Source organism: Vibrio sp. S12_S33, assembly GCF_963889785.1.
Lineage (GTDB): Bacteria > Pseudomonadota > Gammaproteobacteria > Enterobacterales > Vibrionaceae > Vibrio > Vibrio aestuarianus.
In genome coordinates, this window is the sequence record NZ_CAWPQZ010000011.1 from 54,548 (window position 1) to 106,164 (window position 51,617).

The window sequence follows — 51,617 nt, forward strand, 5'->3', positions numbered from 1 at the left end:
AACAAAGGTATAGCACAGAATTATAGAAACAACGAAAATAGGCACTCACGGCATTAGGTAAAATGCCAAGAGAGCCTCATTTTAGTACAAGTTATTGATTGGATTGTGGTGGGAAGCAGATGCCTGTTCCGCCTAATCCACAGTAGCCGTTCGGGTTTTTAGCTAAATATTGTTGATGATATGTTTCCGCAAAATAGTAGTGACTCGCTGGTAGAATTTCGGTCGTGATGGCAGCTTTATCATGCTCAGATAAAGCTTGCTGATAGTTTGATTTTGACTGTTCAGCGATTCGTTGTTGTTCGTCGTTAAAGGTGTAAATAGCAGAGCGATATTGAGTGCCCTTGTCATTACCTTGCCGCATCCCTTGAGTTGGATCGTGTTTTTCCCAAAAATGACTGAGTAGTGTTGCTAATGGCAAGCGTTTTGGATCAAAGATAACGCGTACCACTTCTGTGTGTCCTGTTTTCCCGGTACAGACCTCTTCGTAGGTTGGGTTGGGCGTAAATCCCCCTGCATAACCAACAGAAGTCGATACAACGCCATCGAGTTGCCAATATAGGCGTTCTGCACCCCAGAAGCAGCCCATGCCAATGAGGATTTGTTGTTCATCATCTGTGGGCTGTGCATTTAATTTGCTGTTATTCACATAATGAGCAGCATCAATTTCCATTGTGGTACTACGTCCAGGTAGAGCTGTGTCAGCGTTGACCATAGCTTGCTTGTCAAACATAACCTTTCCTTTTATAAACTGATTGATACTTTATTTTTTTATTATTGAGCTATTTACTAAGATTAAGACTGGATAATTGACTGATTTCATACAGACGAAAGTTGCTATTGACGGTATGATTTCAACCTATTCAAGATCTGTTAACTCAACTGCGCCCTAATTAAGCATGAGACGAAAATCATTACCAGTGCTATTGACGATGTTACTGCTCTCTACTTCGGTTTATGCTGATGTGGATTTGGCCATCAATGGCTTGCAAAGAGAGCAAAAAACAAACGTTGATGGTTATCTATCGTCCATCCCACAAAGCGATTATTCGACAGACTTACGTTTTCAATCTCGTTTAGAAAAAAGCATCTCTGAGGCGTTGAGTGCTATAGGCTACTACCATCCTAAATTTGATTTTATCGTTGAGGCTAATGGCCAGAAGTTAGTGGTTAATGTTACTCCCGGTGAAGTGATGACAGTACAAGAGTTTGATGTTGTCATCAGTGGTGAGGCCGAATCTGATCGTGATTTTAGAGAGATAATTTCTAAAAATGTGCTGCAAGTTGGCGCGCCAATCAACCATGGTCAATACGATACACTGAAATCGAGCATTCGCAATTTGGCGTTGCAGAAAGGCTATTTTAACGGTGATTTTACACTCAGCCGATTGGAAGTTGCACCAGATCTGAACCAAGCATTTGTTCGCCTGCATTTCGACAGTGGGATACGTTATCATTTCGGTGCATCAACCATTACGGACAGTCAGATTAAAGAAGAGCGAGTTCGCTCACTGCAACCTTACGAGACTGGTGAACCTTATTTGGTGTCTAAGGTTGGTGTATACAACCAAAATCTCTCCAATACTGATTGGTTCTCTTCTGTATTTGTTGAGCCTGACTTAAGCCAATTAGGTAATGGGCGAGAGGTGCCAATGAAGGTGTCACTTGCTCCACAAGCTCGCAATAAAATTGAAACTGGTCTGGGTTATTCAACCGACGTTGGTGTGCGAGGTTCATTGAAATGGAATAAACCTTGGGTGAATAGTAGAGGTCATAGTTTTAATAGCAGTGTCTCGATTTCTGCGCCTGAGCAAACTATTACTGCCGGTTATAAAATCCCGTTAGAAGATGTGTTGCGTCAGTATTATCGCATTCAGTATGGAATGAAGAATGTCGATAGTCGTGATACTCAAAGTTTAGAATCCAATTTATCTGTTGAACGTCATTGGGAGCTAGATACTGGTTGGCATCGCACACTATTTGTCCGTTATTTGATGGAAAATTATGAACAAGGTTTGCAAAGCGATGTTGGTCATTTTGTATTGCCAGGTGTCACTTACACCCGTACCCGAGTGAGGGGAGGTTCGATGCCCATGTGGGGAGATAAGCAGAGTATCACCTTAGAATACGCAGACCCTAGTCTTGCATCGGAAACTCGAGTGGGTCGTGTTTTAGCTAGTACTGCTTGGCTGCGGGGTATTGGTCGGAACCATCGTGGTCTATTTCGTATCGATGGAGGAGCCAATATTACCGATGAGTTCGATAAGCTATCTCCTTCACTGCGTTTCTTTGCTGGTGGTGACAATAGTTTGCGTGGTTATGGCTATGAATCTATTTCACCCAAAGATGCAAGTGGTGCTTTAACTGGGGCCCAATATATTGCGACGACGTCATTGGAATATCAATATCGTGTGGTTGGAGATTGGTGGGGAGCTGCGTTTGTCGATTACGGCGATGCCTTTAATGATTCCCCTGAGTGGAAAACTGGCGTTGGTGTGGGTATTCGTTGGGCGTCACCTGTTGGCCCTGTTCGTCTAGATTTTGCTTGGGGGCTTGATTCGGCCCCAGGAGATGAATTTAAATTGCACTTTACGTTGGGGCCTGAATTATGACCAAGGCTATGTTGAAGATAACCAAGTGGATAGCTACGATTTTATCTGTCCTGCTGATGGTATTTCTCATTGCTATTATTGGCTTGTTGTTCACTAATGCAGGATTGAATGTACTGTTGTGGGGTGCGCAACAAGCCGTCCCTCAACTGCAAGTCTCTACTACGCAAGGTGCCTTATTTCCACGCTTTACTCTTAATCAAGTGACATTTATCGATGATGACTTACATCTTGATTTGAAAGCCAAAAGAGTAACGTTAGCCGTCAATGCTAATTGCTTATTCGATCCTGCATTGTGCGTGCAAGAACTTGCGGTCATAGGACTGGACTTTGCTATGCCAGAGTTACCACCAGAAAGTGATGAGACGCAAGTAGTCGAATCTGAGCCGGTAACCGCCATCTCTATTCCTGTGCCTATTACCATTGGGCGAGTAGTGTTAAACGATATTGAACTGGATATCTTGGGCAATAAAATAGCGTGGCAGAGCTTCTCGACCAACGCTTCTATGTTCGGTAATCGTTTAAAAATAGGTAAAACCAGTTGGAATGATATCCAACTATCATTAGCCCCAAATGAAGCTGAATCAGCAATGCCTACCGCGGCTGAGTCAGAGAGACAACCGATAGTGCTACCGGATGTGACGATCCCACTGCAAGTCGAGCTTATGCGTTTTGACATCAATAATTTCACTCTGCAACAAGCAGAACCTATTGTGGTCAATCATTTAGGTTTAGTGGCGAATGCCTATCAACATAACGTCTCATTAAAAGCGCTAGAGTTGGATATTCCACTGTTGGTGGCAAACCTAAAAGCAGATGTGAGATTACAAGGCGAGTACCCATTAAATTTATCGTTAAAAAGCACCATTAAAAAGGCTGAAGCTAATGGGCAGACTGTTGCGCTCGACGCCTTTGGTAGCGTTAATGATTTAACCCTTGATGCTAAGTTTGGTGGATTGGCGCAAGCGACGCTGCATGCACAATTATCGCCTTTAGATCCTGAACTCCCATTTGATATCGTGTTGGATGATGTACAGGCCCAATGGCCACTCATCGGGCAAGGTGACTATTTTATTTCTGTTCCAACACTGAAAACACAAGGCTCATTGCAAGGGTATAACCTAGCCTTGCAGACACAGCTTAAAGGTAAAGATCTACCCGATGTGTCGTTGGATGTGGCAGGAAAAGGGACGTTGGAACAGATTGCTCTTGAATCTTTGTTGGTTGAAACGTTAGGTGGCAGCGTACGTGGTCAAGCGATGGCCAATTGGCAAGCTCCAATCAATTGGCAAGCCGCATTAACCATGCAAGATATTCAGCCCGGTTTACAGTGGTCAGAAGCTGAAGGGGTGATCAGCGGTAAACTGGAAACAAGCGGCGAGTTAACTTCGCAAGGTGGGTGGAAGATCGCGTTACCGCTTTTAGATATTGATGGGACATTGCGTGATTATCCGCTCAATATTGAAGGTCAACTCGATGCCTCAGATCCTACTGGTAAAGGTGAATTTCAAGTATCGACAAGTGGTTTAACGCTCGCTCACGGTCCAAACCAAATAACGGCGAAAGGTGTACTGGATAAGAATTGGCGCATGGGGTTGTCTGTCGACTTCTCTGATTTAGCCAAAAGTGTTCCCGATCTTGCTGGTAAATTAATCGGTGATATTCAGTTAGGTGGCGATCTCAAACAGCCAAAAATCAAATTGAGATTAGATGCTGATTCTTTAGCGTGGCAAAAAGAAGCCACCTTGCAGCATGTGACTTTACAGGGGGATGTCATACCGCTACCAACGCCACAAGCCAAAATACGCTTACAAGCTAGTCAACTGGAATACCAACAACATAGTGTTGAAAGTCTGGATCTAAATTTTGCTGGGACTCAGCAGCAACATACACTGAGCTTAGATATGGTGTCAGATTTACTCTCAACTAGCTTAGCTATCAGTGGTGCTTTTGAAGATAAACCTGCCATGATATGGAAAGGTGCGCTAGATAGCGTGCAGTTTTCTACTCAGCAAGGGCCTTGGGAACTGAATCAAGTTACTCCAATCGTAGTTAATGTAGATAAACAACAAGCGACGATTGCGGCGCACTGTTGGTTACAAAATGATTCCTCTCTCTGCTTAGATAAAGAGGCGACAGTTGGTCAAAATGGTGCAGCGCAGCTTTCGATTAACCAGTTCGATTTCAAGCAAATTTCCATGTTTGTACCTGCTGAAACTGAAATCCAAGGGCTAGCGGATGCCAATATCACGGCTAAGTGGGCGGAAAATAGCGCTCCTCAAGCACAGGCCACACTGAATTTATCTAAAGGGCATGTCACACAGCACCTCGAACATCCGGTGACGCTTGGCTGGGAAAGTGTGTCGCTGGAAACGAATTTAGATCAAAACAAACTTTTGGCTCAATGGCTACTAGATGTTACAGATAATGGCGATATTTCTGGGCAGTTGACCGTTCCTAATGTCATAGCGAAAGACAAAACAATTGATGGAACTTTAAAACTCTCCACATTCAATCTTGATTTTCTTAAGCCAATTATCGGTGAGTACAGCCAAGTTAAATCAAACATTACCACCGATCTGACATTTAATGGGCCAATGTTACACCCTAAAGTGATCGGTAGCTTAGTTGTCGATGAGATGCTTATCAAGGGAGATATTTCTCCTGTAGATGTCAATTCGGGGCGTTTAGCGGTTGATTTCAATGGTTATCAAGCTGCACTAAACGCAGCAATTCAAACCCCCGATGGTGAACTTGATTTAGTGGGTGATGCAGACTGGCAACGTTTAGAAGATTGGCATGCCAATTTACGAGTATTTGCAGAGGAGTTGATGGTCGACTTACCGCCGATGGTCAAAATTAAAGTGGTTCCCGATATGACGATTAGCGTTAAGCCAAGTCTTGCGAAGATTACGGGGAATATCAATTTACCGTGGGGTCGAATTTTGGTTGAAGAGTTGCCGTCAAGTGCAGTCAGTGTCTCGAAAGATCAAGTCATTCTTGATGCCTCCTTACAGCCCATTGATGATTTTAACGCTATTCCGTTTAACATCGAAACTGATATTAATATCTCGATTGGTGATGATTTCAAACTCAACGCTTTTGGTTTACAAGGTGGCTTAATCGGTCGTCTGAATGTGACGCAAAAAGACAAAGGTCCATTCATCACTGGCGAGATAAATATCAAAGATGGTTCATATCGTTCATTTGGGCAGGATCTGGTTATTGAAGAAGGTAAGATCTTAATGAACGGCCCTGCTGACCAACCTTATGTGTCTATCAAAGCGATCCGTAACCCTGACAATACCGCCGATGATGTGATTGCTGGTGTTAAAGTAACAGGTCCTGCTGATGAGCCAGAAGTATCCATTTTCTCTGAACCTGCTATGCCACAAGCAAATGCTTTGTCTTATTTACTACGTGGACAAGACATCGACGGTGAAGCTGGTGGCAACGCAATGACGACTGCTTTGATTGGCTTGAGTTTAGCTAAAAGCGGTCGAGTCGTTGGCGAAATTGGTCAAGCATTTGGTGTACAAGATCTGCAATTAGATACCGCAGGAACAGGCGATGATTCACAAGTGACTGTCAGTGGTTATATTTTACCCGGCTTGCAAGTAAAATATGGAGTGGGCATTTTCAGCTCGGTTGGTGAATTTACGGTGCGTTACCGCTTGATGCAGGATCTTTACTTAGAAGCGGTCTCTGGCCTAGATAGTGCGGTTGATATTTTATATCAGTTTGAGTTTGACTAAGCCTGCTGAGTTCCGAGTTCTTCGGTATGGAAGTGCCGCGAGTTTTAGTCTGTTAGATAAATCTTAACTTACTAGGGAAAGTAAAATGCAGCATTTGGTCTTTGTATATGGCACGTTGCGCCAAGGTGAAAGCAATCATCATTTTTTGCAGTCTGGTCAAATGCTAGGATCCTTTATAACAGCATCTGAATATGCATTGTATGATTTAGGCGCGTATCCTGGTCTTATAAAAGGCCATCAATCGATTACTGGTGAAGTGTATATGATCGATGAAGCAACGCTCAAGCAGCTCGATATTTTAGAAGATGTTCCTGTGGAATATCGACGAGAAATGATTGACACCCCTTTTGGCCGTGCTTGGGTATATATCTATCAACAAGTCGGTGACTTAAATTCGCAGATTGATTCTGGGGATTGGTGTCAAAGAGTGTGAACTAATTGGTAAGTGAATCCGTATTATTATGGTGTCTGTGTCAAGGAGGTGTTTTATGAAGCCTATTTTGTTACTACTTACATTTGTTTTATTTGGTTGTGCAGTTCAACCAACTCCGACAACATCAGTGAATAGCGATTGGTTGCAATTTGGTCTGCAGCAGGGAGAGAGAGGACTATTGAAACTCTCAGTTGAAAAATTAGTCACATCGGATGAGCTTTATCTCTCTTATAGCGACGGATACGAGCAAGGAAGAGCGATGTATTGCCAACAAAATGCTTATATACTTGGGGTTATCGGTAAACCGTACTTGGGTGTGTGTGATAAAGACAATGTATTTTTCCAACAAGACTACATATCGGGTCGCCAATCAACCGCTGGTCGATTCTAGTATCTTTAAGAGCCAGTCACTGCTGGCTCTTGCCTTCCTGATACGCAGCGCTTCACTCACAAATTATTGTTGTGCGCGCTCGTAAGACGATAGAATTTCAGCGCGAGCAGCGGCGGCATCTTCCCAGCCATCCACTTTGACCCATTTCCCGGCTTCTAATTCTTTGTAGCGTTCAAAGAATTGGGTGATTTGTGCTTTCAGTAAAGCAGGTAAGTCGTCTACATCTTGAATATGATCGTACTCTTTGGATAATTTTGAATGAGGCACCGCGACAACTTTTGCGTCCTCTCCAGATTCATCTGTCATTTTCAACACACCCACTGGGCGACAACGAATTACTGAACCAGGCATTAGCGGATAAGGAGTTGGCACCAAGACATCGACTGGGTCACCATCTAATGACAATGTGTGGTTCACATAGCCGTAGTTACATGGGTAGAACATCGGGGCTGACATAAAGCGGTCAACAAATACAGCGCCAGATTCTTTATCTACTTCATATTTGATGGGGTCAGCATTGGCTGGGATCTCAATCACTACGTAAAGATCATCAGGTAATGATTTACCCGCAGGTACGTTGTTTAAGCTCATTTGATATTTCCTTTTCAATTATACCAATCGTAGTAAATAACTATTCATCCTAGCTGGTTAAAATGCTCGATAACTGCGTTAGAATTTTTGATTGTAGAATAACTACTTATCGAAACTTCTTGTCGAAAAGAGCTGCCTTGTTCTCAAGCCTTTTTCCTGCGCTATTTCTGATCACTTATTTACTGTGATTGGTATTACTGGACTTGAATCGCTAAATGTTAATAGAAATAACGTATACCCTTCCTACTTGAATTTGCAGCGGTGTTGGCTACGTTCCCTCACCCCAATCACATAGTTTATCTATGCTCATGGGGATTCACTTACTTGCCGCCTACCTGCAACTTCAAGTGGTTTGGGTATAGAAACTGTAGCGGTAAACACGAAATAGTGTAAACCCATAAGCAAGAGCTTTGTGCCATTCTTCGATGAGGCTGTAGTAGTGTTACGCTCGCCTACCTGCCACCCCAAGTCGTTTGAGGATAGATGATTTGGGGGAGAAAAAAGCGCCTGTTGTTAGGCGCTTGTTTGTCTTAATGATTAATCGCGGTAGCGTTCTATAAACTCTTCTACTTTTCTGACCATGTTTTTGGATCCGCAGAAAAAAGGAACGCGCTGATGCAATTCTGTTGGTTTGATATCCAAAATACGATTCACACCGTCAGAAGCGATACCGCCAGCTTGTTCAATCAAGAAAGCCATTGGATTACATTCATACAATAAACGTAGCTTACCGTCAGGGTGGCTTTGGGTACTAGGATAGAGATAAACACCGCCTTTCAATAGGTTGCGGTGGAAATCAGAGACTAGCGAACCAATGTAGCGTGACGTATAAGGACGATTTTCCTCAGGTACATTCTCTTGACAGTACTTGATGTACTTCTTCACACCGGTTGGAAAACGAATGTAATTCCCTTCATTGATGGAATAAATTTTACCATCTTCAGAAGTCATCATATTTGGATGAGACAAATAGAAGGTGCCCAGTGAAGGGTCATAAGTAAAGCCATTGACTCCATTACCCGTGGTGTAAACCAACATGGTTGATGAGCCGTATACTACATAGCCTGCCGCTACCTGTTTATGGCCCGGTTGCAAGAAGTCTTCTTGTGTTGGTGGAGTGCCGACCGGTGAAACGCGGCGGTAGATAGAGAAAATAGTACCCACCGATACGTTAACATCGATATTTGATGAGCCATCGAGAGGGTCCATCAACACTACGTATTTGGCATTTTTGTTGAGTTCTTTATTGAATGCAACCGCTTCATCTTCTTCTTCACTCGCGACACCACACACTTGGTCACGAGCCTCTAAAGCCGCTTTAAATTTTTCGTTGGCATAAACATCCAGTTTTTGTTGCTCTTCACCTTGGATATTATCGGTACCAACGGCACCAGTAATATCGACAAGACCCGCTTTATTGATTTCTCGGTTGACTATTTTTGCTGCCAAACGAATAGATGACAAAAGGGATGAAAGATCACCGCTTGCGTGGGGGAAGTCATGTTGTTTCTCAACAATAAACTCGCCAAGGGTGCGAATCTCAGGCATGTTATTTCCTTAACATAGATATTTTTGGGGGTATTTTGTTTCGTCGCCCATCCTCTTACTGGAATGTTGCTCGAAACGGGTGACCCGTTTCATAACGTTCGGGTAACAATGCGATTTTAAAGGTTAGATCTTTTTAATGGTAATGAACTAACAGATTGAGATCTCAATTTGTTTGTCGACTTTTTTGAAGTTGCAAACGAGCTCGCTTTTCTTGGTTGGATGGTGATAATGGGGCAATAACTCACAACGCAATGTGCGAGGCTAGGTTTTATGCATATTCATATTCTTGGGATCTGCGGTACATTTATGGGAGGCGCTGCGGTTTTGGCTCGTCAATTAGGCCATAAAGTCACGGGTAGTGATGCCAATGTATACCCCCCAATGAGCACTTTATTAGAGTCTCAAGGCATTGAGATTATCGAAGGATTTGATCCTGTCCAATTAGAGCCAAAGCCAGATCTGGTGGTGATCGGCAATGCGATGAGCCGTGGTAACCCTTGTGTTGAATATGTGCTGAATAACAACCTGCGCTATACCTCTGGCCCCCAATGGTTACAAGAGTTCCTATTGCATGATCGCTGGGTTCTGGCGGTATCTGGAACACATGGTAAAACCACGACTTCCAGTATGCTCGCGTGGATTTTAGAAGCGTGCGGTTACCAACCGGGATTCTTGGTCGGCGGGGTGCTAGGTAACTTTGGTATTTCTGCCCGTTTAGGTGACAGCATGTTTTTTGTGGTGGAAGCCGACGAATATGACAGTGCTTTTTTCGATAAACGTTCTAAGTTTGTTCACTACCACCCTAGAACCTTGGTTCTGAATAATCTTGAGTTTGATCATGCTGATATTTTTGATGATCTTGAAGCGATCAAGCGTCAATTTCATCATTTAGTGCGTACGGTTCCGGGAAATGGTCGTATCTTTGCACCTCAACAAGATAGCGCATTATCGGATGTTTTAGCTCGTGGCTGTTGGAGCGAAACCGAGTTCACGGGTGAACAAGGTGAATGGAAGGCAGAAAAAATTATCCGTGATGGTTCTCAATTTAACGTTTTCTTGCGCAATGAATTAGTGGGCACAGTCAAATGGGATCTTGTTGGTGATCACAATGTCGATAATGCCTTAATGGCGATTGGCGCTGCGCGTCACGTTGGTGTCACCCCTGATCTTGCTTGTGAAGCGTTAGCTAAGTTCATTAATACCAAACGTCGTTTAGAGCTCAAAGGCGAAGTGAATGAGATTACCGTTTTTGATGATTTTGCTCATCACCCAACGGCGATTGAACTTACCTTAGGCGGTTTACGTAACAAGGTTGGCGATAAGAAAATTATCGCGGTTTTAGAGCCACGTTCGGCGACAATGAAGTTGGGCGTGCATAAACAAACCTTGGCGGCATCGTTGCAACAGGCGGACTCCGTTTATCTCTATCAGCCTAATAATATTCCTTGGTCGGTGCAGGATGTTGCAGACCAATGTTCACAACCTGTGTATGTCAATGATGATATTGATGCTTTCGTGGCGAAAATCGCTCATGAAGCTAAGCCGGGTGACCAAATATTGGTGATGAGTAATGGTGGTTTTGAAGGTATTCATAACAAGTTACTGCTTGCTCTGAAGCAAGTCATTTAATACTAGTCGCACAAATGAAATAGAGCTATGACAACAAAACAGAAAACTATCACATTGGCTTTTACTGGCGCTTCAGGTGCTCCTTACGGGCTGCGTTTGCTTGAGTGTTTGCTTGCCGCAGATTACCAAGTTTATTTGTTGATCTCATCCGCGGCGCGGGTTGTGCTGGCGACAGAACATGGTTTGAAGTTACCTAGTGGGTCAGAAGCTGCGAAAGCGGCATTGGTTGAACATCTTCATTGTGATGCTGATAAGTTGATTGTTTGCGGTAAAGAAGACTGGTTTTCTCCCGTAGCTTCTGGTTCTGCTGCGCCAAAGCAGATGGTGGTGTGTCCTTGCTCTGCAGGCAGTGTGGCCGCGATTGCTCATGGTATGTCGGATAATTTGATCGAACGGGCTGCCGATGTGATCATGAAAGAGCGTGGACAACTGTTGCTGGTGGTACGCGAAACCCCATTCTCAACTTTGCATCTTGAAAATATGCTCAAACTGTCGCAAATGGGGGTAACGATTATGCCCGCTGCGCCGGGGTTCTATCATCAACCCCAATCCATCGAGGATTTAGTCGACTTTATGGTTGCCCGTATTTTGGATCATCTGGGGGTTGAACAAGGTTTAGTTCCGCGTTGGGGATACGATCAACGCGGTGCATAGTTTGCTGAAGTGTAGAAGGTTGTTAGTGATGTAGAGAGTAGCTTATTCGAGCAATTGCAATTACAATCCACCTTACTCAACGGGGAGCAAATCATTCATTTAGTGAATGAAGCTGAGATCAAGTGCGAGCTTGGGACCCGTAAACCTGAACCAGATAATGCTGGCGTAGGAATTGGGTTAGGATTTCAGAATAGGAATAACGGAATATTCTCATCCTCCTCAAGCCTGTGCCGCTCAACCAAGGAGAGCGACCAGTGAAAACCACTTTAAGTGCTATTGCACTTGCTACCATCACCTCTTTCTCAGTGCATGCTGCTGAAAACACGTTAACCGTATATACCTACGATTCTTTTGCTGCCGATTGGGGCCCAGGTCCTGCGATTGAAAAAGCATTTGAAGCACAATGTGGCTGCGATATTAACTTTGTCGCGCTTGATGATGGCGTATCTATTCTTAACCGCTTACGTCTTGAAGGTAACAATACTAAAGCTGATATCGTACTCGGTTTGGATAACAACCTGATGACAGAAGCCAAGCAGACGGGGCTACTCACCACACACGGTGTTGATACCAGTAGTGTAACCTTACCGAATGGTTGGAGCGATGATACGTTCGTGCCATACGATTATGGTTATTTTGCTTTTGTTTACAACAAAGAGAAGATGACTAACCCACCGAAAAGCTTAAAAGAACTGGTTGAACAACGTGATGATTTAAAAGTCATTTATCAAGATCCACGCACATCAACACCAGGACAAGGCTTATTGCTGTGGATGAAAACCGTATACGGTGATGATGTAAGTGAAGCTTGGCAAAAGTTAGCGAAGAAAACCGTGACGGTAACTAAAGGTTGGTCGGAAGCGTATTCGATGTTTTTAGAAGGTGAGTCTGATCTGGTACTGTCTTATACCACATCTCCGGCTTACCATTTAATTGCTGAAAATGATAACAAATACGCGACAGCCGATTTTACCGAAGGTCATTACATGCAAGTGGAAGTCGCTGCAAAAGTGAAAGGTACTGCAAACGAGAAATTGGCTGATGAGTTCATGCAGTTTATTTTAAGTGATCAATTCCAATCGGTAATCCCAACCGGAAACTGGATGTATCCAGTCACATCGGTTGAGTTGCCTAAAGGGTTTGAAACTCTCAATGTACCACAAAAAGCACTTACATTTAGCGCGCAAGAGGTGTCTGAAATGCGTAAGCCGTGGATACGAGAATGGCAAAACGCATTAACATTTTAAGGCTATATAAGCTTAAATTAAGGTCACATAAGGTTTGAATTCGATTCCTAAAATCGGCATTGGGGTCGCGATCGTGGTCGCGACCTTTGTTATTTGTGCGCTTGCTGCACTGCTGCTACACGCGCCGAGTCTCAATGTGTTGCAAGTATGGCATGACCCTTATTATCGTCATGTTACCCTGTTCAGTTTTTACCAAGCTTCACTCTCAATGTTGCTCAGTGTGGGATTGGCGATTCCAGTGGCACATGCCTTTTATCGCCGCCGCTTTTGGGGGCGCGATTTGATCCTCAAACTGTTTGCCACAACCTTAGTGCTTCCGGTACTGGTAGGGGTTTTTGGTTTGTTGGCTATCTATGGCAATAGCGGCGTATTAGCTTCGTTGCTGGCATGGTTTGATACAAAATTGCCGTTTTCCATCTACGGTTTAAACGGGATTTTACTGGCTCACCTGTTCTTTAACCTTCCTTATGCCAGCCGTTTGTTGCTGCAAGCGTTAGAAACAATTCCAGCAGAACAACATAAGCTGTGCGCGCATCTCGGTATGAGCCACTGGCATCAGTTTAAATGGGTTGAATGGCCACGTTTAAGACAACAGCTTCCGCATGTGTGTGGCCTGGTGTTTATGCTTTGCTTTACCAGTTTTGCTACGGTGATGGCGTTAGGTGGTGGACCAAAATCAACCACTATAGAGCTGGCTATCTACCAAGCGATTAAGTTTGATTTTGATCTGCAAGCTGGTGCGTTATTAGCTTTATGGCAAATGCTGTTATGCAGTGTGCTATATCTTTCTATTTCTCGACTGGCAAAGCCTTTGGCGATAAGTGCAGGCCGCAAGTCTGTCGACTATGTAGTGAGCCGAGATAGCCGAAAAGCGAAATATTGGGATGCTGCATGGATCCTCCTATCGTTACTTTTAGTGCTTCCGCCATTGATGATGGTGGTGCTGAGCGGTTTGAATGCGCAGCTTTTTAGTGTGCTGAGTGACGAAAAGTTTTGGCAGGCGCTATTGGCTTCGTTACAAGTGGCGTCATTGGCGAGTATGGTAGCAGTTTGCGCTGGGGTGGCCATTTTAATTACCACCCGCGTTTGGCGTTTAAAGCTGCGTAATCGCCGAGCCGATCATCTTGAATTAGTGGGCACTATTATTTTGGTCACTCCTGGGCTGGTGATTAGCACTGGGCTGTTTTTGTTACTACGAACGTTCACCGATGCTTTTAGTATGGCGTATTGGGTGGTGCTGCTGGTGAATGGCTTAATGGCATTGCCTTATGTGTTGAAAACATTAGCCCAGCCAATGCTGCATAGCGCGCAGCAATACCAACTGCTGTGTGCCAGCCTTGGTATGAAAGGTTGGCAGCGTTTTAAAGTGATTGAACTCAGAGCATTAAGAAAACCTCTGGCTCATGCTTTTTCGATCAGCTTTTTGGTCTCAATGGGGGATTTAAGTGCCATTGCACTTTTTGGTAGCCAAGAATTTAGAACTCTACCGCTTTATCTATTCCAATTGTTAGGCAGTTATCAAATGCAGGCGGCAGCAGTGGTTTCTCTCGCTCTATTGGTGTTGAGTGTCGGTTGTTTTGCCATTATCGAACGCTTATTTAGCGTCAACTCAAGAGGTCGTTAATGTTAGTACTAAAAGATGTGCAATATGAGTATCAACAGGAATGGTTCGAGTTTTCACTGACGGTGCCGCGAGGAGCGATAGTGTCCTTAATGGGGCCTAGTGGTGCAGGTAAATCGACTTTATTGAGTTTGGTGGCGGGGTTTATTGAGCCGAGTAGTGGCGAGATTGAAGTAAGCGCTCAATCGGTGTTAGGTAAAGCGCCTCACTTACGGCCATTTTCTATGCTATTTCAAGAGCATAATTTATTTATGCATCTTACTGTGCGTGAAAATATTGGTCTTGGTTTACACCCCGGTTTGAAGTTATCTGCTGAGCAACAGCTTTTGGTAGAACAAGCGGCGCAACAGGTGGGGATTGCGAGTCTGTTGGAGCGTTTGCCGGAGCAGCTTTCTGGTGGCCAACGTCAGCGCGTAGCATTAGCACGTTGTTTTGTTCAATCTCACCCGATATGGTTGCTGGATGAGCCGTTTTCAGCGCTGGATCCTCTACTGAGAGAGGAGATGCTCGCGCTAGTTAAGCTGCTAGCCACTGAGCGGAAGATTACTGTCGTAATGGTAACGCACCATGTCAGCGATGCAAAAGCGATAGCCAGTCATTTTGCGTTTATGGCGCAAGGAAAGGTATTAGTCTGTGGTGAGATTACTGAGCTTTCTGCGCAACATTCGCATCCCTTACTGAGCGATTTTGTGCGGGCAGGGCAATAGCCTAAGTGATTGACCGAAATAAAAAACCTCGCATTGTCGCGAGGTTTTTTTAACGTAAAGCAGATTAGAGCTTAAAAAGATTCGTCGTTGTGCTCTTTCAATATTTGGAAGATTTCACGCGACGCTTTTGGTGGCTTATTGTTTGCTTTTTCTTTGTTAGCTTGACGTGTTAATTGACGTAAGCGTTGACGATCCATCTCAGGGTAAAGCTCTAGAGCATCTTCGATGGCACTATCACCTTGCTCAACAATACGGTCACGCAGCTGTTCTAGCTTATGCAATACTGCGGTATTTTGTGAGTGCTTATTACGTAATTTATCCAGTGCGGCTTGAATTGGCTCTGGATCGATCGTACGCATCATCTTACCAATGAATTGCAACTGACGACGACGTGCTTCCATATTGAAGCGTTGTGCATCTTTAACTGCATCCATTAGATCTTCAGACATTGGGATCTTTTTCAGTTGAGATGGTTTCAGCTCAACTAACTCTTCACCAAGCTTTTGCAGCTCAATCATGTCATTTTTCATTTCGGTTTTGCTAACCCAAATGATCTCCTCTTCTTCTTCCCAAGGAGCTTTTTGATTCTTACGCGCCATATTCTTCATCTATTGAGTTATGTATGTCTGCTATTTTAGCAAGAATCGTGGGGAGAAAGCGAAATTCTTGTTATCCTAACGACATTGATTGCTAAATAAAGATGAAATATGGACGTAAAACAGCAAGTCGCTCAGCAACGTGTTGAGCTTGAAGCTGCGGTTGCCAAAGCTTTAGAGCTAGCTGCCGTGAGTTCTGATGCCGCCGAAGTGGCGATTACCAAAAGCACAGGCTTAAGTGTCTCGACTCGCATGTGCGAAGTCGAGAACGTTGAATTTAATAGTGATGGTGCTTTGGGTATCACTGTTTATCGTGGTCAACGTAAGGGCAGTGCATCAACATCTGATTTAAGTGAAAAAGCAATTCAACAAACGGTTGCCGCTGCGCTTGATATTGCGCTATTCACATCAGAAGACCCGTTTGCGGGGCCGGCACCCAAAGAATTAATGGTGCAGAATATTCCAGATTTGGACCTATTTCACCCTGATGAGCCAAACCCTGACATGGCGGCAAAAATTGCCATTGCAGCGGAAGAAAAAGCATTAGCTTACAGCAGTAAAATTAAGCAAAGTGATGGCGCAAGCTACGACAGCCATTATGGTGTCAAAGTATACGGTAACAGCCATGGTCTATTGGCCAGTTACGCATCAAGCCGTCACAGCATCAGTTGTTGTGTGATTGGTGAAGGTAAAAATGGTGAGATGGAACGTGATTACAGCTACACCGTTGCTCGTCACCTTGATGACTTATGGGCACCAGAACTTGTCGGTCAACAAGCGGCAGAGAAAACCATTAGCCGTTTGGATGCGCAAAAGCTGAAAACAGGCAAAGTGCCAGTGATGTTCGCTGCTGATGTTGCCACCGGTTTGGTTGGGCATTTAGTGATGGCGATCAGTGGTGGCAATTTGTACCGTAAATCTTCATTCTTACTCGATAAACTGGGCGAAAAAATCCTGCCAGATTGGTTTAACATTGCTGAAAAACCGCATGTGCTGCGCGGCTTGGCATCAAGCCCATTTGATAGTGAAGGGGTCTTTACTCAAGATCGCCAAATCATTACTGACGGTGTGTTATCGACTTATTTACTGAGTAGCTACGCGGCTCGTAAAATGAACATGACGCCAACTGGTCATGCTGGTGGCATTCATAACTGGTTTGTGAAATCGACAGGCCAGAGCTTTGAACAGATGCTCAAAGAACTAGGTACAGGTTTATTGGTTACTGAAGTAATGGGTCAAGGTGTTAATACCGTTACTGGTGATTATTCACGTGGGGCCGCTGGCTTTTGGGTTGAAAATGGTGAAATTAAGTACCCTGTTTCTGAAATCACGATTGCGGGTAACCTCAAAGATATGTTCAACCAAATCGTGGCGGTTGGTAGTGATGTTGAAACTCGCTCGCAGATCCAAACGGGTTCGATTTTACTTGAATCGATGAAGATTGCCGGTGAGTAATCGCGGATAAAAAACAAAAAGCTTGGTATTTCGACCAAGCTTTTTTTTGTGGATGAATTTGATGATTACATCAAAATGGTGGCTAACCCTAAAAACACCGATAAACCAATTACATCCGTTACGGTTGTTAATGCCATGCCACCTGCAAGAGCAGGGTCAATTTTCATCTTTTTCAGTAGAATTGGAATGGTCACGCCAGCAATACCTGCAATCAATAAGTTGGTCATCATCGCCGCCGAGATTATTCCGCCAAGCAGCCAATTACCTTTCCAAACGATGACAATGCCACCAATGATTGAAGCCCAAAGCACCCCGTTTAAGAAACCGATCGCGGCTTCCTTAAACAGCAATTCTCGTTTATTACTGTCACCGATATGACCGAGTGCTAAACCACGAATCACCAAGGCAACGGTCTGATTACCCGCAACGCCACCCATAGAAGGGACGATAGTCATTAACACAGCAATTGCAGCCATTTGTTCAAGAGTTGCTTCAAACATATTAGAAACAGAAGCGGCTGCCAGTGCTGCCAATACATTGGCTCCGAGCCAAATACTGCGCTTACGTGCAGACTGAACCACAGGAGCGAAGGTATCTTCATCATCATTCATACCGGCCATACTCATCATCGAGTGTTCGGCATCCTCACGAATGACGTCGACCACGTCATCGATAGTAATACGACCGACAAGGTGTTGGTTTTCATCAACAACTGGCGCTGATACCCAGTTACGACGTTCAAACAGGCTCGCCACATCAGAATCACTAGTATTCACCGAGATGGCTTCATCGGCATCGTCCATCACCTCACTAACCTTAACGTCTGGCTGCGAGGTTAATAGGGTGATAAGAGATAAGTGGCCAATCAGTTTGCGATCTTCATCGATAACATAAAGTGCATCGGTAGTTTCGGGTAATTCTGTGTGCATGCGCAAATAGCGCAGTACTACATCAATATCGACGTCACCACGAATGGTAATTACGTCGGTATTCATTAAGCCACCGGCAGTATCTTCAGAATATGAGAGCGCCGTTTCGACACGTTCACGATCGGCGCTATCCATTTGTGAAAGAACTTCACGAGATAGGTTATCAGGTAAGCTACGTAAGACGTACGCAACGTCATCGGTATCCATACCTTCAGTGGCTTCAGCGAGTTTTTCCGGAGCCATTTTCGATACTAAAGCATCTTTGACGTCTTCGTTTAGCTCGTCGAGAATTTCACCATAATCTTCGGGATCGGTCAGTTGCCACAGCACCTCACGACTTTTACGCGGTGAGGCTTCTAACAGGTGAGCAATATCTTCTGGCTCCATGTCCTGGAGTTGACGACGGACATGGACAAAACGACCATTTTCTAGCGCTTCGCTGACTTCTTGGAGGGTAAGGTGAGCTTGATCAAATTCAATTTGCTCGGCCATGGTTTCCCCCTACTTGGTATTCTTACAATGTGTTGAATAGTAACTTAATTCTAGGCCTTATTTAATAAGTTCTTATTAAGCGCTGAATTTATTTTTGTTTGGAAAGGGTGAATCATGGTGAGGGATACAAAATAGTGAGTCCGAGTTACTTATTCAATCTTCATCAAATTTATGCTCAATTAAAGAACTGACGGCTTCCAGTGCTTGCTCCGCTTCTGAGCCTTCTGCGCTGACGGTTATCGGTTGTCCTTGAGCCGATTCTAGCATCAATAACCCCATAACGCTGTCGGCGGTGGCTTCTTTGCCTTCTTGATTTTTGAGAGTTACAACTGCATCAAAAGATTGAGACAGTTCGACCAGCTTTACTGCCGCACGAGCATGGAGACCTAAACGATTTTGGATTAAAACAGTTTTACTCAGTAGCGGCATGCGATTAGTCCTACTGTTTTTCTAAGGAAGTGTGGCGGATCTGTACCTGATGACCTAATTGAGAGAAATATTCCCCAAGCTGTTGTGTCAGATACACAGAACGATGTTTACCACCAGTACAACCTATGGCAATGGTCAAATAGCTACGGTTATTTTTTTCTAGCATAGGTAGCCAGTATTCAACGAATTTCTGGATTTGCTGTTTAAGCTCCATCACTTCACTGTGACCTTCAAGAAAAGACTTGATAGGAGCATCTAAACCTGTGAGTGGCCTGAGTGCGGGTTCCCAATGTGGGTTTGGTAAGAATCGCACATCAAACACATAATCAGCATCACTCGGTAAACCATATTTAAAGCCGAAAGATTGAAACACCATGACTAAATCTTTTCGCTCACGCCCTTCAATGCGCATGCGAACGGTTTCGCTTAACTCGTGTAAAGATTGATTACTGCTATCAAGAACTAAATCTGCTTGTTCTTTTAGTGGTGCAAGTAACTCTTTCTCTAGCTCAATGGCCTGAGCTAAAGATGGTTTATTTGAGTTGAGTGACAGCGGGTGAATACGACGTGTTTCACTGTAGCGTTTTAATAAGGTTTCTTTACTCGCATCGAGAAATAGAACACTGACATCGTTATTTTGTTTAAGCTTCTCTAACACATCGCTGACTAGAGTCGGCTCTTGTGGAAGGTTGCGGATATCAATGCTCACCGCCACATTTTGTTTGCTATCTTGGACGGCTTGAATAAAGGGATCTAACAAGTTTACTGGCAGGTTGTCGACACAGTAGTAGCCGAGATCTTCCAATACACGTAATGCAACACTTTTACCTGCGCCAGATTGACCACTGACAACGATTAAACGCATAGTTTTGGGCTCGATGATTAATGGTTAGTCATAATGTCGTACAGCTCTTGGTCGCTTTGAGCGCTTCGTAGCTGCTTTAAAACTTGTTTGTCATTTAAACGTTCTGCCATGCACGAAAGGGTTTTTAGATGCTCTTTACATTGATCTTCAGGAACAAGTAGAGCAAAAAGTAGGTCGACAGGACGATTATCAATAGCATCAAACTCAATAGGCGTATCGCATTGTAAAAGTACAGCGATAGCGTTGTCACTGGCCGTCATTCGAGCATGAGGAATAGCGATGCCATTACCAATGCCTGTACTGCCCATTTTTTCTCGGCTGAGCATACATTCAAAGAGTTCGGTGGAGCTTTGGCCTGAATGTTCGGCAGCGATTTCGCTGATGATTTCTAAGGCTCTTTTTTTACTGGTACATTGGACTGCACTTTTTGTGCAGTCCAATGAAAGTACTTCGCGTAATTGCATGATTAATGACTACTTAGCTTTTCTTTATGCTTGTTGAGTTGTCTGACAAGTTTATCCACGAGGCTATCGATGGCAGCATACATACTTTCGTTATCAGCCGTGGCGTGGATATCACCTTGATTTATGTGGAGCGTAGCTTCAGCGATCTGGTTTACTTTTTCAACACGTAAAACGACCTGAATGGTGTTTATGTGATCAAAAAATCGCTCAAGTTTTTGAAACTTCGAGTTAACATAGTCTTGCATTGAATCGGTTAGATCAATGTGATGGGCATTAATATTGATTTGCATAGACTTTCCTTCTCTTTTTTGTGCCTCATAGTAGGCGTTTGCGCTGACTCGATGGAGCAATCCCCAATGATTCACGGTATTTAGCTATCGTCCTTCGAGCTACCTGAATTCCTTGGTCAGCGAGTAGATCTGCAATTTTACTGTCGCTTAATGGTTTTACTGTATTTTCAACTGCCACCAATTTCTTAATGAGCGCTCTTATTGCAGTTGATGAACACTCTCCTCCATTGTCGGTACTGACGTGACTGGAGAAGAAGTATTTCAATTCGAAAATACCGCGCGGAGTATGCATGTACTTCTGTGTTGTCACCCGAGAAATGGTGGACTCATGCATTTCTACCGCTAAAGCAACGTCATTGAGTACCATCGGTTTCATGGCTTCTTCGCCATACTCAAAGAAATCACGTTGATGTTCAACAATACATTTGGCCACTTTGAGTAGTGTTTCATTTCTACTCTCTAAACTCTTGATGAGCCATTTTGCTTCTTGTAAATTGCTGCGAATATAGTTGCTGTCAGCACTATTTCCCTTACCTAAAGCAGCATATTGTTGATTGATTTTCAGTTTTGGCACACTGTCAGGGTTGATGGTGACTACCCATTTTCCATGGTCTTTATACACAGAGACATCGGGTACGACGTATTCTGCATGTTCAGTCGAAATGTTGTTACCTGGCCTTGGGTCGAGTTGCTGAATCAGTTGTAAGATGTCGCGTAGTTCATCTTCTTTTAGTTTTGTCTCTTTTAAGATCAGCTTATAGTCACGGTTACCAAGTAAATCAATATGTTGAGTGAGTAGCTGTTTGGCTTCTTCTAACCAAGGTGTGTCGGTTGGATAAGTGGCGAGTTGTAAAAGCAAACAGTCTTGTAGATTGATAGAACCAACCCCTAATGGGTCGAATTGTTGGATGCGTTTACGAACCGCTTCAATTTCATCTAATTCAATCTCTTCATTGGCAAAGCTTTCTAAAATGTCGTCAAGAGAAACGGTAAGGTAACCATAGTCATCAATAGCATCAATGAGTGCTAAGGCGATGCTTCTGTCAGTGTCACTAAATGGGGTTAGGTCGAGTTGCCAAAGTAGATAGTCTTGTAGAGTTTGAGTGGTTTCACCTTGATAAACAGGCATGTCGTCGTCAAGAGCAATCCCTGTGCTACCGGTATTGGCACTGTATACATCATCCCAAGTAGTGTCGATTTCCAGTTCATTACTAATTTCCGATTTTTCAATCAAATCTGAGCTGTCTTGAGTCTCTACTTCAACAGGTTCAGCACTGACTTCTGTCTCCTCACCACGTTGAGCTTCAGCCGTTGCACCTTCGTCATAAGCCTCTTCAACATCCAATAATGGGTTTGATTCAAGGGCTTCTTGGATCTCTTGTTTCAGATCTAACGTTGACAGCTGCAACAAACGAATCGCTTGTTGTAACTGAGGTGTCATTGCTAATTGTTGGCCTAGCTTTAGTTGTAATGAGGGTTTCATTCAGCGTTGGTTACCTTATTATTTTTAGAATTGATGTCACTCTCTACTTAATCATAGACGGAATTTGAATCAGAGACGGAATTGTTCGCCGAGATAAACCTGTTTTACTTCATCATTATTAAGCACGTCATTCGGCGTGCCTTCTGCGATTAAACGTCCTTGACTTACAATATAGGCTTTTTCACATACATCCAATGTTTCTCGAACGTTATGGTCGGTAATTAGAACGCCTAAACCGCGATCACGCAGATGTTCGATGATCTTTTTAATATCGATAACCGAGATAGGGTCAACACCCGCAAAAGGCTCATCAAGCAAAATGAATTGTGGGTTTGCAGCGAGAGCGCGCGCAATTTCAACACGACGACGTTCACCACCGGACAACGCCATACCTGCGCTGTGACGAATATGTTGAATGTGGAACTCTTCAAGTAAGTCTTCTAGTTTGTCCTGACGCTGCTCGCGGGTCATTTCTTCACGAGTTTCTAATACAGCCATGATGTTGTCTTCCACCGACAATTTGCGGAAAATAGAGGCCTCTTGTGGCAAATAGCCTATCCCTAAACGTGAACGGCTATGCATTGGTAGAATACTAATGTCTTGATCATCAATACTGATTTTGCCTTCATCGCGCGCGACAAGGCCGACGATCATGTAGAACGATGTCGTTTTTCCTGCACCGTTAGGGCCAAGTAGCCCAACGATTTGCCCTGATTCCACTTGTAAACTTACATCGGAAACCACTTTGCGTTTTTTATAGCTTTTCGCTAAATGTTCTGCTTTGAGTATGGCCATAATTATTCTTGAGTTTTCGTCGCTTGTGGTTGAAGTACCGTCGAAACTCTTTCATTAGAGTTACCGTCAGCCATCAGTTTTTGTGATGAAATTTTGTAACGAATCTTGGTGCCACGGATGATGCTATCATCTTGTGAAAGCATTGCTTGATCTATCATGGTTAGTTGGTCATCAACCATTTTGTAATACAGCTCTTTCGCTTCACCGTACAAGGTTTTACCGTCATCGGTTAACTGTGAAAATGTAGCGAGATCACCGTATCCTTCAATTTCTTGAATGGTGCCATCTTTTGGATCACGGATCACTATCACTTTGTCCGCATTCATATTGATGCTGCCTTGTTTAAGCTTCACATCACCAAAAAAAGTAACGCGATTACTTTTCATGTCGAGTTGTTGGCTGTCAGAATCAATATAAACTGGTTGTTGGCTGTCTGTTGCCAGTGCCAAGGCGTTGCCAGAAATAGCGAAACAAGCAATAAGACTAAGGTGTAAGAGTTTCATATCTACCTTGTACATGGTTATAAAGAACAGCGTCGTTTTCAGCAAAATTGCCTTTAATCGCCTGTCCTATTGTTTCAAATTGCGGTCCAACCAAGTCGACTTGGTTATCAGCCCAAAAATCTCGATTATCCAGTTGAATACTCATCTTAATGGTAGAGAGCGAATCAAAACCAGAATCAGGTAATAGGTTTTTTGCAAGCACATCGTCATAAAGAGTTAGTACATGCTTTTCATCTAACACACCACGTTTAGCGGTAATTTCCCATTCTTGAGTAGTGCCTTCACGGAACACTTTTAAGATCGGATATTGAAAAATAGTATCGCCACTTTTTGAGTAATGCTCTAAATGCGTAGATAGGATTACGTAGCTGCGAATACCTTGCTCGTTGTACGAGACATTGTCGAGGTTTTTTCCGCTAAACAAAGGCAGTTCCAAGTTGGGTGCAACTTGAATATCAGGTTTTTGCTCTTTATCGAGTAAATAATATGCAGACCAAGATGTGATAAAAATCAATATCACATAGAGGACTCGAGACAAACTCATATGCTTAAGCCTTTGTGTACTTCTAACTCGTTACGTGCTTGCAAAATCAAGTCGCACACTTCACGTACCGCACCATGACCACCTTTAATTGTAGTGATGTAGTTTGCTTTTTGGAGCAGTAATGGGTGTCCATCAGCTACACAAACCTTAAGTGCGACTTTTTCCATTACAGGCCAATCAATCAGATCATCACCAATATAGCCAGTATATTCTGGTGATATATTCAACTTCTGACAAATATCTTGATAGGCTTTTACTTTATCATCTTGGCCCTGATAGATCAGTTTGATGCCTAAAGCAGTCATGCGGTTTTCGACAATCTGCGACTGCCGACCAGTGATTATTGCGATTTCGATCCCCGCATTCATCAATGATTTTACGCCGTAGCCATCACGAGTATGGAAGGTTTTTAGCTCTTCACCTTGATTACCCATATACACTAAACCATCAGAGAATACGCCATCCACATCACAAATCAGCAGTTTGATTTGCTTGGCGATATTCAAGATGTCTTGAGATGCCGTACTATAGGGAGTATTAACCATCGTTGTCATTACATGACTCCTGCTTTTAGTAAATCATGCATGTTCAACGCTCCCACCAGTTTACCGTTTTCACACAGCATCAAACCATTAATTCGCTTATCTTGCATCAAGTTTAACCCTTCAACTGCAAGCATATTGGGTTCGGCAACTGTCGGTTTTTGCGTCATGACTTCACTGATAGTCGCGCTATGAATGTCAATGCGTTTATCCAAAATACGGCGCAAATCGCCATCGGTAAAAATTCCGATAAGCTGCATCTTTGCATCGACAACTGCGGTCATACCTAAGCCCTTTTGGCTGATCTCTAGCAGTGCATCTCGAATCAATGCCTGTGGCTGAACGATAGGAAGGGCTGTACCTGTATGCATGATATCGGACAGTTTTAGTAATAGTTTACGTCCCAATGCTCCGCCCGGGTGAGACAGCGCAAAATCTTCAGCGGTAAAACCGCGTGCCTGTAATAGTGCAACGGCGAGTGCATCACCCATTACAAGTGTTGCGGTAGTACTAGAGGTCGGTGCCAAGCCGAGCGGACATGCTTCTTCTGGCACGGTAATTTGTAGGTGCAGGTCAGCCAGTTTTGCCATGTTTGACTGTGGGTTACCTGTCATGCTGATAATACGAATATTGAGGCGCTTTAAGACCGGGATGAGCGATAAAATTTCTGAAGATTCTCCAGAGTTGGAAATCGCGATAACGATATCGCCACGCTCGATCATGCCAAGGTCACCGTGTGAAGCTTCTCCTGGGTGCACAAAAAAAGCAGATGTGCCCGTACTGGCGAGCGTAGCGGCTATTTTCTTACCGATGTGACCTGATTTCCCCATCCCCATGACGACAACTTTACCGTGACTGTTGTCCAAAATCATCTCACAGGCATGGCAGAATTCATCATTAAAGTACTGCTCTAACTGTTGTAAGGCGGCAACTTCAGTGGCAAGTACTTGCTTGGCAACACTGCGATAATCAAACTGATTCGACATCCTAAACTCCAGAATTGGTTAAGCGGTCATATTCATAAGTAGGTAAGCTTGGTACCCGATAAAGATCAGTAGCAAAACGCAACCTTCTAAGCGGTTGATACTACGAGATTTACCTAAAGCCATAATAACAAGTAGCAAGGATACGCCAAGCATGACCCAAAAATCACGCCCCATAGCATATTCACTGAGCATGGAAGGATTTATAAGGCCAGGTATGCCCATCACCGCTAAAATATTGAAAACGTTGGAGCCAATAATGTTGCCTACCGCCATATCATCTTCGCCCTTTAACACACTAGCTAGCGAAGCGGCGAGCTCAGGTAAGCTCGTTCCGACAGCTATGATCGTTAAACCAATAACTAGATCACTCATACCGAAGTATTTCGCAATGATCACCGCGTTATCGACCAGGACGCTTGCGGCAATCGGGAGAATAATAAGGCCAACGACGACCCACATTGCCGCTTTTAAATTACTGACACCTTGTGGAATCTCTGACTCTTGATCATCTAATAATGTGTCGCCATTTTTTTGTTCGTTACGGCTAATGCGCAGCATCGTAATAATAAACGCAGCAAAAAGAATGAACAGTAGTGCGCCTTCGTAAAAGCCTAAATGATTATCCCAAAGCAGAGCGCCAGACAGTAATGTGACCCCAATCATTAGTGGTAGTTCACGACGAATAACGGGCGAACTTACTGACAGCGGTTTAATTAATGCGGTAATACCAAGAATAAGAGCAATATTGGCAATGTTGGAGCCAAGTACATTGCCGACGGCGGTATCTGTTTTGCCTTCTAATGCCGCAGTGGCAGATACCATCATTTCAGGTGCAGAAGAGCCCATCGCAAGAATCGTCATACCGATAACTAAAGGTGATATTCCAACGTTGCGCGCCAAGGCTGCTGCACCAAATACCAACTTGTCTGCGCTCCAAACTAAGAAAACCAAACCTACGCTGAGAAACACAATGGCTTCGATCATGATGATACCTAATTAATGAAATGAATGAAAAAACGAGACAATTAACCGCTAATTTTGACGTGTTGGCTACTAAAAGGGAAGTCGAAGATCTAATTAATTACGTTCAATGAGGTGTTTACTTGTGTATCCATCATTAAATTATGTAAAAGATTATTTTGGCGAAAGGTTAACCTTTCCTTTAGGATGTAATTGAACAGTGCTTTTAATTCTGCTGTCTTATGCTTATGATTACCCATCATTTTTGAGGCGAATAAAATTGTGAAACACGAATTATGTCAATGACCGACCTTGTCACGATAAATCATTTGACCTTCTCTCGTTCGGGAAGGGTAATTTTTGATGATGTGAGCCTCAATGTTCCACAAGGAAAAATTACCGCCATTATGGGGCCATCCGGTATTGGTAAAACCACTTTATTGCGTTTAATCGGTGGGCAGCTATTCCCTGAACAAGGTGAAATTTGGTTTGATGGTGAAAATATACCAACGCTGAGCCGTAAGAAGCTTTATCAAGCTCGTAAAAAAATGAGCATGCTATTTCAGTCTGGAGCGCTGTTCACCGATTTAAATGTTTTTGATAATGTCGCATTCCCATTACGTGAACACACACAATTAGATGAGCCACTGATTAAAACGTTAGTGTTGCTCAAACTCGAGGCCGTTGGTCTGCGCGGCGCGGCATTCTTAATGCCAAGTGAATTGTCTGGTGGGATGGCAAGAAGGGCGGCATTAGCCCGAGCGATTGCGCTTGACCCTGAACTGATCATGTACGATGAGCCTTTTGTCGGTCAGGATCCTATTACCATGGGAGTGCTTGTTGAGCTTATCCGTAATCTTAATCAAGCCTTGGGAGTTACCTCTGTTGTCGTATCGCATGATGTACCTGAGGTGATGAGTATAGCTGATTGGGTGTATCTATTAGCTGATGGAAAAGTGATCGCCAAAGGAACTCCACAACAACTGCTAGAAAATAGTGATCCACGCGTACAGCAATTTCTACAAGGTGAGGCGGACGGTCCTGTTCCATTTCGCTTTCCGGCTCAGAGCTTAGAAAAGGACTTATTTTAATGATGACAAGTTTTGCTCAGTGGGTTGAAGGGCTTGGACGTAGTACGCTTCAGTTTTGCCAGGCGTTTGGTAAAGCGAGCTTGATGTTATTTGGCGCACTTTCTGGTCGCCCTAGGCCAATTCAAAATTTCCCTCTATTAATGAAACAGCTCTACAGTGTTGGCGTTCAATCACTTGCAATCATTGTGGTTTCGGGGTTGTTCATCGGTATGGTACTCAGCCTGCAAGGGTATGTCATTTTAGTCGACTATGGTGCGGAAGGCAGTTTAGGCCAAATGGTTGCGCTTTCGTTACTGCGTGAATTGGGGCCTGTCGTGACAGCGCTTTTGTTTGCTGGACGGGCGGGTTCAGCGTTGACCGCTGAAATTGGATTAATGAAAGCAACAGAGCAGCTCTCTAGCTTAGAAATGATGGCTGTTGACCCACTAAAACGAGTGATTGCACCACGCTTATGGGCAGGGTTGATCTCGATGCCTTTACTGGCGATGATTTTTATGGCTGTTGGCATATGGGGCGGTCAGATTGTTGGCGTTGATTGGAAAGGCATTGATCACGGCAGTTTTTGGTCGGCGATGCAGTCATCGGTGGAGCTAGGACAAGATATTGGTAACAGCATGATCAAGTGCGCAGTGTTTGCGATTACTGTCACTTGGATTGCATTATTTAATGGTTACGACGCGATTCCGACTTCTGAAGGGATCAGCCGTGCCACAACACGAACTGTTGTACATTCGTCTTTAGCTGTATTAGGGCTAGACTTTGTACTTACCGCATTGATGTTTGGGAATTAATCATGCAGCAAACACGAAAAATAGAACTTTGGGTCGGCAGCTTTGTGCTGGCAGGAATTTGCGCAATTCTGGTAATGATTTTTCAGGTTGCTGACGTAAAAGGATTGGGCTCAAACGATACTTATTCTTTAAAAGCTGAATTTGATAATATCGGTAGTTTGAAAGTTCGCTCACCCGTCAAAGTTGGTGGTGTTGTTGTGGGGCGAGTCTCAAACATATCTCTAGATAAAGAGAGTTTATTACCAGTTGTGACTATGGCGATCAATAGCCAGTACGATCAGTTCTCTGAAACATCGAGCGTCAAAATTCTCACCTCAGGCTTGATTGGTGAGCAATACATTGGGCTGGTTCCCGGCTTTGTGTTTGAAGATGAACAAATGCTAAAAGAGGGTGATTTGATTGAAGATACAAAATCAGCCTTAGTGTTGGAAGATTTAATAGGTCAAGTGCTGTATAGCGTTGGTGGTAGCTCTGACAATAAGAGCAAGGAGTAATATAAATGCTAAAGCGAACTTTAATTTTGTTATTCACTCTGATGAGCTCTATGTGTGTTCAAGCGACTAGTATTGATAAAACGCAACCATATACGATGATGAAACAGGTATCTGAAACTGCTTTTGCGCGCTTAAAAGCGGAACAAGGAGCTATTCACAATAATCCAGATTATCTAAAAGAGATTGTTGAACAAGAGTTTATGCCCTATATCAATGAGCAATATGCAGCGCTCAAATTATTAGGTCCGAACCTGAAAGGCGCAAAGCGTGATGATGTTGCTGTATTTATTACCGCGTTCCGTTCTTATTTGGTGAGTTCTTACGCTCAAGTGTTGACGCAGTATAGTGATCAAACCATTGAGTTTGAACCAGAGCAACCCATTGCCGATGATAAGCGAATTACGAATGTCAAAGTGGATATCATTGATACACCGCGTCCTAACATCAAACTCGAATTTACTTTACGTAAAGAAAAGAATGGTGATTGGTTAGCTTTTGATATGTCGGCGGAAGGGATCAGCTTATTATCGAGCAAACAGTCGGAATGGAGTGGAAAAATTCGCCAAGAAGGCATTTTATCTGTTGCAAAGGAATTACAACAACTTGCAGAACAACCGATTCGTTTCGAGAGTAAACAACAATGAGTCATAGCCAATGGCAGCCGTTGAGTTCTCAATCTGTCGCACTATCTGGTGCTTTAGATAGAGAGCATGTACCTGATTTATGGAAATTTATCAAACAGTGGACACCAGCTGGATCGACGCTTGATGTTGAGTTAAAGCAGGTTGAACGTATAGACTCTGCCGGAATGGTGATGTTAATCCACCTAATAGAGCATGCAAAAAAACGAAACTGTCATATAATGTTCAGTTTCGTGCCAGAGCAACTGCGCACACTATTCCAATTGAGTAACGTCGAAAGTCTGATAGCTCAACACATAAAGAATTAAGCAGGGGAACATTGTGGATAGCGCAAAAGTACAACAGTTGTTAGATGAGGCTCTTAACCTTCAAGAAATTCATGTCAAAGGTGAAGGTAGTCACTACGAAGTGATCGCTGTTGATGCTTGTTTTGATGGCATGAGCCGAGTTAAGAAACAACAACTTATTTATGCTCCACTGATGGAGTACATTCAAAGAAATGACATTCACGCAGTTTCTATTAAAGCGTTCACACCAGATGAGTGGGCTCGTGATAAAAAGTTGATGTCGCTGTAAGGTTTATTGATGGAAAAGTTTCGAGTTATTGGGTCAGACCAGCCATTACAAGGTGAAGTGACCATTTCAGGTGCAAAAAACGCTGCACTACCTATTTTATTTGCGTCTATCCTGGCCTCTGAGCCCGTTGATGTGGCGAACGTCCCTCACCTGCGTGATATTGATACCACCATGGAACTGCTTAAGCGTTTGGGCGCAAAAGTAGAGCGTAATGGTTCAGTGCATGTTGATCCAAGTGAAATCAATGAATATTGCGCACCATACGACTTGGTGAAAACCATGCGCGCGTCAATCTGGGCACTAGGTCCATTAGTGGCTCGTTTTGGTTATGGTCAAGTATCATTGCCTGGTGGTTGCGCTATTGGTGCTCGCCCTGTTGATTTACATATCCACGGTTTAGAACAGTTGGGTGCCACTATTACACTGGAAGACGGTTATGTAAAAGCCAGTGTTGATGGTCGTTTGCAAGGTGCTCATATTGTCATGGATAAAGTTAGCGTAGGTGCGACTATCACTATCATGTGTGCTGCAACGTTAGCTGAAGGCAAAACGATTTTAGATAATGCGGCTCGTGAGCCGGAAATTGTCGATACCGCCCTGTTTTTGAACAAGTTGGGGGCGAAAGTCTCTGGTGCAGGTAGTGATACCATTACCATTGAAGGTGTTGAGCGCTTAGGTGGTGGCCAGCATTCAGTGGTTGCAGACCGCATTGAAACGGGAACGTTTCTTGTTGCAGCGGCTGTTTCTCGCGGTAAAGTAATATGTCGTAATACCAATGCTCACTTACTTGAAGCGGTACTGGCGAAGTTAGAAGAAGCCGGAGCCAAGGTTGAAACGGGAGAAGATTGGATCAGTCTTGATATGACGGGGCGAGAGTTGAAAGCGGTTTCTATTCGCACTGCGCCGCACCCAGGTTTCCCAACCGACATGCAAGCACAGTTTACTTTGCTCAACATGATGGCCAAAGGCGGCGGTAAGATCACCGAAACGATCTTTGAAAACCGTTTTATGCACGTTCCTGAACTGATGCGCATGGGCGCCAAAGCTGAAGTTGAAGGCAACACCGTTATTTGTGGTGATGTTGAATCACTCAGTGGTGCACAAGTGATGGCAACGGACTTACGAGCTTCTGCAAGTCTTGTGATTGCCGGTTGTATTGCCAAAGGCGAAACGACGGTCGATCGTATTTACCACATTGATCGTGGTTACGAAAAGATTGAAGATAAGCTTTCTGCTCTTGGCGCGAATATTGAACGTATACGAGAGCCGAACTGATTCAGTTTCTATAGCCGAAACAAAGGTTTCGGCTTTTTTTATCGATTTCTTTGGAGCACAAGAATGATTGCACTCTTGCGTTTATTTGCCGTTGCGATTTTTGCTGTCGTAATGTTTGTATTTGGGTGTGGCTACTGCCTACTGAGCCCTCGTAACCCAAAACACGTATTTACTTTTGGTCGTCTATTTGGCCGAATGTCCCGTGTGATGGGCATTAAATTAGACTTACGTATTCCAGAAAATGCGTATAACCGTGGTCAGCATATTTACATTGCTAACCACCAAAATAACTGGGACTTGTTTACGGTATCATCTGCGGTGACACCGAAAGTGGTAACGGTTGGTAAAAAAAGTTTAGTGTGGATGCCACTGTTTGGTCAGCTTTATTGGATCACCGGAAATATACTGATTGATCGTGCAAACCGCAGTAAAGCGAAAGGCACTATCGATCAAGTAGTTGATAGTATCAAGAAAAGTGACGTATCAGTGTGGATGTTCCCTGAAGGAACACGCTCTCGTGGACGAGGTTTATTGCCGTTTAAAACCGGTGCTTTCCATGCGGCTATTGGCGCGGGCGTGCCTATCATACCTATCGTATGCAGTTCAACCAACGACATTAAACTGAACCGTTGGAACAACGGCCACGTCATTGTTGAAATGCTGCCACCAATTAGTGTTGAAGGTTATAGCAAAGAAAATACGCGTGAACTGTCGACAATATGCCGAGAGCAAATGATCGCCAAATTGGCTGAGTTAGATGAAGAAGTTGCAATGCTGAATGGCAAGCAAGTGACATCTCATTAATTGTTAATGGTCACAAACATAAAAAGGGCTGAAGAATTTAATTCTTCAGCCCTTTTTTCTATGATTCATAGGTCACTTTTAGCAACGAGGTTATTTACGAACCGCGATAGCTTCAATTTCAATGCCGACATCTTTTGGAAGACGAGCCACTTCAACACATGAACGCGCTGGGTAGTTAGCAACATTGTGCTCGTCGAAGAACTTGCCATACACTTCGTTGACGGTACCAAAATCATTAAGGTCTTTTACAAACACCGTCATTTTCACGATATCAGCAACGGTTAGGCCAGAAGCTTCAACAACCGCTTTCACGTTATCTAAAGATTGACGCGCTTGTACTGCGATATCTACGGATACTTCACCAGTTACTGGATTAACAGGAATTTGACCTGAAGTAAGAACCATATTACCAAGGTCAACGCCTTGCACGTATGGGCCAATAGCAGCCGGTGCTGATTCAGTATGAAGTACTTTAGTCATTATGATGTTCCATCTGTTTTATATGAATTTGAGGCCTCAGTTTGCCTCTAAAAAAACGGTAGGTAAAGTGCAAAATGCCCCACAATGATGGGGCACTGATAGCGGCTAATCAAGCCAGTTTACTATTCACGTTCAGTCACGATTTCACGTGAGAACACTTTTTCACAGTACTTACATTTCAAACGAATATCGTTGTTCTTCTCAAAAATCTTAAAGCTGCTTTCTACGGGTTCATCGTGTGTAATGCAGTTGGTATTTGGGCAAGAGAACACATCATTAATTTGTTCTGGCAGTTCAAGTGCTAATTTTTTTACGACTTGATAGTTTTCTATTTGATTGACGGTTGCATGTGGGGCATATAACGCCAGCTTGCTGGCTTGTTCTTCATTGATGAAGATATTTTCAATCTTCAGCAAATCTTTGACGCCAAGTGCAGAAGATGGCAAGTTCAAACCAATGGTTACACGCTGATTTGAATTATGCATATCAAATAATTTTAGAACCTTGATGCCAATTTGAGCAGGAATATGGTCAATCACGGTACCATTTTTAATGGCTTCAACCTGTAACTGAGTTTCTTTAGTCATGATAGGTCTCCTCGATCACAGGGTGTCATTAAGCACAAGAGCAAGCAAAGCTTCGCGGGCGTAAACACCATTCTCTGCTTGTTGGAAGAAGTAAGCGTGTTGGGTGTTATCGACATCGGTGGTGATTTCATCAACACGAGGTAGAGGGTGCAACACCTTCATATTATTACGAGCATTTTTTAACATTGAAGCGGTCAAGATGTATGCCGACTTAATATGCGCATATTCTGATTCATCAAAGCGTTCTTTTTGAACACGAGTCATATATAGGATATCTAACTCAGGGATCACACTCTCAATATCAGTATGCAAGCTGTACTGGATGCCAGCTTCATCAAGCTCTTCACAAATATAATCCGGCATAGCTAGCGCTTCAGGAGCGACAAAGAAAAAGCGAATGTTATTAAACTTGGCTAAGGCTTGAGTCAGAGAATGCACTGTACGGCCATATTTTAGGTCACCAACGAAAGCAACGTTGAGGTTATCCAAACGGCCTTGAGTTTCGGCAATGGTGAACAAATCAAGTAGTGTTTGTGTTGGGTGTTGGTTAGCACCGTCACCAGCATTGATAACCGGCACACCATGAGAAAACTCAGAAGCTAAACGAGCTGCCCCTTCTTGTGGGTGGCGCATCACAAACGCATCCACGTAAGATGAAATCACCTGCACCGAGTCAGCCAGCGTTTCACCTTTCTTAGCCAATGAAGTGTTGCCGCCATTGTCAAAGCCAATCACACTGCCACCAATGCGCTGAATTGCCGTTTCAAAGGAGAGGCGAGTACGTGTCGATGGTTCAAAGAAACAGCTCGCCACCACTTTATTTTTAATAAGTTCCGGGTTGGGTTCTGCTTTCAGTTGGCCAGCGGTTTTGACAATCAGTTCCAGCTCATTACGAGACAGTTCTGGAATCGAGATAATGTTCTTTTGATAAAGCGAATTCACCATGATCTTATTCCCTATAATTTTCTAACAGCCACAAAAAAGCCCCCCAATAAGGGAGGCTTTAAAAATCAAAAGAGGGTGAAAATAGTAAGCCCAATAAGCAAAAGAACTTACTCATGTTGAATCGAATTGCGTTGTAGATGTGAATAACAACGTTCAGCTTCATGGCTACCCCTCAGATAAATCGCAGAGAATTATACGCTTTCGTTGTGTGAGCGCAAGCGATTACCTCACAATCCTCTTCATCACTGGCACTGTCGCTGCGTTAGCTGCTTTCACTCACCCAAATCACTTACTCATGTAAGCTCATCGGGCTTCGTTCTCTTGCTGCCTTGCGACAGCACCAATGATTTTGAGGATTAAAAGCCGCTTTGACACTGTCGCTGCGTTAGCTATTTTCGCTCACCCCAATCACACATTACGAATGTAAGTTCATCAGGCTTCGCTCCATTGTTGCCTAGTTTTTTAAGCGCCGAGCGTGGCAACCATTACCGCTTTGATGGTGTGCATGCGGTTTTCTGCTTCATCAAATACGATCGAGTATTCTGACTCAAAGACCTCTTCGGTAACTTCTAAGCCCTTCATTCCGTATTTTTCAGACACTTCTTTACCAATTGCGGTTTCATCATTATGAAAAGCCGGTAGACAATGCATAAATTTGACGTGTGGATTGCCAGTTTGTTTGATCACATCCATGTTTACTTGATAAGGTGTCATCAGAGCGACACGTTGATCCCATGCATCAGCAGCTTCGCCCATCGAAACCCAAACATCGGTGTAAAGGTAATCACACCCTTTCACACCTTCTTTGACATTTTCAGTGAGGGTTATTTTAGCACCAGTCTGTTTGGCAATGGTTTGGCAAGTTGCCACTAACGCTTCTTCGGGCCAAAACTGTTTTGGAGCCACTAAGCGAATGTCCATGCCCATTTTAGCTGCACCTACCATTAAGGAATTGCCCATGTTGTTACGCGCATCACCCAAGTAAGCAAGTGACATTTGATGCAATTGTTTACCATGACCGTGCTCAAGCATGGTCAGGAAATCAGCTAAAATTTGAGTTGGGTGGAATTCATTAGTCAAGCCATTCCAAACGGGAACACCTGCATGTGTACCTAACTCTTCGACTATTTCTTGTCCAAAGCCACGGTATTCAATGCCATCGTACATTCTACCTAGTACGCGAGCGGTATCTTTCATTGACTCTTTCTGGCCAATTTGAGATCCCGAAGGGCCGATATAAGAGACTTGTGCACCTTGGTCAAAAGCAGCCACTTCAAAGGCACATCGGGTCCGAGTCGAGGCTTTTTCAAAAATGAGTGCGATATTTTTGCTGAGCAGCTTTTTCTGTTCGGTGCCTGCATATTTGGCTTTTTTCAGTTCGGCTGATAAGTCGAGTAAGAATTGAATCTCTTTCGGCGTAAAGTCGAGCAGTTTGAGAAAGTTGCGGTTACGTAAATTAAAAGCCATATCTCAGTCCTAAGATGTGAGTGAAGAATGGCTTTAGTAAAACATATAAATGCTGAATTTGTGAATAATTATTTTAAATAAATGGCGAAATATTAATAATATCTCGCCAAATGTGATTATAAATTCTCTTCGGCGAACTCAGCTAAGCGGCTGCGAACTACACCATTTAAGTGAATGTTGGCGCTTCCTTCAAAGTTTTTGAAGCGTTCAACCATATAAGTTAAACCCGAAGTAACTGGGGTTAAGTAGTGGGAATCGATCTGCGCTAGATTGCCAGAGCAGACAATTTTGGTGCCTTCACCACAGCGTGTGATGATGGTTTTGATTTGCGACGCGGTTAAGTTTTGGCACTCATCGAGCAGAACGAAGGCATCTTGAATTGAGCGACCACGCATAAAGTTGATCGATTTAAACTGGATGTTGGCTTTATCGCAGATGTACTTGAGCGAGCCTTCCGTACAGTGATCGTTTTTGTGCAGAGCTTCGAGGGTATCGGTGACCGCGGCGAGCCACGGCATCATTTTCTCTTCCTCTGTGCCGGGTAAGAAACCAATCGATTCGCCAATATCAGGTGTGTTACGGGTGACAATGATCTTATCGAACATTTTTTTCTCTATGGTTTGCTCAAGTGCGGCTGCCATGGCGAGTAGTGTTTTACCACTACCGGCCGCCCCGGTGAGGATAACTAAGTCAATGCTTGGGTCGAGTAGGGCATCTAATGCCATCCCTTGATAAACATTTTTCGGAGTAATATCCCAAGCTTTGCGGTGCAGTATTCGTTCTCGGCTGATATCGAGCAGGGTGATTTTGTCACCATCAATTTGGTGTACGCGGGCCGCAAATTCACTCTCTTCATCAATAACATATTGATTGATAAACGTCGGGTCAAAAGGGGCTTTATCTAATGTGTGGAAAGTTTTTCCGCCTAAGGTTTTGCTTTCTACCTCATCGACGCTATCCCAGAAATTACCTTCACGAATTTGAAAGCCTTTAGTGAGATACTGTACGTCGTCAATTAATTGGTCGGTACGATAGTCTTCAACATAGCGCACACCTGCACCTTTCGCGCGTAAGCGCATGTTGATGTCTTTAGTGAGTAGCACGACAGAGCGCGGTGCTCGTTTGGCTTGTAGGTAAAGTACAGCATTGAGAATGCGATTATCACCCGCTTTATCAGCAAAGGCTTTAACGGTTTCTTGCAGCTCAAAATCGGCCAAAATAGAAATGGTGCCAGTTGAAGTCGCTTCTTTTGAGAAAGGAATACCTTCGGTGATTTCATCCGGTGTTGCATCGTGAAATAAGTGCTCTAGGGCGCGAATGGCAACCCTTGCATCACGTGCTACATCGCGCTTGCTGTCTTTGATGCGGTCAAGTTCTTCTAAGACAGTCATTGGAATGACGACGTCATGTTCTTGAAAGGAGTATATGGCTAGAGGTTCATGAAGCAGGATATTGGTATCCAGTACAAACAGTTTCCGGTCGGTATCGCCCATAAGCGTCTCCTTGCTGCGGTGCAGCGTGCTTAACATAAAGATGCTTGCAGAGATGTGACGAGCAATGTGTGCATGGTTGTGGTTCGATCGCTCGATACTGCTGCAAACTCGTGTTGATACTCATTGTCTGTTTGATGCGGCATGTTTTATACCAAAGTCATGATTTTGATTCATAAAGCATGCGTTTTCATAATGAGTATAGCAACCTTGTTAACTACAAATGCCATTGATTTCTTACAGTTTGATGTCAGCCAAAAGTTGCAGAAAAAAAACTGAGCATTCGTTCGCTTAACACGTGACCTGTATCACGCCATCAAGTAAGATTAGCGACCTTTTTCTGCACCATACTCCAACAACAATCATAATTAGGAGTTATCTCCACTTGGTGACAGACCGATATAATTCATTCTAAATAAATGAGGTAGTCGATACATGACTTTTGCTTTGGGGCAACGCTGGATAAGCGATACAGAAAGTGATCTTGGTTTAGGTACAGTTGTTGCGTTAGACACAAGAACCGTCACTTTGATGTTTGCAGCATCAGAGGAAAACCGCGTGTACGCACGCAGTGATGCCCCGGTAACCCGAGTGACGTTTAATTCTGGTGATGTGGTTGAAAGCCAGGAAGGTTGGTCACTCAAGGTTGAGCAAGTGGTCGAAGATCAGGGCTTGCTGACTTACCTTGGTACGCGTGAAGACACGGGCGAAAGCGGTGTTGCGCTGCGCGAAATTTTCTTAAGCCATCAAATTCGTTTCAATAAACCACAAGACAAGTTGTTCGCAGGCCAAATAGACCGCATGGATAACTTTGTATTGCGCTACCGCGCTTTGACGAACCAATACCAGCAGCACAAGAGCCCAATGCGTGGTTTGTGTGGGATGCGCGCTGGTTTGATTCCGCATCAGCTGTACATTGCGCACGAAGTGGGTCGTCGTCACGCCCCTCGTGTTTTATTGGCCGATGAAGTGGGCTTAGGTAAAACGATTGAAGCGGGTATGATCATCCACCAACAGGTATTGTCTGGTCGCGCTGAACGCATTTTGATAGTGGTGCCTGAAACATTACAGCATCAATGGTTAGTGGAGATGATGCGCCGTTTTAACCTTCATTTCTCCATTTTTGATGAAGAGCGTTGTGTTGAAGCCTTCGCTGAAGCGCACAACCCATTTGATACTCAACAATATGTGTTGTGTTCGCTTGATTTTCTACGCAAGAGTCGTCAACGCTTTGAGCAAGCGATGGATGCGGAGTGGGATCTGCTGGTGGTCGATGAAGCTCATCACCTAGAGTGGAGCCAAGATAAGCCAAGTCGTGCTTACCAAATCGTGGAAGGGCTTGCACAAAATACGTCAGCCGTATTGCTGTTGACTGCAACGCCAGAGCAGCTTGGTCGTGAAAGCCACTTTGCACGCCTACGCTTGCTCGATCCTGATCGTTTCTATGACTACGAGGCTTTTGTCAAAGAAGAAGAGCAATATGCTCCAGTCGCCGATTCTGTGACCGCACTGTTTTCTGGCGAAAAGCTGCAAAATGAGGCAAAAAACCAAATTACAGAGCTACTTTCAGAGCAAGATGTTGAACCACTATTCCGCATTATTGAAAGCAATTCAGACCAAGATAGCAAAGTGGCAGCCCGCCAAGAGCTAATCGATAACTTGATGGATCGTCATGGTACGGGTCGTGTACTATTTAGAAACACACGCGCTGCCATTAAAGGTTTCCCTGTGCGTAATGTACACTTGATGCCAATGGAAATTCCAACGCAATATACGACATCGATGCGTGTTGCAGGCATGATCGGTGGCAAACTCAGCGCGGAAGCTCGTGCGATGAAAATGCTCTATCCAGAAGAGATCTTCCAAGAGTTTGAAGGTGACGATGCAAGCTGGTGGCAGTTTGATTCACGTGTGAATTGGCTGATCGAAAAAGTTAAAGAAAAACGCAGTGAAAAAATCTTAGTGATTGCATCACGTGCTAGTACGGCTTTGCAATTGGAGCAAGCATTGCGTGAACGTGAAGGCATTCGCGCCACCGTCTTCCACGAAGGGATGTCGATTCTAGAACGTGATAAAGCCGCAGCCTATTTTGCTCAAGAAGAGGGCGGAGCGCAGGTTTTGATCTGTAGTGAAATTGGCTCTGAAGGTCGTAACTTCCAGTTTGCTAACCAATTGGTGATGTTTGATTTACCATTTAACCCTGATCTACTTGAACAGCGTATTGGTCGTTTAGATCGTATTGGTCAACAGCGCGATATCGATATACATGTGCCTTACCTAAAAGGGACTTCACAAGCAATTTTAGCTCGCTGGTTTGATGAAGGTTTAAATGCCTTTGCTGAAACTTGCCCGACCGGGCGTGCTGTTTACGATAAATACGCAACGACTCTAATTGAAATGCTTGCATCAGGTAATACTGAACAATTGGATGAGATCATTGATGAGTCGGCTAAGTTAAATAAAACCTTAAAAACACAACTCGAACAAGGCCGTGACCGTTTACTAGAGATGCATTCCAACGGTGGTGAAAAAGCACAAAAGATCGTTGCTGATATCGCCTCAACTGATGGTGATACTAATTTAGTAACCTTTGCATTGAGTTTATTTGATGCGATTGGTTTAAACCAAGATGATCGCGGTGAAAATGCACTGGTCGTAACGCCATCGGAACATATGATGGTACCAAGCTACCCAGGTTTGCCGTATGAAGGTGCGACGATTACTTTTGATCGTGACACAGCACTTTCTCGTGAAGACATGAACTTCATCAGTTGGGAACACCCAATGATTCAAGGAGGAATTGATCTTCTAATGAGTGAGGGGGTGGGGACTTCTACGGTTTCGCTTCTGAAAAACAAGGCGCTACCAGTTGGTACTATTTTGCTGGAATTGGTTTACGTTGTGGACGCACAAGCACCAAAACGCAGTGGTATTAGTCAATTCCTTCCACAAACGCCAATCCGTTTGATGATGGATGCTCGCGGTAATGATCTCTCTGCTCAGGTTGAATTTGAAAGCTTTAACCGTCAGCTAAGTCCAGTTAATCGTCATTTAGCGAGCAAGTTGGTGACTTCAGTTCAAAACGATGTCCATAACTTAATTGCCGCCAGTGAAAGCCAAGTAGTTGCTCGTGTTGAAACTATCCGTGAGCAAGCTCAGCAAGAGATGCAGGCCAATTTGAACGCAGAACTTGAGCGTTTGTTAGCATTGAAAGCGGTGAACCCGAATATTCGTGATGAAGAAATCGAAGCGATTGAAGAGCAAATCAAAGAATTGACAGGCTATATTAACAAAGCTCAGTTCCAGCTTGATTCCTTACGTTTGATAGTGGTCGCGCACAATTGATTGAGTTTGTTCGATATAACAAAGGCCTTATTTATAAGGCCTTTGTTTTTTCTTGGGGTTTATACCAATCGTAGTAAATAACTGTTCATCCTAGCTGGTTAAAATGCTCGATAACTGCGTTAGAATTTTTGATTGTAGAATAACTACTTATCGAAAAATCCTGCCTTGTTCTCAAGCCTTTTTCCTGCGCTATTTCTGATCACTTATTTACTGTGATTGGTATTATTTTATCTCGCCAGTTACATTAACCATTTCCACCAAATAAAGACGGCCAGAAAACCAAATAGATAGATCAAACCTACAATCGATAGCCATTTGAGCTTTTTACCAACGGCGAGCGCGGCTGGCAGTGGTGTTTTAATGACTAGAATGTAGTTCAATAGCGCAAAGATCGGTGTGGTCATGAAGGCCATGATCATTGCAAAATTTAGCATTGGCATTAATGCTGATGCCCAAAATGCAATAATTCCCAACGCCAATGCAGAGACAATGATAACCCACACTTGATAGTGACGTGGGCTCTCCGTTTGCTGGTTTTGCAGTAAACGCTGAGCTTCAGCAATCACACGCGAATAACCATCAATTACTGTAATCGTGCTGCCAAAAATACAGAAGAAAGCGATCACGGCAATAAGATAGCGCGCCCACTCTCCGATCGTTGAGGCATAGAGCCCGACTAATTGATGAGAGAAACCGACGCCTGACTGTGAGAGTTCTACACCAGTACCGTGTAGAACTAAAGCCCCTAATGCTAAAAAAACAATGGCCAAAATAGCGGTACCGATGTAGCCGACATTGAAATCAAATAGCGCTGATTGCGGCGTGACTTGTTGCTCACGACACTGACGTTTGAGCCAAACTGACGTGATACTTGAAATTTCAATTGGCGCAGGCATCCAACCCATAGTGACCACCAAAAAGCCAATCGCCGCTAAGGTCCAAGGAGAAGGTGAGGTTGTTTCGACCACAACTTGCGCTGGGTTAACGGCTGCAATAACAACAGCAAGTAAGGTGGCAATGGTCAATACTGCCATGATAACTTTTGACAGTGAATCAAGCGCCCGGAAATGGCCAGCAAAGAGAATCACCAAACAAGTGACTAGCACCACGGTAGATAAAATGACAGTACTCAGCTCAAACGGTACAAAGTAGGCAAGTAAACTGGCACTAAACAGTAATAAAGCAGCGGTGTTGATGATGGCTGAGACAACGCTGAGTACCATAAATACCCACAGATAAGCGCGCCCTAGTTTTGCATATCCTTGTACTAGGCTTTGACCTGTGCCCATTGTGTACTGGATACCTGCTCGGAAAAAAGGATATTTCAACAGATTAACAAGCAGGATCATAACGGCTAATTGCCAACCGTAAATTGCACCAGCTTTGGTTGAAGCGACAAGGTGTGAACCGCCAACAGCGGCCGCTGCCATCATAATTCCGGGGCCGAGAGAGCGGAGCAATTGCGGTAAGGTCAAACTTTTAACTGCTTGATAAGGGACGGTGTTTTCCATTCTTGTTCCTTGAGTAATGTTGTGTTTTTCATTGATCGGTCGATTATGATTTATTGTTTTCGACTTTTGTCTTGCGTTTAATGTCAAGATACACATTCAATATCACACTGATTTAATCTGTCAATTTATAATTACACCCTGTGGCTCATTTCTACCTTGACCGATTTTTAGCGAGGGGTATTGATACAAGCATCTTGAGTCAGTTTCGTTATATAATGCGCCGATTTTTTTGGAGACCTTTTATGGCGATGCTTGAATACACACCACCGACTGATCCTTGGATCGATATCGTCTATGAAGATGATCATATCCTAGCGGTGAATAAGCCTTCTGGGCTACTTTCTGTTCCCGGTCGATTGCCAGAACATCATGACAGTATGTGGAGTCGCTTGGCTGAACAATATCCGGATATACAAGTCGTGCATCGTTTGGATATGTCGACATCAGGCCTGATGCTACTGGCAAAAAATAAATACGCTGAAGGCGCATTAAAAAAACAATTTCAGTACCGCTTAACGCATAAGATTTATTACGCACGTGTATGGGGAAATGTCGAACTTGATGAAGGCGTGATTGAGCTACCTCTGATTTGCGATTGGCCAAACCGCCCTAAACAGAAAGTATGCTTTGAGGATGGAAAACTATCGAAAACCTTATATCAAGTAGCGAAAAGGGAAGAAAAGACGACAATTGTACGCCTTCTTCCTGTTACTGGACGTTCACATCAATTGCGTGTTCATATGCAAGCATTAGGTCATCCAATCGTGGGTGATGAATTTTATGCAACAGAAGAGGCAAAAGCATTTTCTGATCGTTTAGAATTGCATGCCGCGGAGCTGAGTTTTTATCATCCTAAGAGTCATTGGCTGCGCAGCATTTTTGTCGGCTGTGATTTTTATCCCGATGCACAAGAGCAAATTCTGCAAAACTTTGATCCTGAGCGAAAATTACCTGATTATAAAACGCTGCCTCGACCATAATTTGCTGTGGGTAGCGACAAGGAGCTGATATGTCATTACCCACTGTTGTGTTTCTCGATAGAGCGACAATTCCTGCGCAGATTCACTTGCCAACGCTGCCTTTTGCCCACCAATGGCTTGAGTTCGACTTTACCTCTACCGAGCAAGTGCTAGAACGCTTGTCACAAGCCGATATCGTGATCACCAATAAAGTGATACTCGATAAATCCTTACTTTGTCAGTGCCCTAAATTGCGCCTCATTGCAGTCTCTGCAACTGGGGTGAATAACGTTGATGTTGAATATTGCCGTGAAGCGGGAATAGCGCTGGCTAATGTTCAGGGTTATGCGACCCGTTCAGTGCCAGAGCATGTTATTGCAATGATTTATGCGTTAAGACGCAACCTGTTTGCCTACCATCAAGATATTGCCAATGGAGAATGGCAGCGTAATAAACAATTTTGCTTTTTTACTCACCCGATAGGGGATGTCGCAGGTTCAACACTTGGTGTGGTCGGCAGTGGTGCGCTTGGACAAGCGACAGCGACGTTGGCACGAGCGATTGGTATGCAGGTGATATTTGCTGAACGAAAAGGTGCTGAATTATGCCGACAAGGTTTTATGCCCTTCGAGCAAATGCTGGCTGAGGCGGATGTTGTGAGCTTGCATTGCCCACTGACCGATCAAACCCTTAACCTGATTGGTGAACAAGAGCTGGCGATGATGAAACCTAACGCATTGTTGATTAACGCTGGCCGTGGTGGCTTAGTAGACGAAAACGCGTTGGTTATGGCGCTTAAAACAGGGCAGATCGCTGGAGCAGGAGTGGATGTATTCAGTCGTGAGCCCGCAGATAAAAGCAATCCATTACTAGCTAATTTGGAACTGCCGAATCTATTATTAACACCGCACGTTGCGTGGGGTAGTGATTCAGCTATTCAACAGTTGGCTAATATCTTAATGGATAACATTGCTGCGTTTGAGCGTGGAGATAAACTGAATCGAGTGGTGTGATTGGTATTAGCGCCATAAAAAAGGTCGGTATTTTTATACCGACCTTTTGCGTTTTAATGGCTAGTGAGTCTGCTACTATAGGGCTGCAATGGTTGCTTTTTGCTCTTCCAGTTTAACCAGTGTCTCTTTATAGCCGTCAAGCTTACCACGCTCAGCTGCAACAACAGCTTCTGGTGCTTTAGCGACAAAGCCTTGGTTGCCAAGTTTGCCTTCGATGCGTTTGATCTCACCTTGAGTTTTGGCGATCTCTTTTGCAAGACGATCAAGCTCAGCATCTTTGTCAATCAAGCCTGCCATCGGGATCATCAGTTCAGATTTACCGACTAGCGCTGTCGCACAAGCAGGCGTTTCTTCACTGTTTTCTAGAACGCACAATGCTTCTAGCTTAGCCAGTGACAATAGAACCGCTTTGTTAGCTTGTAAGCGTGCCACTTCTTGCTCGCTTGCTGCTTTTAGCATCACGTTTAGAGGCTTACCTGGGTTAATGTCGTATTCCGCACGCAGGTTACGAATACTGGTAATGAACGCTTTCACCCACTCGATATCATCAAGTGCTTCTTGGTTGAAGTTAGCTTCATCATACTGAGGCAGTGCTTGCAGCATAATGGTATCGCCTTCCACGCCATCAACCATTGGTTTCACGCTTTGCCAGATCGTTTCTGTAATGTACGGAATCACCGGATGAGCTAAACGCAACGTTTTCTCTAAAACCGTAATAAGGGTACGACGTGTAGCACGTTGCTGCGCTTCGGTGCCTTTCCACAGTACTGGTTTAGTCAGTTCTAAGTACCAGTCACAGAATTGGTTCCAGATGAATTCGTAGATTGTATTCGCTGCCATATCCAAACGGAAGTTGTTGATATGGTTATTGAACTCTTTTGCTGCTAGTTCAAATTGCGATTCAATCCATTTGTCTGCTAGTGAGTACTCAAGTTCACTACCAGCGGCGAAACCACAGTCTTGCTCTTCGGTATTCATCAACACGTAACGGCTTGCATTCCACAATTTGTTACAGAAGTTGCGATAACCTTCTAGGCGTTTCATGTCCCAGTTGATATCACGGCCAGTTGAAGCCATGGCAGCCAAGGTAAAGCGTAGTGCATCAGTACCATAAGCTTCGATGCCGTCTTCAAAGGTCTTACGTGTGTTTTTCTCGATCTTAGCGGCGAGCTGAGGCTGCATCATGTTGCCACAACGTTTTTCAACCAAAGATTCAAGGTCAATACCATCGATCATATCGATAGGATCAAGCACATTACCTTTTGATTTCGACATTTTGTCGCCGTTTTCATCACGGATAAGGCCGGTAACGTAAACCGTTTTGAATGGAACTTGTGGTTTGCCGTTCTCATCTTTACAGAAGTGCATGGTCATCATGATCATGCGAGCAACCCAGAAGAAGATGATATCGAAACCAGTAACAAGAACATCTGATGGGTGGAATGTTTTTAATGCGTCAGTATTTTCTGGCCAACCTTGGGTACCAAATGTCCAAAGTGCTGACGAGAACCAGGTATCGAGTACGTCATTGTCTTGGTTTAGTACAATCACTGGGGCAAGGTTGTGTTTAGCGCGAACTTCTTCTTCAGTACGGCCAACATACACATTACCATTATTGTCGTACCATGCAGGAATACGATGACCCCACCAAAGTTGACGAGAGATACACCAGTCTTGAACATCACGCATCCAAGAGAAGTACATGTTTTCGTACTGTTTTGGTACGAATTGAATTTCACCATCTTCAACAGCTTTGGTTGCGACTTCCGCTAGTGGCGCTGTGCGCACATACCATTGGTCGGTTAGCATTGGTTCGATAACCACACCACCACGGTCGCCATAAGGAACCGTTAGGTCGTGATCTTTAATTTCATCAAGCAGGCCGAGCTCTTCAAATTCAGCAACGATAGCTTTACGCGCAGCAAAACGCTCCATACCCTGATATTTGGCTGGGAGCTCGCTGCTGTATGCATCGCTTGCTTCACCATTGGTGGTGAAAACTTCTGCTGCGTCACGGATGTTGGCATCAAAAGTTAGGATATTGATCATTGGTAGTTGGTGGCGTTTACCAACTTCATAGTCGTTAAAGTCGTGAGCTGGAGTGATCTTCACACAACCCGTGCCTTTTTCCATATCAGCATGTTCGTCACCAACAATTTTGATGCGACGATCAACGATAGGCAGGATGATCTCTTTACCAATCAGTGCTTGATAGCGAGGATCTTCTGGGTTTACCGCTACGCCAGTATCACCAAGCATGGTTTCAGGACGTGTGGTTGCAACGACAATGTAATTTTTACCATCTGCTGTTTTTACGCCATCCGCTAATGGGTAGCGGAAGTGCCACATATGGCCTTTTTTATCTTTGTTTTCAACTTCGAGATCAGAAATCGCAGTGTGCAATTTTGGATCCCAGTTAACAAGACGCTTACCACGGTAAATTAAATCATCTTCGTAAAGACGAACGAAGACTTCTTGAACCGCATTTGAAAGACCTTCATCCATTGTGAAGCGCTCGCGCTCCCAGTCTACAGATGCACCAAGGCGACGTAGCTGTTTGGTGATGGTACCGCCAGATTCGCCTTTCCATTCCCAGATTTTGTCGATGAACGCCTCACGACCGTAATCATGCTTGGTTTTGCCTTCCTCTGCGGCAATTTTACGTTCAACAACCATTTGAGTTGCGATACCTGCGTGGTCAGTACCCACTTGCCATAAGGTATTTTTGCCTTTCATACGCTCACAGCGGATCAAAGTATCCATAATGGTGTCTTGGAATGCGTGACCCATATGAAGGCTACCAGTGACGTTCGGTGGCGGGATCATGATGCTGTACGCTTCTTTTGATGTGTCACCGTGAGGCTTAAAGTAGCCGTTCTCTTCCCAAGTCTGATACAGAGCTTGTTCGATTGCTGTTGGGTTATATGTCTTTTCCATAGTGCTCTTAAATGGGTACTGTGAATGATTAATCTTAGTTAAACTTTATAAGTGAAGAATCTTGTTTAAGATCGCCTTAACTATAAGGTTTAACCTATGGATGTTGGATCTCGATTGTTTGCAACTGATAGCCAGCTTGTCGGTAGATTTTATACCTTTCGCGAGCCAGTTGCTTTGCTTTTTCTTCGCAGGGGACGAAGTCTACCACCTCTGTAAAGGCGTTCGCAAAGGTTGTATGATTATTCGCCACATTTATTACCAGTTGGCGATTCCAATTGGGTTTTACCCCTTGATAACCAATTTCAATATTGGTTGAGTATTTAGGGCCTTCTCCGACGAGATTATGCGCGACGAAATTTTCTGGTAATACTTGCCACAGGTGTTCTGCAAATTGTTCAGCATGGGTTTTATCATGGCAATGTAAATACACTTTAGCGCCTTGCTTGGCAAAGTGATGAGTGAGGAACAAGACGTATTGTTCAAAACCTTCAAGCTGAGCTTGAGGACTATTTTCATTCACAATGTAAAAAGTAGCTCGTTGCATTTCATTGCCTAATGATCGATTGCTCATCAACAAAAAAGGGCCTTGCGGCCCTTTTCAAATTTTGAGGTTTATTCCTCAGTCTCTTGGCCACTGCGATTCAATAAGAATTGGACAAGCAATGAGACCGGACGACCCGTTGAGCCTTTAGCGGCACCTGATTTCCATGCTGTACCAGCGATGTCCAAGTGCGCCCAGTTGTATTTTTTAGCAAATTTAGATAAGAAACAACCTGCGGTAATCGTACCACCAGGGCGGCCACCGATATTTGCCATATCGGCAAATGTACTTTTCAACTGCTCATGGTATTCATCTGCCATTGGTAGACGCCATGCGCGATCGCTTGCTTGCTCTGAAGCATTAACCAGTTCGTGTGCTAACGGGTTGTGGTTTGAAATTACACCACTGATATGATGACCTAGTGCAATGACACAAGCACCCGTCAGAGTTGCTACGTCTACTACGCAATCTGGCTCAAAACGCTCAACGTAAGTGAGTGCATCACAAAGCACTAGGCGACCTTCAGCATCAGTATTGAGTACTTCAACGGTTTGGCCTGACATGGTGGTGAGAATATCACCTGGGCGGTAAGCATTGCTGCCTGGCATATTTTCACAACCAGCCAATATACCCACAACATTTAATGGTAGGTTTAATTTCGCGAGTGCTTTCATTGCACCAAAGACAGAAGCCGCGCCACACATGTCATACTTCATTTCATCCATGCCTTCGCCTGGTTTCAATGAAATGCCGCCTGAATCGAACGTTAGACCTTTACCCACCAATACGATTGGTTTCGCATCTGGGTCTGGATTGCCTTTGTACTCAATGACCGACATCATCGATTCATTTTTTGAACCACGACCAACCGCTAGGTATGAGCTCATACCTAGTTTTTCCATCTCTTCTTCACCAATAATTTTGCTTGAGACTGTCTCGTAATCGTCAGCTAAGCGACGAGCTTGAGAAGCAAGATAGGCTGGGTTAGCAATGTTTGGTGGCATATTGCCAAGATCTTTAGATGCTTTCACACCAGAAGAAATAGCCAGACCGTGCGAAATGGCACGTTCGCCTACGTTAAGTTCACGACGAGTCGGTACATTAAAGACCAATTTACGCAGTGGACGACGAGTTTCTGGTTTTGCACTCTTAAATTGGTCAAAGGTGTATAGGCCATCTTTCGTTGCTTCAACGGCTTGGCGTACTTTCCAGTAAGTATCACGGCCTTTGACGTGCAGTTCCGTGAGGAAACAGACAGCTTCCATGGAACCCGTTTCATTAAGTGTGCTAATAGTTTTTTGAATGATTTCTTTGTATTGACGTTCGCCTAATTCGCGTTCTTTACCACAACCAACCAGTAAAACGCGCTCAGAAAGAACACCTGGTACTTGATGCAGCAGTAGCATCTGGCCTGGTTTACCCTCGAGATCACCACGACGAAGTAGTGAACTAATATAGCCATCGCTGATTTTATCAAGCTGCTCTGCTACTGGAGAAAGGCGGCGTGGTTCGAACACTCCCACAACGATACATGCGCTACGTTGTTTCTCTGGACTGCCACTTTTTACACTGAACTCCATGCGTACTCCTACATCCTGAAGACAAATAGAACTAAATGTTAGATAATGCGCTCTTAGTTGTTGAATCCATGTTTGGATCTACTATTAATTGAACGGGCTAACAGTTAGTGAAAATTTTAAAAATAAAAGGTTCAACGGGAAATTATAGTGATTCAATCAAAAAAACAAGTTTTGTATAGGTAATTTCAGCGTGATTATTGTTAGATATTTGATCCGCGAGACACTCAAGAGCCAATTTGCGATCTTTTTTGTGCTTTTTTTAGTGTTTCTGAGCCAAAAATTTATAGAAGTTTTGGCTGATGCTTCTGCTGGTGAAATTCCTGCCCGGATGATTTTCTCTATCGTGGCGTTAAAAATGCCTGCGATGGGGCTATTAATGCTGCCTTTAAGCCTTTATATCGGCATATTACTGACTTTTGGTCGTTTATACGCGGAAAGTGAAATTACCGTGATGAATGCCACCGGAATTGGTAATAAGTTCTTGATTCAGGGGGCATTATATCTTGCTGTTATTACTGCGGGTACCGCTGCATTTAATGCGTTTTGGTTAGCACCATGGAGCCAAGATAAGTACGCTCAATTGATAGAACAACTAGCAGCGGAAAACAGCGTTGATTTATTACAACAAGGTCAGTTCCAACGTACCCCTGACGGCTCTTCTGTTGTGTTTATCGATAGTGTTGAAAATAAGAAACTGTACAACGTGTTTGTTGCTCAACTAGCTCCACGTGATTCTATTTTACCAAGTGTGATGTTTTCGAATTCAGGCGACGTCAAAGAACTGAGTGATGGTCGTCAAATGATTACCATGTATGAGGGAACTCGCTATGAGGGAGTGCCGACTCGTATTGACTATATGATTACGGAATTTGATGAATACGAAGGGCTCATTGGGCAACGTGAAGTAAAACCTAAAGGTCGTGATTGGGAAGCTTTGCCTACGTTAAAGTTAGTCTCGAGTTCAAATACAAAAGCGCAAGCGGAACTACAATGGCGAATTTCGCTTGTTGTTTGTATTCCGCTGTTAACGATGTTGGTTGTGCCACTTTCTGCCGTAAATCCTCGTCAAGGTCGTTTTGCAAAAATGGGACCTGCGATTTTAATTTATCTTGCCTACTTCCTGACGCTCAGTGCCACAAAATCAGCGATTGAAGATGGTTCACTTTCTAGCGTTATTGGTATGTGGCCGATTAATGCCGCATTACTTATCGCTGCAATTTTGGTGAATACACTAGATAGTGTGCCAGTGAGGCGCTTTAAAGATAAGCTCAAACAGAAGAGGGTGGTATAAGTCGTGTTTAAGATTTTAGATTTATATATTGGTCGCACTATCATTGTAACCACCTCTTTAGTGCTGATTGTTTTTGTTGGTTTATCGGGCATTATCAAATTTGTTGATAATTTGAGACACGTAGGTAAAGGCGGGTTTGACCTGTTGCAAGCGCTGTTCTTTGTTATTTTGAGTGTCCCCCGTGATATTGAGATGTTTTTCCCGATGGCGGCCTTACTTGGAGCCTTGATCGGCTTAGGGATGCTGGCGGCAAGCTCCGAATTGGTCGTGATGCAGGCGGCAGGAGTGTCAAAACTTGATATCGGTTTCTCTGTTTTGAAAACAGCCGTTCCGTTGATGATCATAATTACTGTTCTTGGGCAATGGGGGGCACCTCAAGCTCAGAAGTTAGCACGAGACTCTCGTTCTTTTGCGATTTCAGGTGGCAGTATCGTTTCGGTACGAAGCGGTGTCTGGGCTCGTGATGCGAACGATTTTATTTTTATTGGCAAAATAGATAACGATAAGCTCTATGGATTGAACATGTGGCGCTTTGATAACAATAAGAAATTACAGAATATCTTTTTTGCCAAAGAAGCCGATTATGACAAAGATAATCAATGGATAATGAAAGATGTTCAAATTACCGATATGCGCGATGAAATTGTCATTTATAAGCAGCAATTGCCAGAGTATCAATGGACGACATCGCTTGCTCCCGATAAGTTAGCAGTTGTAACCGTTAAACCTGAAGAGCTCTCTTTAAGTGGGTTATATGATTATGTCTCTTATCTAAAAGCTTCTGAGCAGGACTCATCCCGTTATGATTTGGCGTTATGGCGTAAGATCACTCAACCGTTTTCTATTGCAGTGATGATGCTGATGGCACTTTCATTTATTTTCGGTCCATTACGTAGTGTCACTATGGGGGCAAGAATACTGTCAGGGGTGATTGCTGGGTTTACGTTTTATATATCCAGTGAGTTTTTTGGACCTCTTAGCATCGTATACGGGCTTCCTCCCGCATTGGGAGCAATAGCCCCAAGTGTGGTATTTCTTGTGATAGCCGTAATGTTGTTGAGAAGAAAGTTATAGATGAAGAAAAAGGAAGAGCTTAGGGATCTAATGCCGATCAGTTAAGACTTTAATCGGCAGATCAGTTGAATGATCCTACCTTTATGTAAAAATCCGATAGACATTGTTTATCGGATTTTTTTATGCACGTTTCTCAAGCCCTCGATATCATCAACAGTTATAAACCAAATCACGTTGAGACACTCTCAGACCTCCTGCCCATTGAACTCA

At 43.8% G+C, this 51,617-nt stretch carries 48 protein-coding genes and 1 riboswitch; of the genes, 23 read left to right on the plus strand and 25 right to left on the minus strand.

From position 1 onward, the window contains the following. Positions 1–91: 91 nt before the first annotated feature. Positions 92–730, minus strand: a complete 639-nt coding sequence (gene msrA / locus AACW06_RS07445; protein ID WP_192074589.1) for a peptide-methionine (S)-S-oxide reductase MsrA — start codon at positions 728–730, stop codon at positions 92–94. Positions 731–896: 166 nt separating this feature from the next. On the opposite strand from msrA, the gene tamA reads away from it, so the two are divergent. The 4 genes from tamA (at position 897) to AACW06_RS07465 (ending at position 7,185) form a co-directional block, all read left to right on the plus strand. Next, entirely contained in the window at positions 897–2,609 is a 1,713-nt protein-coding gene (gene tamA, locus AACW06_RS07450; RefSeq protein WP_192074590.1) for an autotransporter assembly complex protein TamA, read from the plus strand. Further along, positions 2,606–6,361, plus strand: a complete 3,756-nt coding sequence (gene tamB / locus AACW06_RS07455; RefSeq protein WP_192074591.1) for an autotransporter assembly complex protein TamB — start codon at positions 2,606–2,608, stop codon at positions 6,359–6,361. Before tamA ends, tamB begins: the two co-directional genes overlap by 4 nt. A gap of 85 nt (positions 6,362–6,446) precedes the next feature. Beyond that, positions 6,447–6,794: a gamma-glutamylcyclotransferase family protein gene (locus tag AACW06_RS07460; protein ID WP_053309485.1), complete on the plus strand. Its 348-nt coding sequence runs from the start codon at positions 6,447–6,449 to the stop codon at positions 6,792–6,794. A gap of 55 nt (positions 6,795–6,849) precedes the next feature. Then, on the plus strand, positions 6,850–7,185 hold the full coding sequence (locus AACW06_RS07465) for a DUF2799 domain-containing protein (protein WP_192074592.1): 336 nt from the start codon (positions 6,850–6,852) through the stop codon (positions 7,183–7,185). 63 nt (positions 7,186–7,248) lie between these two features. Here the strand turns inward: AACW06_RS07465 and ppa are convergent, their stop codons facing one another. Then, positions 7,249–7,776, minus strand: a complete 528-nt coding sequence (ppa, locus tag AACW06_RS07470; protein WP_053309483.1) for an inorganic diphosphatase — start codon at positions 7,774–7,776, stop codon at positions 7,249–7,251. 537 nt (positions 7,777–8,313) lie between these two features. Continuing rightward, positions 8,314–9,324 (minus strand): class 1 fructose-bisphosphatase, encoded by a 1,011-nt coding sequence (gene fbp / locus AACW06_RS07475; protein ID WP_053309482.1) that lies wholly within the window; start codon positions 9,322–9,324, stop codon positions 8,314–8,316. A gap of 270 nt (positions 9,325–9,594) precedes the next feature. On the opposite strand from fbp, the gene mpl reads away from it, so the two are divergent. The 5 genes from mpl to thiQ all read left to right on the plus strand — a co-directional run bounded on the left by mpl (position 9,595) and on the right by thiQ (position 15,182). Next, positions 9,595–10,953 (plus strand): UDP-N-acetylmuramate:L-alanyl-gamma-D-glutamyl-meso-diaminopimelate ligase, encoded by a 1,359-nt coding sequence (gene mpl / locus AACW06_RS07480; protein WP_192074593.1) that lies wholly within the window; start codon positions 9,595–9,597, stop codon positions 10,951–10,953. A gap of 27 nt (positions 10,954–10,980) precedes the next feature. Next, entirely contained in the window at positions 10,981–11,607 is a 627-nt protein-coding gene (locus tag AACW06_RS07485) for a flavin prenyltransferase UbiX (protein ID WP_192074594.1), read from the plus strand. 70 nt (positions 11,608–11,677) lie between these two features. Beyond that, a riboswitch (TPP riboswitch) is annotated at positions 11,678–11,796 on the plus strand. Positions 11,797–11,861: 65 nt separating this feature from the next. After that, entirely contained in the window at positions 11,862–12,854 is a 993-nt protein-coding gene (gene thiB, locus AACW06_RS07490) for a thiamine ABC transporter substrate binding subunit (protein ID WP_192074595.1), read from the plus strand. Positions 12,855–12,888: 34 nt separating this feature from the next. Next, positions 12,889–14,478, plus strand: coding sequence for a thiamine/thiamine pyrophosphate ABC transporter permease ThiP (gene thiP / locus AACW06_RS07495; protein ID WP_192074596.1), 1,590 nt, complete (start codon positions 12,889–12,891; stop codon positions 14,476–14,478). Continuing rightward, positions 14,478–15,182, plus strand: a complete 705-nt coding sequence (gene thiQ / locus AACW06_RS07500) for a thiamine ABC transporter ATP-binding protein (RefSeq protein WP_192074597.1) — start codon at positions 14,478–14,480, stop codon at positions 15,180–15,182. Before thiP ends, thiQ begins: the two co-directional genes overlap by 1 nt. A 71-nt stretch (positions 15,183–15,253) precedes the next feature. Here thiQ and yjgA read toward each other — a convergent pair whose 3' ends face one another. Beyond that, the gene (gene yjgA / locus AACW06_RS07505; RefSeq protein WP_272956757.1) at positions 15,254–15,781 is read right to left on the minus strand and encodes a ribosome biogenesis factor YjgA; all 528 of its coding nucleotides are present in this window, start codon (positions 15,779–15,781) and stop codon (positions 15,254–15,256) included. 108 nt (positions 15,782–15,889) lie between these two features. Here yjgA and pmbA point away from each other — a divergent pair, with 108 nt between their 5' ends. Then, positions 15,890–17,233, plus strand: coding sequence for a metalloprotease PmbA (gene pmbA, locus AACW06_RS07510; protein WP_192074598.1), 1,344 nt, complete (start codon positions 15,890–15,892; stop codon positions 17,231–17,233). A 65-nt stretch (positions 17,234–17,298) separates the two neighbouring features. On the opposite strand, the gene mgtE is transcribed toward pmbA, so the two are convergent. From mgtE to AACW06_RS07570, 12 genes are all read right to left on the minus strand, one after another. Further along, on the minus strand, positions 17,299–18,654 hold the full coding sequence (gene mgtE, locus AACW06_RS07515) for a magnesium transporter (protein ID WP_192074599.1): 1,356 nt from the start codon (positions 18,652–18,654) through the stop codon (positions 17,299–17,301). Positions 18,655–18,807: 153 nt separating this feature from the next. Then, positions 18,808–19,083: an HPr family phosphocarrier protein gene (locus AACW06_RS07520; RefSeq protein WP_192074600.1), complete on the minus strand. Its 276-nt coding sequence runs from the start codon at positions 19,081–19,083 to the stop codon at positions 18,808–18,810. Between the two features lie 10 nt (positions 19,084–19,093). Continuing rightward, complete coding sequence (gene rapZ / locus AACW06_RS07525; RefSeq protein ID WP_192074601.1) at positions 19,094–19,948, minus strand: RNase adapter RapZ; 855 nt, start codon at positions 19,946–19,948, stop codon at positions 19,094–19,096. A 17-nt stretch (positions 19,949–19,965) separates the two neighbouring features. Continuing rightward, the gene (gene ptsN / locus AACW06_RS07530; RefSeq protein WP_053309471.1) at positions 19,966–20,412 is read right to left on the minus strand and encodes a PTS IIA-like nitrogen regulatory protein PtsN; all 447 of its coding nucleotides are present in this window, start codon (positions 20,410–20,412) and stop codon (positions 19,966–19,968) included. A 2-nt stretch (positions 20,413–20,414) separates the two neighbouring features. Next, a complete protein-coding gene (hpf, locus tag AACW06_RS07535) occupies positions 20,415–20,702 on the minus strand; it encodes a ribosome hibernation promoting factor (RefSeq protein ID WP_053309470.1) in 288 nt (95 codons plus the stop codon). Between the two features lie 25 nt (positions 20,703–20,727). Continuing rightward, positions 20,728–22,185, minus strand: a complete 1,458-nt coding sequence (locus AACW06_RS07540; protein WP_192074602.1) for an RNA polymerase factor sigma-54 — start codon at positions 22,183–22,185, stop codon at positions 20,728–20,730. Between the two features lie 69 nt (positions 22,186–22,254). Next, positions 22,255–22,980 carry an LPS export ABC transporter ATP-binding protein gene (gene lptB, locus AACW06_RS07545; protein WP_053309468.1) on the minus strand — a complete coding sequence of 242 codons (726 nt, stop codon included), beginning with the start codon at positions 22,978–22,980 and terminating at the stop codon, positions 22,255–22,257. Between the two features lie 2 nt (positions 22,981–22,982). Then, positions 22,983–23,483 carry a lipopolysaccharide transport periplasmic protein LptA gene (gene lptA / locus AACW06_RS07550; RefSeq protein WP_192074603.1) on the minus strand — a complete coding sequence of 167 codons (501 nt, stop codon included), beginning with the start codon at positions 23,481–23,483 and terminating at the stop codon, positions 22,983–22,985. Next, on the minus strand, positions 23,464–24,027 hold the full coding sequence (lptC, locus tag AACW06_RS07555) for an LPS export ABC transporter periplasmic protein LptC (RefSeq protein WP_192074604.1): 564 nt from the start codon (positions 24,025–24,027) through the stop codon (positions 23,464–23,466). Before lptC ends, lptA begins: the two co-directional genes overlap by 20 nt. Further along, complete coding sequence (kdsC, locus tag AACW06_RS07560) at positions 24,024–24,581, minus strand: 3-deoxy-manno-octulosonate-8-phosphatase KdsC (protein WP_192074605.1); 558 nt, start codon at positions 24,579–24,581, stop codon at positions 24,024–24,026. The genes lptC and kdsC overlap by 4 nt, the downstream gene beginning before the upstream one ends. Next, positions 24,581–25,555 (minus strand): arabinose-5-phosphate isomerase KdsD, encoded by a 975-nt coding sequence (kdsD, locus tag AACW06_RS07565; RefSeq protein ID WP_192074606.1) that lies wholly within the window; start codon positions 25,553–25,555, stop codon positions 24,581–24,583. Before kdsD ends, kdsC begins: the two co-directional genes overlap by 1 nt. 18 nt (positions 25,556–25,573) lie before the next feature. Further along, positions 25,574–26,539 (minus strand): calcium/sodium antiporter, encoded by a 966-nt coding sequence (locus AACW06_RS07570; RefSeq protein WP_192074607.1) that lies wholly within the window; start codon positions 26,537–26,539, stop codon positions 25,574–25,576. 272 nt (positions 26,540–26,811) lie between these two features. Here AACW06_RS07570 and mlaF point away from each other — a divergent pair, with 272 nt between their 5' ends. The 8 genes from mlaF to AACW06_RS07610 all read left to right on the plus strand — a co-directional run bounded on the left by mlaF (position 26,812) and on the right by AACW06_RS07610 (position 32,187). Further along, positions 26,812–27,606: a phospholipid ABC transporter ATP-binding protein MlaF gene (gene mlaF, locus AACW06_RS07575; protein ID WP_053309462.1), complete on the plus strand. Its 795-nt coding sequence runs from the start codon at positions 26,812–26,814 to the stop codon at positions 27,604–27,606. Next, a complete protein-coding gene (mlaE, locus tag AACW06_RS07580) occupies positions 27,606–28,397 on the plus strand; it encodes a lipid asymmetry maintenance ABC transporter permease subunit MlaE (RefSeq protein ID WP_192074608.1) in 792 nt (263 codons plus the stop codon). The genes mlaF and mlaE overlap by 1 nt, the downstream gene beginning before the upstream one ends. 2 nt (positions 28,398–28,399) lie before the next feature. Beyond that, positions 28,400–28,891 (plus strand): outer membrane lipid asymmetry maintenance protein MlaD, encoded by a 492-nt coding sequence (mlaD, locus tag AACW06_RS07585; protein WP_053309460.1) that lies wholly within the window; start codon positions 28,400–28,402, stop codon positions 28,889–28,891. Positions 28,892–28,896: 5 nt separating this feature from the next. After that, the gene (locus AACW06_RS07590) at positions 28,897–29,535 is read left to right on the plus strand and encodes an MlaC/ttg2D family ABC transporter substrate-binding protein (protein WP_192074609.1); all 639 of its coding nucleotides are present in this window, start codon (positions 28,897–28,899) and stop codon (positions 29,533–29,535) included. Next, positions 29,532–29,840, plus strand: coding sequence for an STAS domain-containing protein (locus AACW06_RS07595; protein WP_176245545.1), 309 nt, complete (start codon positions 29,532–29,534; stop codon positions 29,838–29,840). Before AACW06_RS07590 ends, AACW06_RS07595 begins: the two co-directional genes overlap by 4 nt. A gap of 13 nt (positions 29,841–29,853) precedes the next feature. Next, on the plus strand, positions 29,854–30,108 hold the full coding sequence (gene ibaG, locus AACW06_RS07600; RefSeq protein ID WP_053309457.1) for a BolA family iron metabolism protein IbaG: 255 nt from the start codon (positions 29,854–29,856) through the stop codon (positions 30,106–30,108). Positions 30,109–30,117: 9 nt separating this feature from the next. Next, a complete protein-coding gene (gene murA, locus AACW06_RS07605) occupies positions 30,118–31,383 on the plus strand; it encodes a UDP-N-acetylglucosamine 1-carboxyvinyltransferase (protein ID WP_192074610.1) in 1,266 nt (421 codons plus the stop codon). Between the two features lie 63 nt (positions 31,384–31,446). Further along, entirely contained in the window at positions 31,447–32,187 is a 741-nt protein-coding gene (locus tag AACW06_RS07610) for a 1-acylglycerol-3-phosphate O-acyltransferase (RefSeq protein WP_053309455.1), read from the plus strand. A 90-nt stretch (positions 32,188–32,277) separates the two neighbouring features. Here AACW06_RS07610 and AACW06_RS07615 read toward each other — a convergent pair whose 3' ends face one another. From AACW06_RS07615 to AACW06_RS07635, 5 genes are all read right to left on the minus strand, one after another. After that, the gene (locus AACW06_RS07615; RefSeq protein ID WP_192074611.1) at positions 32,278–32,667 is read right to left on the minus strand and encodes a RidA family protein; all 390 of its coding nucleotides are present in this window, start codon (positions 32,665–32,667) and stop codon (positions 32,278–32,280) included. A gap of 122 nt (positions 32,668–32,789) precedes the next feature. Then, positions 32,790–33,254, minus strand: coding sequence for an aspartate carbamoyltransferase regulatory subunit (gene pyrI / locus AACW06_RS07620; protein WP_192074612.1), 465 nt, complete (start codon positions 33,252–33,254; stop codon positions 32,790–32,792). Positions 33,255–33,269: 15 nt separating this feature from the next. After that, entirely contained in the window at positions 33,270–34,199 is a 930-nt protein-coding gene (gene pyrB, locus AACW06_RS07625) for an aspartate carbamoyltransferase (protein ID WP_192074613.1), read from the minus strand. Positions 34,200–34,661: 462 nt separating this feature from the next. Then, positions 34,662–35,666 carry an ornithine carbamoyltransferase gene (argF, locus tag AACW06_RS07630; RefSeq protein ID WP_192074614.1) on the minus strand — a complete coding sequence of 335 codons (1,005 nt, stop codon included), beginning with the start codon at positions 35,664–35,666 and terminating at the stop codon, positions 34,662–34,664. 116 nt (positions 35,667–35,782) lie between these two features. Then, positions 35,783–37,159, minus strand: a complete 1,377-nt coding sequence (locus AACW06_RS07635; RefSeq protein ID WP_192074615.1) for a PhoH family protein — start codon at positions 37,157–37,159, stop codon at positions 35,783–35,785. Positions 37,160–37,591: 432 nt separating this feature from the next. Between AACW06_RS07635 and rapA the strand changes: the two genes are divergently transcribed. Further along, positions 37,592–40,501: an RNA polymerase-associated protein RapA gene (gene rapA / locus AACW06_RS07640; RefSeq protein WP_192074616.1), complete on the plus strand. Its 2,910-nt coding sequence runs from the start codon at positions 37,592–37,594 to the stop codon at positions 40,499–40,501. A 239-nt stretch (positions 40,502–40,740) separates the two neighbouring features. On the opposite strand, the gene AACW06_RS07645 is transcribed toward rapA, so the two are convergent. Next, complete coding sequence (locus tag AACW06_RS07645; protein WP_192074617.1) at positions 40,741–42,012, minus strand: NRAMP family divalent metal transporter; 1,272 nt, start codon at positions 42,010–42,012, stop codon at positions 40,741–40,743. A gap of 242 nt (positions 42,013–42,254) precedes the next feature. Here AACW06_RS07645 and rluA point away from each other — a divergent pair, with 242 nt between their 5' ends. Then, positions 42,255–42,992 (plus strand): bifunctional tRNA pseudouridine(32) synthase/23S rRNA pseudouridine(746) synthase RluA, encoded by a 738-nt coding sequence (rluA, locus tag AACW06_RS07650; RefSeq protein WP_192074618.1) that lies wholly within the window; start codon positions 42,255–42,257, stop codon positions 42,990–42,992. A 29-nt stretch (positions 42,993–43,021) separates the two neighbouring features. After that, on the plus strand, positions 43,022–43,984 hold the full coding sequence (locus tag AACW06_RS07655) for a D-2-hydroxyacid dehydrogenase (RefSeq protein WP_192074619.1): 963 nt from the start codon (positions 43,022–43,024) through the stop codon (positions 43,982–43,984). Positions 43,985–44,059: 75 nt separating this feature from the next. Here AACW06_RS07655 and AACW06_RS07660 read toward each other — a convergent pair whose 3' ends face one another. The 3 genes from AACW06_RS07660 to pepA all read right to left on the minus strand — a co-directional run bounded on the left by AACW06_RS07660 (position 44,060) and on the right by pepA (position 49,042). Further along, positions 44,060–46,921, minus strand: a complete 2,862-nt coding sequence (locus AACW06_RS07660) for a valine--tRNA ligase (protein ID WP_192074620.1) — start codon at positions 46,919–46,921, stop codon at positions 44,060–44,062. Positions 46,922–47,015: 94 nt separating this feature from the next. Next, entirely contained in the window at positions 47,016–47,465 is a 450-nt protein-coding gene (locus tag AACW06_RS07665; RefSeq protein ID WP_192074624.1) for a DNA polymerase III subunit chi, read from the minus strand. A gap of 68 nt (positions 47,466–47,533) precedes the next feature. After that, positions 47,534–49,042, minus strand: a complete 1,509-nt coding sequence (pepA, locus tag AACW06_RS07670) for a leucyl aminopeptidase (RefSeq protein ID WP_192074621.1) — start codon at positions 49,040–49,042, stop codon at positions 47,534–47,536. A gap of 190 nt (positions 49,043–49,232) precedes the next feature. Between pepA and lptF the strand changes: the two genes are divergently transcribed. Further along, positions 49,233–50,333: an LPS export ABC transporter permease LptF gene (lptF, locus tag AACW06_RS07675; RefSeq protein ID WP_192074622.1), complete on the plus strand. Its 1,101-nt coding sequence runs from the start codon at positions 49,233–49,235 to the stop codon at positions 50,331–50,333. Positions 50,334–50,336: 3 nt separating this feature from the next. Continuing rightward, positions 50,337–51,407: an LPS export ABC transporter permease LptG gene (lptG, locus tag AACW06_RS07680; RefSeq protein ID WP_192074623.1), complete on the plus strand. Its 1,071-nt coding sequence runs from the start codon at positions 50,337–50,339 to the stop codon at positions 51,405–51,407. The last annotated feature ends 210 nt before the right edge of the window (positions 51,408–51,617 follow it).

Coding starts and splice junctions, on each gene's coding strand:
- AACW06_RS07645 (WP_192074617.1), bottom strand. CDS start 42,012: ATGGAAAACACCGTCCCTTATCAAGCAGTTAAAAGTTTGACCTTACCG.
- murA (WP_192074610.1), top strand. CDS start 30,118: ATGGAAAAGTTTCGAGTTATTGGGTCAGACCAGCCATTACAAGGTGAA.
- AACW06_RS07635 (WP_192074615.1), bottom strand. CDS start 37,159: ATGGGCGATACCGACCGGAAACTGTTTGTACTGGATACCAATATCCTG.
- AACW06_RS07610 (WP_053309455.1), top strand. CDS start 31,447: ATGATTGCACTCTTGCGTTTATTTGCCGTTGCGATTTTTGCTGTCGTA.
- mlaE (WP_192074608.1), top strand. CDS start 27,606: ATGATGACAAGTTTTGCTCAGTGGGTTGAAGGGCTTGGACGTAGTACG.
- fbp (WP_053309482.1), bottom strand. CDS start 9,324: ATGCCTGAGATTCGCACCCTTGGCGAGTTTATTGTTGAGAAACAACAT.
- AACW06_RS07540 (WP_192074602.1), bottom strand. CDS start 22,185: ATGAAACCCTCATTACAACTAAAGCTAGGCCAACAATTAGCAATGACA.
- mgtE (WP_192074599.1), bottom strand. CDS start 18,654: ATGGCCGAGCAAATTGAATTTGATCAAGCTCACCTTACCCTCCAAGAA.
- AACW06_RS07590 (WP_192074609.1), top strand. CDS start 28,897: ATGCTAAAGCGAACTTTAATTTTGTTATTCACTCTGATGAGCTCTATG.
- AACW06_RS07655 (WP_192074619.1), top strand. CDS start 43,022: ATGTCATTACCCACTGTTGTGTTTCTCGATAGAGCGACAATTCCTGCG.
- AACW06_RS07485 (WP_192074594.1), top strand. CDS start 10,981: ATGACAACAAAACAGAAAACTATCACATTGGCTTTTACTGGCGCTTCA.
- AACW06_RS07665 (WP_192074624.1), bottom strand. CDS start 47,465: ATGCAACGAGCTACTTTTTACATTGTGAATGAAAATAGTCCTCAAGCT.
- kdsD (WP_192074606.1), bottom strand. CDS start 25,555: ATGTCGAATCAGTTTGATTATCGCAGTGTTGCCAAGCAAGTACTTGCC.
- pyrI (WP_192074612.1), bottom strand. CDS start 33,254: ATGACTAAAGAAACTCAGTTACAGGTTGAAGCCATTAAAAATGGTACC.
- AACW06_RS07460 (WP_053309485.1), top strand. CDS start 6,447: ATGCAGCATTTGGTCTTTGTATATGGCACGTTGCGCCAAGGTGAAAGC.
- AACW06_RS07570 (WP_192074607.1), bottom strand. CDS start 26,539: ATGATCGAAGCCATTGTGTTTCTCAGCGTAGGTTTGGTTTTCTTAGTT.
- mlaF (WP_053309462.1), top strand. CDS start 26,812: ATGTCAATGACCGACCTTGTCACGATAAATCATTTGACCTTCTCTCGT.
- AACW06_RS07595 (WP_176245545.1), top strand. CDS start 29,532: ATGAGTCATAGCCAATGGCAGCCGTTGAGTTCTCAATCTGTCGCACTA.
- argF (WP_192074614.1), bottom strand. CDS start 35,666: ATGGCTTTTAATTTACGTAACCGCAACTTTCTCAAACTGCTCGACTTT.
- AACW06_RS07465 (WP_192074592.1), top strand. CDS start 6,850: ATGAAGCCTATTTTGTTACTACTTACATTTGTTTTATTTGGTTGTGCA.
- mpl (WP_192074593.1), top strand. CDS start 9,595: ATGCATATTCATATTCTTGGGATCTGCGGTACATTTATGGGAGGCGCT.
- rapA (WP_192074616.1), top strand. CDS start 37,592: ATGACTTTTGCTTTGGGGCAACGCTGGATAAGCGATACAGAAAGTGAT.
- AACW06_RS07520 (WP_192074600.1), bottom strand. CDS start 19,083: ATGCCGCTACTGAGTAAAACTGTTTTAATCCAAAATCGTTTAGGTCTC.
- tamB (WP_192074591.1), top strand. CDS start 2,606: ATGACCAAGGCTATGTTGAAGATAACCAAGTGGATAGCTACGATTTTA.
- tamA (WP_192074590.1), top strand. CDS start 897: ATGAGACGAAAATCATTACCAGTGCTATTGACGATGTTACTGCTCTCT.
- msrA (WP_192074589.1), bottom strand. CDS start 730: ATGTTTGACAAGCAAGCTATGGTCAACGCTGACACAGCTCTACCTGGA.
- AACW06_RS07615 (WP_192074611.1), bottom strand. CDS start 32,667: ATGACTAAAGTACTTCATACTGAATCAGCACCGGCTGCTATTGGCCCA.
- yjgA (WP_272956757.1), bottom strand. CDS start 15,781: ATGGCGCGTAAGAATCAAAAAGCTCCTTGGGAAGAAGAAGAGGAGATC.
- pyrB (WP_192074613.1), bottom strand. CDS start 34,199: ATGGTGAATTCGCTTTATCAAAAGAACATTATCTCGATTCCAGAACTG.
- thiQ (WP_192074597.1), top strand. CDS start 14,478: ATGTTAGTACTAAAAGATGTGCAATATGAGTATCAACAGGAATGGTTC.
- lptA (WP_192074603.1), bottom strand. CDS start 23,483: ATGAAACTCTTACACCTTAGTCTTATTGCTTGTTTCGCTATTTCTGGC.
- pepA (WP_192074621.1), bottom strand. CDS start 49,042: ATGGAGTTCAGTGTAAAAAGTGGCAGTCCAGAGAAACAACGTAGCGCA.
- pmbA (WP_192074598.1), top strand. CDS start 15,890: ATGGACGTAAAACAGCAAGTCGCTCAGCAACGTGTTGAGCTTGAAGCT.
- ptsN (WP_053309471.1), bottom strand. CDS start 20,412: ATGCAATTACGCGAAGTACTTTCATTGGACTGCACAAAAAGTGCAGTC.
- AACW06_RS07660 (WP_192074620.1), bottom strand. CDS start 46,921: ATGGAAAAGACATATAACCCAACAGCAATCGAACAAGCTCTGTATCAG.
- ppa (WP_053309483.1), bottom strand. CDS start 7,776: ATGAGCTTAAACAACGTACCTGCGGGTAAATCATTACCTGATGATCTT.
- mlaD (WP_053309460.1), top strand. CDS start 28,400: ATGCAGCAAACACGAAAAATAGAACTTTGGGTCGGCAGCTTTGTGCTG.
- lptB (WP_053309468.1), bottom strand. CDS start 22,980: ATGGCCATACTCAAAGCAGAACATTTAGCGAAAAGCTATAAAAAACGC.
- rluA (WP_192074618.1), top strand. CDS start 42,255: ATGGCGATGCTTGAATACACACCACCGACTGATCCTTGGATCGATATC.
- lptC (WP_192074604.1), bottom strand. CDS start 24,027: ATGAGTTTGTCTCGAGTCCTCTATGTGATATTGATTTTTATCACATCT.
- hpf (WP_053309470.1), bottom strand. CDS start 20,702: ATGCAAATCAATATTAATGCCCATCACATTGATCTAACCGATTCAATG.
- kdsC (WP_192074605.1), bottom strand. CDS start 24,581: ATGACAACGATGGTTAATACTCCCTATAGTACGGCATCTCAAGACATC.
- rapZ (WP_192074601.1), bottom strand. CDS start 19,948: ATGCGTTTAATCGTTGTCAGTGGTCAATCTGGCGCAGGTAAAAGTGTT.